The sequence below is a fragment of the Exiguobacterium sp. s48 genome (assembly GCF_018617395.1).
Taxonomy (GTDB): domain Bacteria; phylum Bacillota; class Bacilli; order Exiguobacteriales; family Exiguobacteriaceae; genus Exiguobacterium.
The window spans coordinates 518,209-575,879 of the sequence record NZ_JACSKC010000001.1 but is presented as its reverse complement, the minus strand read 5'-3'; the positions used below and the strand labels follow the sequence as shown (position 1 = coordinate 575,879).

Below are 57,671 nucleotides of genomic sequence, written 5' to 3'. Positions count from 1 at the left end.
ATAATTGTGTATTCCTACGTTATTAATATACCAAAAAACAAGCGCCTACCGGAACGGAAGCGCTTGTTTTTTTTAAAATAATTTAGATGAACGAACTTGATGAAGTCGGCTCGTCAAGTTACGAAATAAATTTTCATCCCGACGATCTAGTGCTTTGTCAATTTCAATCAATAACCGCTCTTCTTCGAACTGGGCAACAGAAGCTTGAATGACCGTTTGCGCAGAAGAGGAAACCTCATCTTTCACTTCCGCTGTAGGCTCGAATGGATTTTGCTCCACGATATCGATCCAGTTTTCGTCAATCATCATTCCTTGGAAGTTTAATTCCACATAAATCGGGCCATCGTGTAGACGGATGTCATGATATGCCTTTTCAGGATTCATGGTCACAAGGTCTCCCCGACGGTATCGGAACGGTTCACCATCAAACCCGTATGCCGTCATGACGAGACTTCTCGGTGATACGGAAGCGTTTGTCACGAAGTGCACATTTCCGAGTTTTTCAGGATGTCTCAACCAATAGTCAAGAATCCACTTCGCTTCACGTTTCCGAAGTGTATGATGAGCGACGAATCGCTTTAAAAAATTCCGTTTCCGCTCGACCATCTGACCTCATTCCCTTCCCATTATCATTCTACGTCATCAGACAATTGTTCGAGCTGATCTTCGAGCACTTGGCGATCTTCTAGATCGATTACTAGTGCAAGCGATTGCTCTACGACTCGGCGTGCATCTTGTCGACGACCTTCCTCTATCAACAGTGTAGCCCATTCTGTCACAAATGACACGTCCTCTTTCATCATCGGCTCGATTGAGGCATATAGATTGACCGCATCATCATATTCTTCGAGTTCATATTTTGCTTTCGCCTTGTACCAGGTCATAAGCGGTGAGGTCGTATGATCTTCGAGTGCATCAATGGTTTCGAGAACATCATCTAGTTCTCCTGCTTCGAATAAAATCGACAACAACAGTTCAGTTGCTTGTAACGATTCTGGGTTCAAGACGAGCGCTTCACGCAATTCTTTAATGGCTCCTTCTCGATTACCGAGTTTAAGGAGCAGTCTTGCTTTGACATGACGAAGTTCATCATTGTAATCATCTCGCGTGATTCCTTGGTCAATCATTTCAAGTGCTTCATCCGTTTGACCGATCGCGTCAAGCGATTCTGTGTAAGGAAGGTAGAGGGATGTAAAATCCGGGTCCATCGCTTGAAGTTCTTTGAACTGCTTGATGGCGACTTCCTCTCGACCGATTCGATGTGCCGTCATCGCATGACCGAAGACGGTATTTAAATCTCGATGCTTCGCTTTTTCATACTCCTCAAGCGCTTCTTCGAATGAACCGACCATCGTGAGGGCTTCCGCATAATCGGCCTGATAATCGATCTCGGACGGTAGATTCATTTTTGGAAGTCGCGCGTAGAGAGGAATGGCTTGTTCGAAAGAACCCGTCGACGCATATAATTCAGCCAATCCATAGATGAGTAACGGTTCATCGGGATTTTTTTCGAGTGCTTCCATCAGCTTTTTGACGGCCACTTCATCTAATCCCTGCGATTGATATAAATCCGCTAATAGTACAAGACTTCTCACTTGTGTCTCCGCATCATCTGAATTGATTTTTTCAAGTACGGCAATCGCTTCTTCTTCGCGATTGCTGTCTAAATATGCTTCCGCGAGCGACAACGCAACATTCGGATCACCCTCGTAATCAACGTACAATTTCGAAAGCACCTCGGTTGCCCGGTCAGCAAGTCCAAGCTCTAAATAAAGGTCTGCGATGGCTAATCGATCATCGTCCGATCCTTCTTTTTCGAGTTCTTCTATGTGTACGAGCGCATGCTCGGTCTCTCCTGACTCAAGCATCTCGATGATATGTGTTAGTGCTGATTCATCTAGCATGTTCCATCCTCCTGGCCATCGGTTTGTCGTTATTCTATCTTACGTTGGATTCGTTGTAAATCGAGACGGAATCGAGGATAACTCACTTCGGACGCTTCCATGTCTTCAATATGGACAACATCATCAGTCATCAGCTCAGCAATCTGAAGCATCATCGACAAGCGGTGATCTCCATAAGTGGTGACATCTCCTCCATGCAATCGACTCGGTTTTACGATAAACCCGTCATCCGTTCCAACGATATCGACACCTAGTTTTCGCAGTTCAGTGACGACCGAATCGATACGGTCGGTCTCTTTCACACGTAGTTCCGCCGCATCTTTCACGACAGATGGCGTTGATGCTTGTGATGCGACGAGTGCGAACAGTGGCAATTCGTCAATTTGCGAAGGAACCATTTCTCCTTCGATGACCGTCCCGGACAGTTCACTCGTTCTCACAGTGACATCCCCGATTCGCTCTTTACCGACGGAACGTTCATTTGAAATGGTGATCAATGCTCCCATCCGCTCGAGCGTACGTAAAAATCCGATTCGAGTCTCATTTAAACAAACGTCTGTCGTCGTAACCAGACTATCGGGTATGATGGCCGCTCCTGCCCAAAAGAATGCTGCTGACGATGGGTCTGCCGGTACATCGACCGTCGTCCCAGTCAACCGCGAAGGTTCGACACGTATGACGCGTTGCCCTTCTTCTTCTGAGATCGATAGCTCTGCGCCAAAAAGCGGTAACATCCGTTCGGTATGGTCACGGGACAACATAGGTTCCCGAACAATCGTTGTTCCTGAGGCACGTAATCCGGCGAGAAGAATGGCCGACTTCACTTGAGCACTCGCAATCGGTAACGTATAGTCGATCGCCTTTAACGATGTCCCCTCGATCACAAGTGGTGCCACTTCTCCTTTCACGTGCGCACCCATCTCAAGAAGCGGGGACGTGACGCGGCGCATCGGACGCTTAGACAGCGATGCGTCGCCTACGAGTTCAAACGAACCGGTATAGCCGGATAAGATGCCGATGAGTAGGCGCATCGTCGTCCCAGAGTTTCCGCAGTCTAGAGTGGCTGAATGCGGCGTCTCAATCCCTTTGATGATCAGTTCATCATCTTGTTCCACTACTTCTGCCCCTAAACGTCGGATCACTTCAAGAGTTGAACGACAATCGGCGCCAAGAAGCGGATTTTTTACATATGTCGTACCGGACGACATCATTCCAAACAAGAGTGCCCGGTGAGTGATTGATTTATCACTTGGCACTCGGATCGAACCGTTCAGACTCAACTTGTCCACCATCCCTTCATCTGTTCAAACGTATATTGCATATCAGCGAGCTGAATCGCCTCCACTGAAATGGAGTCGCGTATTAACACGAAACGGATGATCCCATTTCGATTCTTTTTATCCCGAATCATTTTTTCCACATAATGATCGAACGGTTTCCAATCGATTGCGGTGACCTCATTCAAACGCATCCAATCAAATAATCGCTTCGCACGTGTCTCATCATTGGATAGTAAGAAAGCAAAGACCATCCCATGTAAGACGCACTCCCCATGCGGGATACGATACGCTTCGATTGACTCGAGGGCGTGTCCGAACGTATGCCCAAAATTAAGCCATGCCCGGATCCCTTGTTCTCGTTCATCCGCTTCGACGATGGCTTGTTTCACTCGGATCCCTTTGGCGAGCCATGTGACCCAATCCAACTCATCCCGTTCGGTCAAGGCTGAAAACAATTCGTCCTCGAACGAGGATTCGAGGACGTGACGTGACAAATACGCATGTTTGATCAATTCCCCGAGACCACTCCGGACTTCTTGAACCGGTAAGGAAGCGAGTCGAGACACATTGTAGTACACACCAATCGGTTGGTAAAATGAACCGATTGCATTTTTGGCGAGCGGATGATTGACGGCTACTTTTCCACCAACGGCAGAATCATGGGCTAAAATTGTCGTCGGAACCTGTATGTAAGAGACACCGCGCATATAGACACTCGCTAAGAACCCAGCTAAATCGCCAATCATCCCGCCACCAAAAGCGACGATGAGCGATTGACGGTCGCAACCATGACGCAGCCCTTCCGATACAAGATGCTCAAGATGTGTGATGGATTTAGAAGCATCTCCCGCCTCGACGACGGACCAAATGACGTGCGGATGAACGGCACATAATTGATTTCGAAATGATGAACCGTAGAGAGCATCCACCTGTTCGTCTGTGACGACCCAAATCGTCGGATAATAAGACCAATCGAATGTTTCTATCCAACGATCTTGGTTGTCGACGATGACGTCATATGGAGTCGATGCTGCAATCGGAATGGTCACCATACACGTAGCTCCTCTCGGTATTCCTCCACACGGTGTTTGATTCGTTCCATTGTGTCCTGCCCGAACGTTTCACACACTTCTTTCGCCATCTCAAAGGCGATGACCGCTTCCACGACGAGCGACGCTGCCGGTACGGCACAAGAGTCACTGCGTTCGATTTGAGCGAGAAACGCCTCTTTTGTATCGATGTCGACCGACTGTAGCGGTTTGTAAAGTGTCGGAATCGGTTTCATGACCGCTGAACAGACGATTGGCATGCCCGTCGTCATACCACCTTCAAACCCTCCAAGATGATTACTGAGTCGTGTGTAACCATTCTCTTCATAGGCGATCGGATCCATCACTTGCGAACCTGGTCGGTAGGCCATGTCGAATCCGTCTCCAAACTCGACCCCTTTAAACGCGTTCACACTCATGACGGCCTGCGCAATCTTCGCATCTAGCTTCCGATCGTACTGCACGTAAGAACCGAGACCCGGAATGACACCGTGCACTTCCGTACAGACGATTCCACCAATCGAGTCACCGTTCGCTTTCGCTTCATCAATTTTTTGCATCATTCTCTGTTCCGCATCGGAGTCAAGGGTACGGACCGGAGACGTATCGACAAGTTGTCGTGCTTCCTCGATTGACTGTACCGTCTTCACTTCTGCTTTCTCCCCGCCAATCACTTTCACGTAACTGAATAAAGACATACCCAATTGTTGAAGGAGTTGTTTACAAAAGGCACCGACGGCTACTCGTGCAGCCGTTTCTCTTGCGCTCGAACGCTCCAACACGTCACGTAAGTCACGGTGTCCATACTTCAGTCCACCGACGAGGTCAGCGTGCCCCGGTCTCGGGCGTGAGATGCGGCGCTTCACTTCCATATCATCCGTAATAGGTTCTGCTTGCATCACATGTTTCCAATGTGTGTGGTCTTTATTTTCAATCCAAAATGTAATCGGGGCACCGGTCGTCTTTCCGTGTCGGATCCCCGAGCGAACAGCGACCTCGTCCGATTCAATTTGCATGCGTCGTCCGCGCCCGTATCCCGACTGACGTTTCTTCAACTCCAAGTTGATTTGGTTTAAATCTACTGTCAGGCCGGCAGGGGCACCTTCAATAATGACCGTCAGACCGGGACCATGTGATTCACCAGCTGTCAAATAACGCATCCATTCACCTCATCCATCTATTTTTTCATAAAAGAAACTTTGCTTCATCGCATAGCCGTAACGCTTCGGTTGGAAAATCTGTTCTGTCCCACCTACAAATAGCATTCCTCCTGGACGCAGCGCCCGTTGGAAAGATGTGTATACTTTTTCTTTTGCTTCTTCCGTGAAGTAGATCAAGACATTGCGACACACGATCAAGTCAAAGTTACGCTCATACACGTCCGCTAACAGATTGTGTTTTTTAAACGTCACCAATTGCTTGATCTCATCTGAAATGAAATAGTCATCTCCACGACGCGTGAAGTAGCGCTTTTGAAACTCTTCAGGTAAATCGATCAGCGCCCGTTCATGATACTTTCCTTGTTTCGCTTTTTCGATCACAACATCATCTAGGTCTGTCGCCATGATAGAGAATTGAGACGGGGCTAAATGTTTCGACAGCAACATGGCGAGCGAGTAGGGCTCTTCCCCTGTTGAACAAGCTGCGCTCCAAACGCGTAGTTTCCCTTGGCTCGTTCGAATCAAATGTGGAAGGATATCTTCTTCAAGTTGTTGCCATCGAATCGGGTTTCGGTAAAACTCACTGACGTTGATCGTCATCCGATCCAAAAACTCTTCATACAACTCACGATTCGTATCCATCGCTTTCAAATACTCTAAAAACGATGCGTACCCTTTTTTCTCACGCAAGGCGACCATACGGCGCTTCATCTGCGCCTCTTTATATAAGTTCAAGTCAATGCCCGACTTGATATAAAACTTTTTTACAAAGATGGCATAATCATTCATCACCAATTTCAACCTCAATTCTTTCTCATTTCATCTTTCAAGTGACCGAAGACATTTCCAAAGGAACGAAAAAGGGACAGGTTTCCCCGTCCCTCGAAAAGTCATGAAACGTGTGAGGCCACTTTTGCGAACCAAAGTCCAAGTTCGCGTTCTGCGCTTTCCACACTATCAGAACCATGAATCACGTTTTGTGACATTGTCGATGCAAAATCACCGCGAATGGTTCCTGGTTGAGCATCGACTGGCTTTGTCTTCCCAATCATCAGACGAGAGACGGCCACGATGTCCTCACCTTCCCATTCCATCGCGACGACCGGACCAGAAGTCAAAAACTCGACCAATTCACCAAAGAACGGCTTTTCTTTATGCTCTGCGTAGTGTGCCTCTGCGACCTCAACTGTCGGTGTCACCATTTCGAGACGGTTCAACGTATATCCTTTGTTTTCAAAACGTGAGATGATTTCCCCAATCAATCCGCGTTTTACCCCATCAGGTTTAACCATTAAAAATGTCTTTTCCATTCCCCAAATCCCCCTAAGTCAATAAATGTGTACGATGTACGTATTAAGTGTACACGGTCCGACACATTTTTGAAAGGGGTTACATCAGGCATTTACCATTTCCGCTTTCCGATATATTGTGCAATTTCAATCAACGAGCGTTTATCGGGATGATCTGGCAAACCGTCTAATCGGCGGATGGCACGTTCCACGTAGCGATCAATCGTTCGTTGGCTACGCTCAAGTGCCCCATTTCGCTGTACTTCTCGTACGAGAGACTTCGTCAATTCAGGGTCTGTCGAGACATTGACTTGGCGAAGACGTTCATAAAAGCGGGGGTCCTCTGCGGAGTATAAGAGAGGCAACGTCTTATGACCGTGCTTCAAATCTTCACCGACCGGCTTTCCAAGTTGAAAACTTTTTGCTGTGAAGTCGAGTAAATCATCTGTCATTTGAAAGGCCATGCCGATATCATACCCGAATAAGCTTAATTGCTTTACAACAGACGGAGATGCGCCTGAAATGACGGCACCTGCTGCACAACTCGTCTCTATCAACAGGGCGGTTTTCCGGGCAATTCGGTCCAAATAACGCTTTGGTGACTGTCCCCACTCATATTGATCTTGGATTTGATTAATTTCACCGACACAGATCCGCTCCATCGTATCCGACATGATGCGCATCACTTCTGGTGACTCAATCTCAGACACGAGACGAATCGCCTCACCGAACAACGTATTTCCCGTATACATCGCCACCGTTTCATCATATCGCTCCATCACGGTCGGTTTGCCGCGACGGAGAATCGCATCATCAATCACATCGTCATGGACGAGTGATGCCATATGAATCAGTTCAAGACTTGAGGCAACTTTCGTCAAACGGATATCTTTCGTCTCACCGAATCCTGCACTCAATAGGACAAAGGCTGGTCGGATACGTTTTCCACCAGCATCGAGTAGTTGACGCGATGCTGACTCGATGACAGGGTGGTCCGTCCTGACTCGAGTAGATAAAAATTGATCAATTTGATCAATCTCTCGGTTCATATGACGATAAAGTCGCTTCAAAGACATGATTCACCACTTCTTTCCTAGATGCATGGCACATGCACCAGCGGAGAATGTCTTCACTTCGACTTGTTCAAACCCGGCATCTTCAAACATACGCTTCAAAGTCAAACGGTCTGGAAATTGATCAGTCGATTCTTGAAGCCATTTGTACTGATCATATGAGCCTGCGAACACTTTTCCGAATAACGGCATAACCGTCCCGAAATAGAACCGATACAACTCTTTGAAGACAGGTGCCGTCGGTTGACTCGTTTCAAGACACACGACCGTGCCCCCTGGTTTCAAGACGCGATGCATCTCGCGCAATACCGTCATGTAGTCCGGGACGTTTCGAAGTCCAAACCCAATCGTGACATAATCAAATGAATTGTCACCAAACGGCAAAGCCATCGCGTTTCCGTGTAGTAATTCAACGTTCGGTAGCGATTTAACTTTTTCTTCTCCCACTTTTAACATATTCTCTGAAAAGTCGAGCCCCTTCACGACACCCGTGTTCCCTGCAGCTTCCGCCAATTGAATCGTCCAGTCGGCGGTCCCACAACAAACGTCTAAACATTTGGCCCCCGGAAAGACGTTCATTTTTTTCATCGTCGTCCGACGCCACCATTTGTGAAGTCGGAAGCTGATAATCGAGTTCATCGTATCGTAGCTCGGAGAAATAGATTGAAATACTTCATATACTTTTTGCTCTTTTTCTATCGGTTGCAACGCGTAACATCCTTTCCGTTCTAAGCGACCGCATGCGCAAGCAATGTCGTGAGTTGCTCTTTTTGATCTTGTCTAAGCGCCGTCGCTTTCTGTTCAATCAGTCGTTTCCCGCTCGTTGTCAAATATGGCCGTTCAAGCAATTCGGCAAGCGTTTGAATCAATCCGATGTTCGCTTCGAGCCAGACGTTCATCGGAACGTTCGTCTCGAGTAGTAACGTACATTTTGCCGCATTGACCCGTTGTACAGACTGTCCAAATCGATTACTATATGACGATGGAAATCCAGTCAAAATTTTATAAAACTGAGCCGAGGCAAAATCGCCAGCGAGCACTTTTAATTGTCGCGCTAAAGAACCTTTCGGACTACTGTTCACTTGATCGTGTAATTCGAGCGCTTGATGTGCGAAATACGTTGCCATCACGAGTTGTCGATGCTCAATCGATTCCAAATCAATCATCTCAACCATCCAACGAAGCAACAAAAAATCGACCGCTGGTACAATTTCGTGTTTCGTCAAATAAGGATGATTCATACGTTGTTCGATTTGACGAGCAAGGTCTGTGACAACGAATTCATTTGTCAACTGTTCCATGCTATCCCCCCTCGTCCACTTCATTGTCATTCTGACATAGTATAGCACATTTTTGTCACATTCACGTCATTCGAACTCGTAAACCCAACAAAAAAGCCGCCTCTCGGCGACTTATGTATTGCAGATTACTTGACCGCATCTTTGAGCGCTTTACCTGCTTTGAATGCAGGAACTTTGCTCGCTGGGATTTCGATATCTTCTTTTGTACGTGGGTTACGACCTTTACGGGCAGCACGCTCACGAACTTCAAAAGTACCAAAACCGATCAATTGAATTTTCTCACCGTTTTGGAGTGCTTCAGTGATTGATTCAAACGTAGCTTCTACGATTTTCGTTGCTTCTTTTTTAGAAACATCGGCTTTCTCAGTAACAGCTTGGATCAATTCAGTTTTGTTCATCACGATTCACCTCCTCTCACAGGGAGTTTACGGGATTAATCATATCGTACAAACGTTGATATGACAACATTTTTTGCATGATTTCACGACTTTCACTATTAAAACGAGTTCAGTTGTTTAAAAAAACGACTTCTCCTTGTTCATCTATCGTATACCCTTGCGAGTAAGCCGGGGCAAATGGGGCATCTTCATACAGTAAATAACGAATGTCTTCACCGATTTCCGGTGTCTCGTCCGTCTTTTGAAGCGCTTCCTTCACGTCCTCCCGATAGTCCACAAATAGTTGTCCTGTGCCGTCTACATAAATCGGAAGTTCTCTGTCAGAGTAAGGGCTAGGTATGACCGGCTCTTCCGAGACGAAAATTTTATCATAGTCGAGCGTGAACTGGTTTTTCCCAATCGAACCGTCGAATGGGAACTTTCCTTCTTTCGCTCGAAACGCATTGATATTCGTTTGTAGTTGTTGCAATCGTTCAGATACACGCAAATCGATTAATTTCACGGTCGGATCTGTCTCCACGTCAACGAGAATATATTGGAATAACCCGCCACCTTCGAAACTATTTCCAGGTGGATCAGCCAAATAGCCTGGGACAAGCCGTGCAAATTCAATCGGGTAGCGTTCCATCAAAGGCGTTTCCGCTGGCTTCGTTTTAATCGGCAAGACGCCAGATTGTTCACGATAGGCATTGACCGCACTTTGTACCGTATTCAATTGATCCTCATATGGGATGTTGTTCGCACGCTCTGAATCAGGGAACATACATCCGGCTAAAAGCGTCGTTATGGTCAAACTAATGGCAACAATCATTTTTTTCATCACGTTTATCCTCCTGTCGGCCCTGAGACGACGACAAAAATCATAACAACAGTCCCGAACAAGAATATGATGAATGCAATCAGTCTGACGAGTGTTGCAAACCACCCGCTCAATTTCGTATGACTAAGTGCGACCATTAATGCAGCGAGGGCAAAAGCTCCAATCCCCGCGAATGAAATCCACATTTTGATGAGTGACGGTGTCACGTCTATCCCCCTACTTTCTCTATGTTCTCCAGACTTCAAGTGTAGCAAAAAAAAGCGAGGAACTGAACGAAAACGTCAGTTCCTCTCTCGACCTATCTTATTCTTCGAAATGAAACACTTGTTCCATCTCATGCTTTTGTGGGCGTCTCATTAATTTCTTCACTTCATCATGAGGACTCTTGCCCTCAAATAGCACGTTATAGAGCGCTTCCGTGATTGGCATCTCCACACCCGCCTCTTTCGCGAGTGAGTGCGCCGCTTCACAGGCACGTACTCCTTCGACGACCATTCCCATGTTCCCGAGAACGTCTTCTAGCTTTTCTCCTCGCCCAATGGCATTTCCGGCTCGCCAGTTTCGACTATGTTGTGACGTTGCCGTAACAATGAGGTCTCCGATTCCTGTCAACCCTGAGAACGATGCTGGATTCGCGCCGAGCTTCACGCCAAGTCGAGCAATCTCGACAATCCCACGTGTCATGAGGGCAGCTTTCGCATTATCCCCATAACCGAGACCATCCGTCATCCCTGCCGCTAAGGCGATGATGTTTTTTAGTGCTCCACCGTACTCGGCCCCAACAACGTCAGAGTTCAAGTACACACGGAACTGGTCGTTTGTGAGCAGTTCCTGCACTTCATCCGCCACATCGAGATCCTCACATGCGATTGTAATGGTCGTCGGTTTTCGAACCGCGACTTCCTCCGCATGAGTTGGTCCTGTCAACACACCGATCGCTCGACGTTTCGCAGGTTCAATCTCTTCGGCAATGATTTCCGAAAGGCGCTTATGCGTTTTCGGTTCGATTCCCTTTGCGGCATGAACAATCGTGACGGGTTTCGTCAACAACGTATTCAATTCTTTTGAGACCGGACGGATTGCCGAACTCGGGACGACGAGAAACACGATGCTTCGACCGTCTAACGCCTCTTTCAAGTTCGTCGTCGCTCGAATCGATTCAGGTAACGGCGCATCCTTCAAATACAACGAGTTCGTATGCAACGAGTTGATTTCATCCACATGTTCTTGCTCACGTCCGTAGAGCAGGACATCATGACCATTGTCCGCTAACACGAGCGAGATGGCCGTTCCCCAGCTTCCCGCTCCGATGACTGCTACGTTTGCCATAAGTGGCACCCCCGTTATTAGTTTTTCTGACGAGCCACGATGTGAATCGGTGTCCCGGTGAAGTCAAATGCTTTACGGATTTGATTTTCCAAATAACGTTTATAAGAGAAGTGCAACAACTCAGGGTCGTTGACGAATAAGACGAATGTCGGCGGCTCGATGGCAACTTGAGTCGCGTAGTTGATCTTCAATCGTTGTCCTTTATCCGTCGGTGTCGGGTTCATTGCGACCGCATCGACGATGACATCGTTCAACACGCTTGTCGAGATACGACGACGATGTGTTTCTGCCACTTGCTTGATGACAGGCAACAATGTCTGTAAGCGTTTCGACGTGAGCGCTGACAAGAAGACAATCGGTGCATAGTCGAGGAATAAGAATTCTTGACGAATCTTCTCTTCCATCTTTTTCATCGTTTTATCATCTTTTTCGACGGCATCCCATTTGTTGACCACGATTACAATCGCCTTCCCGGCTTCATGTGCAAGACCGGCGACACGTTTGTCCTGCTCGATGATCCCTTCTTCTCCGTCGAGGACGACGAGGACGACGTTTGATCGCTCAATCGCCTTTTGGGCACGCATGACACTATAACGTTCTGTTGATTCGTATACTTTCCCACGTTTACGCATACCGGCCGTATCGATGATGACGTACTCTTGTCCGTCACGTGTGAACGGTGTATCAATCGCATCGCGAGTCGTACCGGCGATATTGGAAACGATGACACGGTCTTCACCAAGGATTGAGTTCGTCAAACTTGACTTCCCGACGTTCGGGCGCCCAATCAACGAGAACTGAATGACATCTTCGTTGTACTCGTACTCGTCTTTTTCTGGAGCGAGTTCGAATACTTGGTCGAGCAGGTCACCGAGTCCTAACCCGTGTGTACCTGAAATCGGGAACGGGTCACCAAATCCGAGAGAATAAAACTCGTACATGAGATCTCGCATTTCAAAGTTATCGACTTTGTTGACGGCAAGAACGATTGGTTTGTTCGAACGGAACAATAAGTTCGCTACTTCTTCATCCGCTGCCGTGATACCTTCGCGTCCATTCACCATGAAGATGATGACATCCGCTTCATCAATGGCGAGTTCAGCCTGATGACGCATTTGAACGAGCAACGGCTCGTCTCCGACTTCGATCCCACCTGTATCGATTAAATGGAACTTACGGTTGAGCCACTCTCCTGTGCCGTAAATACGGTCACGTGTGACACCCGGTTTATCATCGACAATCGACACACGATCTCCGATGATGCGGTTAAAAATTGTGGATTTTCCGATATTCGGACGGCCAACAATGGCCACTGCTGGAATTCCCATAACAACACCTCACTAACTTTCTATCAAAATTTCATCATTTCATCATTTCGAAACGCAACTCACCTATCATATCACAGGCAAAATTAAGTGACCATACAAAAAGAAGCGGGAGCATGACTCCCGCTTGAACAATCATCTTATTTTGAGTCATCCGAAGAGTCATCGCCTGTCAGTTCAGAGACAGAGAATCCTCCTTGGTCGCTATATTCATCGAGTAACTCCTGGTCATCATCTTGACGAGTCGGTTCAGATGATTCGAGAGCACGCATCGACAATGAGATTTTCTTATCGTCGAGATGAACGTCTAGCACTTTCACTTGCACTTCTTGACCTTCAGTCAAGACTTCAGAAGGTGTCGCGATATGACGGTTCGCGATTTGCGAGATATGAAGAAGGCCTTCCACTTGTGGTGCAACCTCAACGAACGCACCAAACGTCACGAGACGTTTGACCGTACCTTCGATGACATCCCCCGGTTGAATCTTGCCTTCAATGGTTTCCCAAGGACCAGGTTGCGTCTCTTTAATCGAGAGTTTTACTTTTTCATTATCTAAGTCAAGACCAAGTACTTTCACTTTGACACGGTCGCCTTCAGTGACAACATCACTCGGCTTCTCGACACGACTATGAGCCATCTCTGAAATGTGAACGAGACCGTCCACTCCGCCGATATCGACGAATGCACCGAAATCTGTCAAACGTTGAACCGTACCTTCGATAACTTGACCGACTTCGAGCGATTCGAGCGTTTCTGATTTCTTGGCGCTCATCTCAGCTTCGACAACTGCTTTATGTGACAAGATGACACGATTTTTTTCACGGTCGATCTCGACGACTTTTACGGTAATTGGATTATTCAAATATGACGAGAAGTCCTCGACGAAGTGACTTTCGACAAGGGACGCAGGGATGAATCCGCGAATTCCGATATCGACGACAAGACCACCTTTGACCTTGTCTTTCACCATCACTTCAAACACTTCACCCGATTCGAATTTTTCAACGATGTGATCCCATGCTGCTTCGGCATCAACGTCTTTTTTCGAAACGACCACTTCTTCGTCCGTGACCTTTTTCACTTTGACACGAATCTCGTCGTTCACTTGGAGTGATTCGTTTAAATCGTCTAGATGCATGCTTGATACTTCGCTAATTGGCAAAATCGCTTCGGTTTTATAACCGATATCGATCAGCGCTTGCTTATCCTCGATTTTGACGACTGTTCCGGTCACAATTTGACCACGATTAATTTCAAAATCAGGCATATCTTTCATTTCTTCGACCATTCCAACACTACCCCCTCACGATGAGTACAAAAAGGAGCGCCAAAGGCGCTTACACCTAGTATAAATCTCTTATAATTCCGAGATTTTGTCAAGGCGTTATGAAGATTGTACCTCTATTGAAAGAAGTTTAAACCTCAATTTCACAATCCGTTTTTCACTTCGTGAATGAATGGTTTAAGTAAAGGTCGGCAATCGTATTCATAATTAAGTCGGCTGCTTCTTGCGCGCTCGCCTTACGTTCTTTCAGTTCTGACAAGTCGATCGGCTTGCCGATGACGACACGTAGTTTTGCGCGAAACTTATATTTCCCGATGATGGCAATCGGTAGGATATGCGCATTCGAACGCATTGCGAAGAATCCAACTCCAGCCTGCGCCTTCCCGAGCGTGCCATCTTTTGAACGCGTTCCTTCAGGAAAAATGGAGATGACCTCGTCTTCTTTCAGCTTTTGAAGAACGACACGAAGTGCCTGCCGGTCTCCTTCTCCCCGTGAGACGGGAATTTGTCCCGCGCGCTTTAATATATGTTTTAATACCGGAACGTTAAACAGTTCTTGTTTAGCAAAAAATCGAAGCGGACGTTGTTTCGGGATCGCGCAAGCCAATAAAACTGGGTCCCAGTTTGACTGATGATTCGAACAAACAAGAATAGACCCATCCATCGGAACGTTTTCTCGTCCGATGAACTCGACTTGAAACGATGCCCGCTGAATGCCATTTACGACGGCTCTCGCCATCCGGTACATGCCAAACGGTCCGTTATTTAATGTTTCGCTCATGCTTTCACCTCTTTAATGAATTGTTCAATCGCCCGAACAACCCCATCAATCGATAGTGTCGTCGTATCCAGGAAGTGCGCATCCTCAGCTTGGCGAAGGGGTGCGACCTCCCGCTCGGAATCACGCTTGTCACGGAGAGCGATTTCTTCTTTCAATCGGTCATAATCACTCGGTATCCCTTTTGAAACATTTTCCTCATGGCGACGACGAGCACGTTCTTCAACAGAAGCAGTCATAAATACCTTCAAGTCCGCATTCGGCAAGACATGCGTACCGATATCGCGTCCGTCCATGACGACCCCGCCCTCTTTCGCCAAATCACGTTGTAGGTCCATCAAGGCATCCCGCACTTCCGGTTGTCGAGCGACAAAACTGACGTTGTTCGTCACTTCACTTGAACGAATGACATCTGTCACTTCTTCATCACCATCAAATACGCGTTGTCCTGCTTCAGATGGCACGAGTCGCAGTGACATCTTTGCAATCATGTCCGCTAGAGCCGGTCCATCTTCGAGCGCAATCCCTTCACGCAAGGCGCGATAGGTCACCGCACGATAAATCGCACCCGTATCGATATAGACATATCCTAATTGTTTCGCAAGCGACTTGGCAATCGTACTTTTCCCGGCACCAGCCGGTCCATCTAATGCAATTTGTAATGATTTTTTCATACAAAACGGGTATCGAGTGTTCCCGATACCCTCCTCCTCTCGGTCAATAATCCCGAGAACATCATAACAGTTTTTTATCTTGAAGAAAATATAGACCCTGTCCGCTTTCGAGCTTCGAGCTGGACGCGGAAACAGTAACGTAAAATCGTCTCTTGATCGCGCGGCGTCAAATCTTCAAAGGCTAGCGAGAGTTCCTGCTTCATTTCCTGCTTATGGATACGTACGAGGCGACTCTTTACGCGAAAGAGTTGAGGCGTTCCTTGTTCATTTTCAATTCGGAAAACAACGATGAGTGACTCATCCACTTCAACCGGCGCACGGTTCGCAATAATTTTCATTCCACCTGCAGAAACGTCTAATGACGTCGTTTCAAACGACTCGAACCCTTCACCGTCAGCCGCGAGCACGGTCACGTCAATCATTTCAGGAACACGTAAATATTCACGACGCTGAATACGTTTAATTTTTTTCTCGTCCGGCAGGTTAAACGCATATCGAATCGTCATTTGGGCATCACTGATCCGTTTCGCAACTTTCGTGTCGAAAGCAAACAATTGATTGTCTCCTTGGAAGAAGTAAACCCGTATTTCTTCCTCTTCGTGTAAAAAGAATGTCTTAAGTGTTGTCATATCACTTGGTGATTCAATCCACACGACTTGATCAACGATTGCAGCGATTTTCGTCTTCCCCTCTGCGCGGCCTTCTACTTCAATTCTTAATTCTTGACCTTCTTTTAACATACGTTCTCTTCCCCTTTATTTAAATTGACGACGATTGGACAGGTTGGCCGCTCGCACTAGTAGCAGAGCAACCATCCATAAAATGACGATATATAGAACGGCAGGTAGCTTGTTCTCCGGCTCGAGAATCAAAATCAAATCGAACGTACCGTGAATGATTGTCGCAGATAGAATGGCCATGAACAGCCATACTCTCTCTCGTGCCGAATGCTTTGCCCGCCCTAAACAATACCCCATCACGACCGCGAACAAGGCGTGTCCGCTCACAGGCAAGATTGCACGCCAAATCGCAATTTCTAATGAATCGTACACCCATAAGTATAAAAAATTCTCTAATGTCGCAAAGCCTAATGAGCAGGCGACCGCATAGAGAATCCCGTCGTAGTAATCATCAAAGACTTTATGTATATATATTGTATAATAAATCATAAACCATTTAAAAAACTCTTCGAGTAAAGCAGTGGCGACATACGCCCCCCAAAACGGTCCGGTAAGAACACCTTCTTCAACGAAGGCATATTGGATAAACATGATGGGGAACACGAGAACTGCGCCGGCCACGAAAGAACGAATCACATATCCGAGCGGTTCCGCCTCCAATTCATGTCGAAGATAGAAGTAGGAAAGAAGGGCAAGCCCCGGGGCAACCGCAGACAAGGCGATTGCGATCATCATGCATCTCTCCTTTCTTCCACTAGCATACACTGAATTGCTCGAAAGAAAAAGTGTAGAACCCCTAGAAAATGGTAATTTCCACAAAAATAATGAGGAGGACACATATGAACCATTTATTATTAATCCACACGGGCGGTACAATCGCCATGTCACAGTCCGGAACAGGTCACGTCGAACCGAGTGACGTCAACCCTATTGATGCGACACTACCGAAGGCGACGGACATCGCCCACATCACAACGAAGCATTTTTCGAACATCCCCTCGCCCCATATGACTCCTGAGAAGATGCTTGAATTGGCGCATTTCATCCAACGAGAACTGACACAAGACACGTATGATGGGGTCGTTATCACACATGGGACCGATACGCTTGAAGAGACCGCTTATTTCTTACAAATCACACTTGGGGCGCCGGTACCAATCGTTCTGACAGGCGCAATGCGATCCTCGAACGAGGTAGGTTCAGACGGAGAATTCAATTTAATCACTGCCCTACGTGTCGCAAAAAGCGAGGCAGCTCGTGGCAAAGGTGTGCTCGTCGTATTTAACGGTGAAATCCACTCGGCGTTTAACGTCACAAAAACACATACCTCGTCGGTCGATACGTTCAAGTCGGTCCATTTCGGAAATGTGGGTATGGTCACAAAGGACCACGTGCTCATCTATAGTCAACCGACAAACAGACAACCAAAAATGATTCCATCCATCTCAAAACGCGTTGCCGTCCTAAAAGTTGTAGCGGGAATGGAACCTGATTTGCTCGAGTCGGTGATTGCACTCGGATACGACGGACTCGTACTTGAAGTGCTGGGTCAAGGAAATGTTCCTCCTACCCTTTTGTCGGCGCTCAAACACCTAGTCGATGAAATCCCTGTGGTCATCGTCAGTCGTTGCTTTAATGGAATCGTTCAGGATGTTTATGGATATGACGGTGGCGGTAAACAGTTGAAAGAGATGGGCATCATTTTCTCGAACGGTTTAAATTCGCAAAAAGCCCGTCTGCGCCTCTTAGTCGAACTCGAGTCAGGTTCGAGCCAATCGGTGTTAGAACATAGTTTTAGCTTCCAGCAATAACCTTGCGCTCACGCGCTCCCTTTCCTACAATGAGCAAAGAGGTGATTTAATAGTGAATAAACAAGCGATTATCGTTGGGGCTGGCCCGTGTGGTCTTTCGGCCGCCATCGAACTAGAGAAGATTGGTGTATCTTGTACCGTGATCGAACGGGGAAACATTGTCGATGCCATCTATCGATATCCGACACACCAAACGTTCTTTTCATCTGCCACGCTTTTAGAAATCGGAGACATTCCGTTCATCTGTAAAGACTTAAAACCCCGGCGCCAAGATGCCCTTGTCTATTATCGAGAAGTCGTATCACGGACCGGTTTGAACGTCCATCCATTCGAGACTGTCGAATCAGTGGAAAAAATTAATGGACGATTTACTGTGACATCTAGACACGAACGACGTGGGGTGACGACTCGTGAAGCTGACTACGTGATTTTAGCCACAGGATATTATGGACGCCCTCGACTACTCGATGTACCAGGCGAATCCCTGCCTCACGTGCATCACTATTTCAATGAGGCGCACCCTTATTTCAAACAACATGTCACCATTATCGGAGGAAAGAACTCTGCAGTCGATGCGGCAATCGAACTAGAGAAAGCGGGCGCTTATGTGACGGTGCTTTATCGCGGCGATTCGTATAGCCCTTCCGTCAAGCCATGGGTTCTCCCAAACTTCGATTCGCTCGTTCGACATGAAAAAGTTCGCATGGAATTCGAGGCGACGATTGAACGAATCACGGAAGATGGCGTCTACTATCGTCAACAAGGTGAAGAAAAACATATCTACGCTGACCACGTGTTCGCGATGACCGGTTATCAACCGGACCATCATTTATTCGAGGACGCGGGCATTCTCGTTGATGAAGAGAGTGGAATTCCTTCATATGATGAAGAAACGTTCGAAACGAACGTGGAACATCTGTTCATCGCAGGCGTGGTGGCAGCAGGAAACGATGCCAATAAGATTTTTATCGAAAACGGACGCTTCCATGGGAAGGCAATTGCTGATACGATCGCAAATCGAATTAACGTATAAAAAAAGTTCGGTCAACAGATGTTGACCGAACTTTTTGATTATACCCATCCACGGAAACGAGATGCTTCCGCCATCTTACGTACGCCGACCATATAGGCGGCGAGACGCATATCGACTTTTCGTGCTGATGACGTATTGTATACGGTATTGAAGGAATGGACGAGTACTTTCTCGAGTTTTTCCTCGACTTCTTCTTCCGTCCAATAGTAACCTTGGTTATTCTGTACCCATTCAAAATACGACACCGTGACACCACCACTAGATGCCAACACGTCCGGCACGAGGAGAATCCCACGCTCGGTTAAGATTTTTGTCGCTTCATTCGTCGTTGGACCGTTTGCCGCTTCGACCACGATCGATGCTTTAATCGCGTCCGCATTGTCTTCTGTGATTTGGTTCTCGATTGCAGCAGGTACGAGAATGTCACAGTCGAGTTCTAGCATCTCTTTATTTGAGATCGTATTTTTAAACAATGTCGAAATCGTACCGAATGAATCACGACGATCTAACAAGTAAGGGATATCAAGACCGTTCTCATCATGGATGGCACCGTAAGCATCACTGACAGCAATTACTTTCGCTCCGGCATCGTGCATGAATTTCGAAAGGAAGCTACCTGCGTTCCCGAAACCTTGAACAACGACGCGTGCCCCTTTGAGTTCAATACCACGACGGAGTGCCGCTTCTCGAATCATGATGGCCACACCTTTTGCCGTTGCTGTCTCACGACCATGAGAACCCCCGAGGACAAGTGGCTTACCAGTAATGAATCCAGGTGAGTTGAATTCATCGATTCGACTATACTCATCCATCATCCATGCCATGATTTGCGAGTTCGTGAACACGTCTGGTGCTGGAATATCTTTCGTCGGTCCAACAATCTGACTGATGGCGCGAACGTAACCACGGCTCAACCGCTCAATCTCACGGAAACTCATTTCGCGTGGGTCACAGACGATTCCACCTTTCCCTCCACCGTAAGGTAAGTCGACGATTCCTGCTTTTAAGCTCATCCAAACGGATAATGCTTTTACTTCTACCTCCGTTACGCTTGGGTGGAACCGAATTCCCCCTTTTGTCGGTCCGACCGCATCATTATGTTGAGCGCGATAGCCTGTGAAAATCTTTGTTGAGCCATCGTCCATGCGAACAGGGATCCGAACGGTCAGCATGCGAAGCGGTTCTTTTAACAACTCGTACATCTCATCTGGATAGCCGAGTTTATCTAAAGCTTCGTGAATCACTTCTTGTGTCGATTCCAAGATGTTTTTTCGTTTTTGATGACCTTTTTCTTGATCCGTAATCATGAAGGTTTCCTCCCCTAAATTGTCAATTCTCCCCCAAGAATTAACCTCGTATTCGTTTAAAAGTATAGCCGATACGCGTTCAATTTGAAAGGGTTTTACAAAAATAATGAAAGCGTTTTCTTTTAGTGTGTATTCCTATACCTGTCTTATTTCGACTCACGTTCAAGTGCGAGCTCAATGAAGCGCTCTAATAGCTCACCATAAGAAATCCCCGCTGCTTTTGCACTATCGGGGAATAAGCTGAGTGGTGTCATCCCTGGTAACGTGTTTGTTTCTAGAATGTAGGCTTTTCCTGATTCTGAAACGAGGAAGTCGGAACGCGAATATCCAGAACAACCGAGTGCGCGGTGTGCCATGACTGCCGCCTGCTGAACCTCTTCCGTCAAGTCAGTTGAAATCTCTGCCGGACAGACATGAATCGAACCACCTTCTGTATACTTCGACTCATAGTCGTAAAACTCATTTTTTGGAATGATTTCAATAACTGGGAGCGCCTCTTCTTTCCCAAAGTTCCCGATGACGGGCACTGTCAATTCTTTTCCTTTGATGTACTGCTCGACCAGTACGGCTGAATCGCAGGCAAACGCCTTGTCGATCCCTTCACGTAACATCGCTTCGTCCATGGCAATCGTCAGTCCGTTTGATGACCCTTCTTGTGCCGGTTTAACGACACACGGGAACTCATCGCCCCATTCACTCACTTTTGCATCAATCAAATCAGTCGATTCGATCAACACATCGCGTGCGACACGGATGCCAGATGCCGCAAAAATGATTTTCGCTCTCGCCTTGTCCATTGCAAGGGCAGATGCCAAGACTCCTGATCCGGTATACGGGATCCCCGCCATTTCAAGCAGTGATTGTACGCGACCGTCCTCTCCATACTTTCCATGTAACGCGCTGATGACGACGTCGACATCTAATGTCAACAAATCACTCGCCCTTTCCGGATGAAAGTCGATTGCCGTGACCTCATGGCCTCGCTCTGTTAACGCTTCAATCATTCCTTGTCCGCTCGTGAGGGATACTTCTCGTTCTCCTGACACTCCACCATATAATACAGCGACTTTCATTCCAATCTCTCCTTCAACTAACTACTGAAAATTCAAGTCTAATCATAACACGGACATGCTAAAAACAATAGGAACAGAACAGTAAAAAAAAGCCGTACTCATGCGAATGCATCGTACAGCTCTTTAACGGCTTGTTCAGTTTGAATCGTCTTACCGTATTCCATCATGACGTACGGGCTGACCGTAGTCGTCTTCCCGTACTCAGACAAGATTGCCGCAAGTCGTTCTTCCACTTGTGAAGGAAGTACCTCGACGAAGTGAAGATAGTACCGACCGTTGTAATGATATAGTGTCCCGCCTTGTTCAGTTTCATGTATATGTGGGAATAGACGAATCGAAGCATTGATTACATCTTCAATGTCCTCGAACTGATAAATCAAGTGATGAATCACATCGATTGTCAATCGAATCTCAACCTGTTCGATATCGAGTTCGGCAATCGCTTCGCCTCTCTGAACATCGATGACAAGTCCGTCACGAGGAAACATCGTCACATTCAAATCAACTGCTCCTTGCGGAGAGAATCCGTATTCACTTTCTGCTGTTTCAAGCAATTCTTTCCACAGCTGTTGACCATTTTCCCCCACAATTGTATCAATGGCGATTCCACGTAACGAGAGTTCATTCGCAGTCACATATACACGAAGATGTTCTTTTGTTTGTTTTTCAAATCTCAATCGAAAACCTCCAGTGAATAGTCAATCCTAATAATAAGCTACTCCCGTTTTCATCCCGTGTCAAATAGTTGATAACCATTTTGTCCATTCTTCCGGTGTGTCGCCAAGAAATGCATCCTTAAATCGATTCCTTTCTAAACTAACCGCATATCCACCAGCCCCAATTTTTAAGCCAGGGTGCTCAGTTTGAATATATGCCATAGCCTCTTCTAGGTCGGGAATGTGATCGGTCAATGTACAAGCAAAAATAAGACAAGATGCATCGATATCATAAAGGGCTTTGCTCAGATCTTCTTTCGGAAACCCTGCACCGAGGAAAATGACATCATAACCGTGTTGACGTAAATAGAGGGTGACAAATAACAGTCCGATCTCATGCATTTCACCCGGGGCACAGACACATGTGACACGTGGCAAGAAAGGGTTCATCGGCATCTGAAGCGACAGCGTGGAAAGACGCGCCCGCAAAAAAGCCGTGGCGAAATGTTCGTGCGCGATTGTGATTGACCCATCTTCCCAACGTGTACCGATATCCATCAAAAGCGGTCCAATGATGTCCTTCGTCACTTTTTCAAAGCTGAACGTATTAAAGGCACGGTTGATTAAGTCATGAGCGGTACGTTCATCAAAAGAGAGAAGCGCCTGGAGCAACCCATCTTTTAATTCCTCATCATACAGTTTAGCGGAAGTAGGTTCAGGCTCCGGAGCCTGATGCAATTGCTGAATCGCCTGAGAGACACTCAAACCCTCTTTCTGCTTATCGACCACCCACTTGATTTTTTCGACATCCTGATCTGAATACAGGCGGTGACCAGACTCGGTTCGGCTCGGCACGATAAATTGATAACGGCGTTCCCATGCCCGAATGGTCGTTGGATTGACACCGGTCAACGTCGCGACTGTCTTGATGGAGTATTTCGGCATCTCCGCCCTCCTCTCTTACTCGTTCTAATAATATAAGTATATCCGCATTCAAACGAGTTTACCCCTTTTATTGTGCAATCGAGTACTTTTTGAATATAAAAAAGGCGCGAACGTTGTCCGCACCTTCCTTTAAAATATGGCGTGTCGCCCAATATATATGAAAATGAGAATAATCGCTAACATGGCGAACGTTAAAGTCATCGCCAATGGGCGCTTCATCCAGTTATCATTCAATTTTCTCTTTCGTTCGTGCTCTTGCCTCTCAGCTCGAGATGGCAACGTGTCCGCCAATTGATCACGAAGAGAATCTGCCTGATTCCGATGTCGCAACGGATGCCCTCCTTTACCTTTTTTATCATTTTACTATGATATTATTCAAAGGAAAAGATTTGCGTCAACCGAATTTTCCATTCTGTCACATTTTTTCGAACGATTGTCGGAGTATCTGGGAAATGAACGGGACCGCACACATCACAACATTCTTTTTGGTCGATTGTCGGCTCTGAAAAATAACGAAGCAAATAATCACGTCGACATGTACGGATGAGGGCATAATCCATCATCTGTCCGAGCTGTCGATAACGATCTCGTTTCCTTTCTTTTACCCAGTCAAGCGTCTCTTGAAGCGACCGTTCAGATAATAATTGCTTCAACAATAAGAACTTCGGATCTTCCTCATTCATCCGTAACATACGCTGTACCTGTTGTAAGGAGGTTCCGTTCTCGCGCTCAAAATAAGCCAATCGAATATCCTCGTCTTTCGGGTACTGTCCGTCGATTAAAAATTGCTGGATGCGCTCGTCTCCATCCGCATATAGAAGGACCGCGAATGCGGGTTGCCCGTCACGTCCCGCTCGTCCGATCTCTTGCATGTACGCTTCAACCGTGGCAGGTAATTGATAGTGAACGACCGAGCGTACATTATTTTTGTTCACTCCCATACCAAAGGCACTGGTACACACCATGACAGTAACTTCATTTCGTAAAAATTGCGACTGAACGAGTCGGCGATCTTCTGTCGACATGCCACCATGATAAAATAGTGCGTCCTCGAGTTCGAAAGCTAGCGCTTCGGCTTCACGGCGTGTCGCTGTATAGACGACAGCTGGTTTTGGAATTTCCTTCATCAACTCTTTTAGTCGTTCAAGCTTTTTCTCTTTTTCTAATCGTTCGACGATTAAGCGAATTTCAGGTCGATTGGCAGAATGAACGAATTGCTCGGGTGAAAACAACGCTAATTTTTCAATGATATCTTGTTTCACACTTTCCGGGGCTGTCGCCGTGACGGCCATGCATTGAGGACTGCCGATCTGTTTGCGCAATTCACCTAACCGTGCATACTCTGGTCGAAACTCATGGCCCCATTGTGAGATGCAGTGCGCTTCATCAATGACGAGCATTTGAATGTTCACATTCGCAAGTGCACGTGTTACATATGGGACGGCCAATTGCTCTGGAGATAAGTATAAAAAACGATATTTCTTTAATTGACTGATAATCTCATTCTTTTCTTCGGATGACTCCATCGATGTCAAACGGGCGACCCCTCGTTCTCCACGCTCTCTGATATGCAACATCTGATCTTCAATCAAAGACAGTAGCGGTGAGACAATCACCGTCAGTCCTGCGTTCTTAATGTAAGAAGGAAGTTGAAACGTCAACGATTTCCCTGCACCTGTCGGCATTACTGCCAACACATCTTGCCCTTCTACCGCAGCGTGAATGATGTCGTGTTGCCCCGGACGGAATGAATCATACCCAAACACTCGCTTCAGTGTTGATTCATACAAAGGTCTCACCTCGTTTCAGCCTTGCGAAGACAAGGCGTATTTGAAAGTAACTGACACTCCCCATCTCCTCAAAGATTGGTTTCAGTGCCCAACTCGTCGGCTGTCTCAGCTTTTCGATCGTCACGACGTCTTCCATCGCGACGAATTGCTCGAGTGGGAAGACATCTAAATACATCGCTAATTCCACAACATGATCTTCAATCGTACTCGTTCGTAGTCGTCGTGTCGCTTGGACTTGTTGAAACGAGTAACCTTTTAGAAATAATTCGTAGGATTCATGCGCAGAAAAAGTCATCTGATCCGAAGATAGACCGTACGTAAACCCTCTAAGTTTGGCATCTTCAGGCAACTGGATCAAGAGTTCATTCCAACCTGCTAAGAAGTAAAGCCGAGCCGTTTCTGCATCGACATCTAGCAATCCGGCAATTTGTTCATAAGTTAATCCAGTTTCAAACGCTCCAGTAAATCGATAGACGACTGCCGTCGCATAAGGATCGCCAATCCGTTCGAGAGCCTGTTCGATTTCTTGATGAAACGTCTGCATCAACGGCTTCCATTCTCGATCAAGTCTCAATAATTGTTTGACCCATTGCTCTGCCGGTCGATCGGCTTGTACAGGATAAAACGTTCGAGCGTGCTCTCTCGACATGAACGTTTGGACGAATAAACTTAATCGTTTCCACGTCGTCGCATTGTAATCCCGTCGTTGTCCCCCGAGACGGTTGAACAAATCTTCTACTGCTTCAGGTGATGAAATCAACTCTCCTGCTTCCGTCAGTTGAAATCGTTTCCGATCCAGCCATCCTCGTTTTTCAAGTGTCTTCAATGTTGTCTCGTACATATACGTCGTTTGCGGAAACTGTCCAAAAACAGGTTCTAAATCATAAAAGAACGCGTCCTGTAACGTTGTCGCTGATCGTTTCCCGTTCAAGACATGAAACAGGCTACGTTCACTTCGTTCTCCGTTTAAACGCTTGATGGCCAGCAATAGTACTCCATCCGCTAAATGAACCAAATCGTCACTTCCTTAAATAAATCATTATCCTACCAAAAAGACATTCGTTTCCTCATTGAAATAATTGGGTATGTAGACTACAATAACTCATAGTGAGTAGAATGACTTCTTAAGAGAAACGAACCGTTTGGAGGGTTATTATCATGGCAAAATTTACAATCGTTGATAAAGATACATGCATCGCATGCGGAGCTTGTGGCGCAGCTGCACCAGATATTTACGATTACGATGATGAAGGTCTTGCATTCAACTTGATGGACGACAACACAGGTACTGTTGAAATCCCTGATGAGTTATATGAAGACATGATGGATGCATTCGAAGGCTGCCCAACAGATTCGATCAAAGTGGCAGATGAATCATTCGAAGGCGACGCATTAAAATTTGAATAATCAATGAAAGACATATCGGTCAACTGACTGATATGTCTTTTTTCATGTCGAGGGGTTCCTTTTATATAGATTATGACATCCCTCACCAAGTATAACAAAAAAGGTTGTTTGGCTTAAGCGCCAAACAACCTGAACATAATGGACATATGTCCTATTTCTAATTACCGTTTCCCTTTAATATATGGGATACCGACAGACTTCGGTGCATCCGCACGACCGACGAGTCCAGCGAGTGCAAGGATTGTGAGCGCATATGGCGCGATCAAGAGGAGAAGCTGCGGCACGTTATTGATGACCGGCAAGTTACTTCCGATAATCGATAAGGCTTGTGCGAATCCGAAGAACAATCCGGCACCGAGCGCTCCAAGCGGGTTCCATTTACCGAAAATCATTGCGGCAATGGCTAAGAATCCTTGACCGACGATCGTCGTCCCACTGAAGTTCGTAGTAACTGTTACAGCATAGACCGCTCCGGCAAGACCACCAAAGGCACCAGAGAGCATGACACCCATGAAGCGCATTTTTGTGACGTTGATTCCCATCGTATCAGCTGCCATCGGATGTTCACCGACCGAGCGGAGACGAAGGCCAAACGGCGTCTTAAAGATGACGAACCAAACGACGAACGCCAAAGCGATTGCGACGAACGACGTGTACTGAACATTTATGAAGAACATTTTGAGTACAGGAATGTCCGATAAGAACGGGACGTTCTCTTTCGCGATACGATATTCGATAAAGTCGGTTTGTCCCTTATTGTAGAGAACTCGTACGACGAAGATAGCAAGACCGATCGCAAGCATGTTAATCGCGACACCGAGTACCGTCTGGTCCGCACGCCAAAGGATGGCTGGAACGGCCAAGAAGAGTGAGAACAACGCGCCGACCACCATCGCGACGAGTAACGCGATCCATGGACTCAACGCACCCGCTCCTAAATCAGTCAAAGTGAGCGTCGTGATGATCCCTGTCGCGGCACCGATGACCATGATTCCTTCAAGGGCGATGTTGACAACACCAGACCGTTCACTGAAAATTCCACCGAGCGCTGCGATAATGAGTGGAGTCGCATAGGCAAGTGCAACCGGTACGACAATGTAGAGTACTTCTAAGAAGCTCATTTTTTCTCCACTCCTTTCTTACGATTTCCTTTAAGTTTCTCAACAACATAGTTGATCGCATAACCAGATGCCACAAAGATAACAATGGCTGCGATGATGACTTTAACGAGCTCAGAAGGTACGTTCGCACCTAATTGCATCGCCAAACCACCAATGTTCAATCCTGCAAAGAGAATGGCGGCAAGCACGACACCGATTGCAGTGTTCGCACCGAGAAGGGCAACGGCGATCCCGTCGAATCCGACACCTGTGAACGATGCAGAGAGCGTCATACTACCGAATGTACCAAGGCCTTCCATTGCACCGGCAAGACCAGCGAACATTCCCGAGATGACAAATGACAAGACGATGTTTCGATTGACACTCATCCCTGCGTATTGAGACGCATGTTTGTTAAATCCAACCGCACGAAGCTCATATCCAAGCGTCGTCCGTTGAAGAATATAGTAATACACAATCGCAGCAAGGACGGCGATTAACACACCCCAGTGCAAGCGTGAATACGTTGTCAATTCTTGTAACCATGGTGATGCTAAAGATGCTGATTCTTTAACTGAATCGGTACGCTCATTCGTTACACCAATGACATTACGCAAAATGGCATTCGTCGTGTAAAGAGCGATATAGTTCATCATGATTGACGTGATGACTTCATGTACGTAGAACTTCGCTTTTAAGAAACCAGGAACGAACGCCCAAATTGCAGCTGCTACCATCGCCGCGAGGAGTGCAAGCGGCAAATGGAGGAACATCGGCAAGTCAAAGTTAATTCCGACATAAACTGCCGCGACCCAGCCAATCAATACTTGTCCTTCTACCCCGATATTAAAGAGTCCCGTACGGAACGCAAATGCGACCGCAAGACCGGAGAAAATCAGTGGTGCCGCTGCTCGTAACGTTTCCCCTACCGCATACGGACTACCAAACATCCCCTCGAACAACGAGATGAATCCTTGTACCGGATCATAGCCACCGATCAACATGACGATCGCTCCGACGAGAAGTCCTAAAATGATGGATAGGAGTGGAATGAGAAGTTGGTTTAAACTTAGTTTTTTCATTCTGTTTCGTCCCCTCTCTGACCGCCGGCCATCAAGAAGCCAAGTTCTTGTTCCGTCGTCTCTTTCGGATCACGAATCCCTACAATTTTTCCTTCATAGAGAACAGCAATACGGTCGGATACGTGTAAAATCTCATCAAGTTCGAATGAAATGAGGAGGACAGCACGTCCTTTTTCACGCTCTTTAATGAGTTGCTCGTGAATAAATTCAATCGCACCAACATCGAGACCACGCGTCGGTTGAGCGGCGATGAGTAAGTCTGGTGACCGATCGACTTCACGGGCGATAATGGCTTTTTGTTGGTTACCACCTGATAGGGCGCGTGCTGGAACATCGATCGATGGAGTTCGGACGTCAAACTTCTCAATCAATGCCTTCGCCTTCTCTGCAACCGCTTTATAATTCATCAAGCCCCGTTTTGAGAACGGTTCTTTGTAATACGTTTGAAGAACCATGTTGTCGCGGATTGAATAGTCGAGTACAAGCCCGTGCTTATGACGGTCTTGCGGAATGTGTCCAATACCAGCCTCTGTCATCTTACGCGGCGTATGGCCCGTAACATCTTGACCATTCAACATTACTTTACCTGATTCCGGTTTTTTAAGTCCGGTAATCGCCTCAATCAACTCGGTTTGACCATTTCCATCGATTCCGGCAATCCCCAATACTTCTCCTGCACGAATCTGTAGATCTAACCCTTCGACCACGCTTAATCCACGGCTGTCTTTAACGACGAGGTTTTGAACGTCAAGAACGACTTGTTGCGGATCCGCTTTCGAATACTCCGCGTCAAAGTTTACTTCACGACCAACCATCATTTCAGCTAAGCTGTCTTCATTGACCGTCTCGTCCACTTCGACCGTGCCGATATAACGACCGCGGCGAATGACCGTACAACGATCGGCAACTTGCATGATTTCCTTCAGCTTGTGTGTAATCAAGATGATTGACTTACCTTCAGCAATCAGACGTTTCATAATTTGGATAAGTTCTTGAATCTCTTGTGGTGTCAACACTGCCGTTGGTTCATCAAAAATCAAAATATCCGCTCCACGATAGAGCGTCTTCAAGATTTCTACACGCTGTTGCATACCGACTGAAATGTCTTCGATTTTTGCATCAGGATCGATTTTCAACCCGTATTGTTCTGAAATTTCCATGACCTTTTTACGAGCTGTATCACGATCGATCGTCATCCCACTTTTCGGTTCAAGACCAAGGATGATGTTCTCCGTGACTGTAAATTTTTCAACCAACATAAAGTGTTGGTGGACCATCCCGATTCCGAGATCGTTGGCGATATTCGGATTTTCAATATCTACTTTCTTCCCGTGTACGCGAATCTCTCCACCCTCAGGCTGGTAAAGACCGAATAACACGTTCATGAGCGTCGATTTCCCGGCTCCGTTTTCTCCTAACAGCGCATGGATTTCACCTTTGCGCAATTGGAGTGTGATATTGTCGTTCGCAACGAACGTACCGAACTCTTTGCGAATATTTAGCATTTCAATTACATATTCCAAGAAAGTTCACCCCTAACTTTAAGTAAAGGGAGACCACATGGGTCTCCCCCTAACTCAATGAATTATTTTACGTTTTTCATGAACTCTTCGAACTCAGCATCTGTTGCTGGTGCAGTGAGCTCACCATCAACCAACTGCTGACGGTATTCTTCAACTTTGTCGAGGATTTCTTTCGAAACGTGCTTGTCAGATGTTTCAGCGATTCCGACACCGTCATCTTTCAAACCGAACTCGATGATTTCACCAGCAGGGAACTTGCCGTCCATTGCTTGTTTCGAAACATCGTAAGTAGCCGTATCAACACGTTTAACCATTGAAGTAAGGGCTACATCTTCTGGGAGACCTTCTTCGTATTGGTCACGGTCAACCCCGATTACCCATACTTCTTCACCGTTCTTCTTACGGTTTTTCGCTTCTGTGAATACCCCTACACCCGTACCACCAGCTGCGTGATAGATGATGTCAGATCCTGAACCGTACATTCCTGAAGCAATCGCTGTACCTTTTTCAGCTGAGTTGAAGTCTTCAGCGTATTTCACGTCGATTGTCGCTTCTGGGTTTACAGCCATGACACCTGCTTTAAATCCGTTCTCGAATTTTTTGATCAAGTCAGATTCAACTCCACCTACGAAACCAACTTTATCTGTTTTTGTCGAGAGACCGGCAATGACACCAACGAGGAATGAACCTTCTTGCTCTTTGAACGTGATTGAAGCAACGTTAGGTGCATCCACAACCATATCTACGATTGCGAAGTTGCTATCTGGGAATTGTTCTGCAACTTTTTGAACGTCTTCAGCCATCAAGAAGCCGATTCCGTAGATCAAGTTGAAGTTGTCACGAGCCAATTGTTGCAAGTTTGGCTGATAGTCTGCTTGTTTTGCTGATTGAAGGTATTTGAATCCTTCGTTTTCAGTCAAGCTGTTGTCTTCACCAAACTTTTTGAGACCTTCCCAAGCAGATTGGTTGAATGACTTATCATCAACACCGCCTGTGTCCGTAACCATTGCAACTTTGAAGTCGCCGCCTTTGCCGCCATCACCGTTTGAAGATGAGCTTTCGTTGTCATCGCCACCGCATGCTGCGAGTACTGTAGAGAGTGTGAGTCCTGCTGCTAAAGCTGAGAGAATCGTTTTCTTTTTGTTCATCATCGTCGTGTTTCCCCTTTCGGTTCATAACAAAATTTGTTGTCATGTTATCAGTAGTCTTTACACCGGTATAAGAAAGCGCTTTCACGCTATTCCCCAAAAATAACTCTTCCGTTCAAAAACTGCTCGTTTAAACTCGTTTACGTACGACGTGGAAGTCGAATCGATCAGCGCGGAAAAAGTTGGCCGAATCGAGTAATGGTAAATCACTCTCATCATAATGCAATTGTTTTAAAGCAAGTAACGGTTGATCCGTTTGAAGTTGTGACGAAATTTCAGAGCTGACACTCGGTTCGATGTGCGTAATCGCATATGCGACTCGACGTCCTACCTCTTGTTCGAGAGAATCAAATAGAGACTTCCCTTCAGTCAACGCCTCAGGGTTCGAGACAAGATGGGCCGGCACTTTGTCGACACAATAGACGACCGGTGTGTCATCCGCATATCGAATTCGTACAATTCGATAAATCGGTGAGTTCGGCTCAATCTTGAGACGCTCGGCTTCTCTCTCTGTTGCCAACACTTTCTCGGCCACCAATACTTTCGTTCCCGGTGTCATTTTCGCTCGTGTGATCATATCAGTGACACTGAACAACTCTTCAATCCCTGAAGTGAATGGCGGTTTAGAACTAATGAATGTTCCCACACCATGTTTTCGCACGACAAATTTCTCGTCTTCTAGAATTCGGAGTGCTTCGCGAAGCGTCGCTCGACTAACTCCGAGTTGCTTCGACAGTTCGAATTCTGAAGGCAATTTCTCACCTTCACGATAGACACCAGCGTCGATATCTTGCTTAATTTTCTCAATCACTCGGAGGTAGAGCAATCGATGATCGAGCTTAATCGACATTGGCCTCACCACCTTTAATTTACTTACCAGTGCTCAGACATCTGACGTATGAATGTCCTTGCCAATATTAAGTATAGGGATTCAAGAATTAGAACGCAATAGTTTTTGTTCGGAATCAAGGAAATATTTTTTGTTTTTCGCTTGAACCGTACCTCTGAGTCCATTTTACCCTTTCTAACCGCAATTGAAAAACTTTTGTAAAATGTAAACGTTATTAAAAAATGTAAGCGTTTCAGCACTTTTTAATTGTATGTACCAATTTGATATATAGGTCATATGTGCTATATTACATTTATATTATAGCGAACCTCTCAGATTAGAGCGAATATTACCACAATCTTTAAAAGTAAATAAAAAGCGAACGATTATATATATCGATATATAATCGTTCGCTTTTTTCAATTATCCTTCTTGATCTTGAATGAGCACTTTCCTCGGTTTCGAGCCTTCTGATGGACCAACGTATCCCGCTTCCTCAAGGGAGTCAATCAAACGTGCCGCCCGATTATAACCAATTCGGAATCTCCGTTGAATCATCGATGTCGATGCCGTTTCTTGTGTCATGATGAATTGTACGACTTCTCCGAACAATGAATCATCAGAGTCGATTGTTGTTACTTCTTCTTCTTTTGGCATCATCGCCTCCACATATTGCGCACGTTGTTGGGCAATGACATGGTTGACGACTGTTTCGACTTCCTGGTCAGATACAAACGCTCCTTGGACCCGGACCGGTTTGTTCATTCCGTTCGCAAGCATCAGCATATCTCCTCGACCGAGCAGTTTCTCCGCCCCTCCACCGTCGAGAATCGTTCGTGAATCCGTTTGCGATGAGACGGCGAATGCGATTCGTGACGGAATATTCGCTTTGATGACACCGGTGATGACGTCGACAGACGGACGTTGTGTAGCAAGAACCATGTGAATACCTGCAGCTCGTGCCATTTGTGCGAGACGCATGATTGCATCCTCTACGTCATTTGATGCGACCATCATCAAATCTGCCAACTCATCCACGATGACGACGATAAACGGTAGCCGTTTTGCATCCTCGTCGTCGGATTGATCGACGAGTTCATTGTATCCTTCAATGTTTCGAACGCCGTATCGACTGAACAACTCATACCGTCTCTCCATCTCGGCAACGACTTGTTTCAGTGCCTGCGCTGCTTTTTTAGGATCCGTGACGACAGGGGTCAATAAATGCGGTACCCCGTTGTACACATTTAACTCGACCATTTTCGGGTCAATCATCATGAGTCGGACCTCATCTGGTCGAGAACGCATCAAGAGGGAGACGATCATGCCGTTGATACAGACGGATTTTCCTGACCCTGTCGATCCCGCCACAAGCAAGTGAGGCATTTTATTGAGCGAAATCCCGACCGTTTCTCCACTGATACTGCGACCGAGGGCGACGAGCAGTTTGGAATCATCTTGTTTGACCGGATCGGCTTCAAGTACTTCACGTAGACATACAGGCGCTACTTCTTGGTTTGGTACCTCGATTCCGATTGCTGCTTTCCCGGGAATCGGTGCTTCAATCCGAATATCTTTTGCAGCGAGTGCAAGTGCCAAATCGTCACTTAGCGAAGTGATGCGACTGACCTTCACACCGATATCCGGTTGTAATTCATATTTTGTGACGGTGGGTCCGAGGTGAATTTTTAACACTTTTACACCGACACCGAATGATTTAAGGGTTTTTACCAGCTTTGATGCATTTTCTTTTAGACGTGCATTTTCGCCAGATAAATCCGTAATGACTGGTTCTTTCAAATTTGAGAACGGTGGTAGTTCATATGTGTCTGAAACATTTTGAGCTGCCGTCATCATCATCTCTTCAGTCGAAATCGAAGTATCTCCTTCCGAATCAACGGACTCGATTGTTTCTGTTTCAACAGCACGCTTCTCCGCAACCACTTTTTCGCTAAAGCCAACGATCGGAATGTCATGCATCGTTACCGCATCCATATCCGACTCCGCTTCTGATACAGGTTCTGCTTTTGATTCGGTCGATTTAGGGGTTTTGGCCGTCTTTTTCGATTGAGTCGACGTAACCTTTTTCTCGGATTTCGGTCGCGATTGCCACTCATTTTTTATAGCGATGACGGATTCTTGCATACGTTTATATAGCGTCCCCCATATCGTGGGTATATAAAGGGAGACACCGACAATTAAACAAACGACACCGACAAAAACGATTCCGAAGTCTGAGAACAAGTACTGATTCAACTCATAGATGGCACCATTGATGCCACCGCGCTCCTCTCCCCAAAGTAAGTCACCAAACAATAAAAATGAGATGAACATCGCGAGTAGTCCTGCTCGTTGCATCGGCCTCATCGGATTGAGGAAAATCCATAATAGGATGGCTGTCATCAAATAGGTCAGCGCACCCCATCCTCCAAATATGTAATCAGAAAGTATCGATAACTGTTGACCGATCCAGCCTAAGTCAAATGAGGCAAATACGAATGCGACGATGGCGAGAATAAATAACCCCCATCCATATGTACGTGGCGCAATCGGTTGTGATTTCCGTTTTCTCGTATTTCGCGTTGCCGGTCGCTTTCGCTTCACGGGAGTTTTTCTTGTTTTTTGAGCCACTTCAGTTCCTCCTAAAAAAAGAAGGCAAAAGTCAGATGACTTTTGCCTCACTCACATATCATTAAATCTCCATGATGATCGGCAAGATCATCGGACGACGCTTCGTCTGTTCAAACAAGAAGACGCTTAGTCGCTCGCGGATATTTGATTTCAACTCGGTCCAATCACTGCCAGCTTGCAGACTCTTCTCAATCTGTTTCGTGACAATACGGTTAGCCTCTGAAATCATCTCTTCGGATTCACGCATATACACGAACCCGCGTGAAATGAGTTCAGGTCCTGAAATCAATTTCTTCTGTTTCCGGTTCAACGTGACGACGCAAAGGACGACCCCATCTTGTGACAACAAGCGACGGTCGCGAAGAACGATGTTTCCAACGTCACCAACACCGATTCCGTCAATCAACACGTTACCGGCAGGAACTTTCCGGCTCATGCGTGCCTTACGACCGGTAAATTCAACGACATCTCCTTTTTCCACGATAAAGATGTTGTTTGGCTTAACACCTACTTGCTCTGCAAGTTTCGAGTGCGCCATTTGCATTCGATATTCACCGTGAATCGGTAAGAAGTATTTCGGTTTGACGAGGTTGAGCATCAGTTTCAATTCTTCAGCCGAACCATGTCCAGATACGTGAACTTTACGTTGATTGTAAATGACGTTCGCCCCAGAACGGAACAGAAGGTCAATCGTTTTTGAAACCGACTTCTCATTTCCTGGAATCGGTGTCGCTGCGATGACGACCGTGTCGTTCAAACGAATGTTGACTTGTTTATGGGCGTTACGAGCCATACGTGTCAATGCCGCCATCGGTTCCCCTTGTGAGCCAGTCGTTAAAATGACGACTTTGTTGTCCGGAAGACGGTTCACTTGCGACAATTCAACGAGTGTCTTCGCCTTGAAGCGTAAGTAGTTCAACTTCTGCGCGACTTCGACGATGTTGACCATACTACGACCCACGACCGCGACTTTACGATCATTCGCTTCCGCCGCCGCAAATACTTGCTGGAGGCGATGCACGTTCGATGCGAACGATGCCACGATGACACGACCTTCGGCTTGATAGATCACATCGTTCAATTCTGCTCCAACAATCGACTCAGAGCCGGTTTGACCCGGTCGCTCAGCATTTGTCGAATCCGAAAGGAGCGCAAGAACACCACGTTGTCCGATTGCCGCTAACTTATTGAAGTCGGATTGTTTACCATCGACAGGCGTGTAATCAAACTTGAAATCTCCGGTATGGACGATCGCACCTTGAGACGTTTGAATACAGACGCCGACACAGTCGGGAATCGAGTGATTGACGCGGAAAAACGTGATGAGATGATCAGCGATAGTCAATTTCGTTTTGGCATCAATCATACGAAGGTCGACTTCTTTCAACAAACCGGCCTCTTTTAATTTCAATTCAATTAACCCGAGCGTTAATTTCGTTCCGTACACAGGAACATGTTTCAAGTCACGTAAGACGTAGCTGAGTCCACCGATATGGTCTTCGTGACCATGCGTGATGAAAATCGCTCGTACGCGATCTTTATTTTCTTTTAAATACGTGATGTCTGGGATGACGATATCAATCCCGAGCATCTCATCGCCTGGAAACATGAGACCGGCATCGATGACGAAGATGTCGTCGTCTAGCTCCACGACGTACATGTTCTTCCCGATTTCGCCTACGCCTCCAAGCGCAAAGACGCTAATATTCTCTGTCTTCTTTTTTGACACTAACAAAAACCTCCTAATTGTTTCATATTCTGTTTCGTCCCTTATCGCTACTGAATATTGTAGCGGAAAACGGCTTCATTGCCAACATTTCCGTTCAATCTAGTAGAGGTTTTAGTGTATCGGCAAGCGGCATGGTCGCATCTTGGTCGGGACGTTTCCCTGCATTCAGCTGTCGAAGTGATAAACCGAAGTCCATTTGAAGGTGAGGATAATCAGGAAATGAGTTCCAATCGCCTCCCCATTCAAAACCGAGGGCTTTCCCCAACTCACCGAGCTCTTGCCAGTCTGGTACATCATTGCGATTACGGTCAGCGTTTAAATCATAATCCGCTTTGTTGTTATGGATGATGACGAAATCGACGGCTAGCCCGTAGTTGTGGTAGCTTTGTCCCGCTTTCGCATTCGTCACGACTTGTCCAGGTTTAGACCTTCCTTGGGCGTACAGGGCATTTTGCTCTTTGGCCGAACGATATCCTGATGTGAGTCGCACTTCTAAGTCCAAGCATGAATGGGCCAATCGTACAAATGAAACACCTCGATTGACAACCTCTGGATGCAACTGATCAAATTCAATCTTCGTCTTTGCCAAGATCGCGTTTTCCGCTTCGACATCACGAACACACATATCCGCTTCAAACGTCGGTTCATCCACCCATGGTACGGGCCCGGGCCGCATATAAAAGTAAGCGAGTGTAATACCGATTAGAAAGGCGACCATCGCAAGTGATAACACGCCTGTCCATCTCATCTTCTAAACCGTTTACGCAAACCTTTAAGGATGGGCAATCCTTTTTCAAGCGCCATGTACAAAGGACGGTTTAATACGAGGTCAAATTCTCCAACTTTTTCAATCATGTCACTGCCCCATCCGGACTTGAACGCGTACAGACCCGCATATTCATCATCCGGTTCCGTGCTTCCAGAAACTCCTCCGAAATCATAACGCTCGGCTCCGCTTTCTTTTGCAGCTTTCATCATCGTCCACTGCATCAAATGGTTCGGCATAAATTCGCGGAACTCATTCGATGAGGCTCCGTATAAGTAGTACGAGCGTCGTCCGGCGAGCGTCAGCAGTCCGCCAGACAACACTAAACCGTTCGGATAAGTCTGATCGAGTTCGACGAGTTCAGGCAAGGCCTGTTCTGCTTTTTGAATTTGGGCCTCTGTCTGCTCTTTACGATTTAAAAGACTCGTTCGTTTCTTTTCAATCGTCTCCTTTTCTAGCCCACGTTCAATTTTCTCCAACTCTTTTTTTGCTTTCTCAAGCGTTGCTTGCTGTTGCTCAAGCGCAATTTTAGGTTCAAGTTTTGTCAAAAATAGACGAGCATCCCCCGGTTGGAGACAGTCATATAGATTCTCAAAATAATCAAGCCCTCGAATGGCAAAGCCATCACGCTCGCCTGTCACTTTCATCAAATCGGCAAATGTTTTGAGCCCGTCACGACCAACTTCTGAACAAACAATCCCTTTTTTCTCCGCTAAGCGAACATTGTAACGGAACTTATGATGAAACTTCGCAAAAATCTCTTTTTCACTTGGTCGTAAATCCGTTTCCATGGTGAACCGAGGTTGAGCGTAGTCAAAGCCACCACCGTACCCTTTATGTGTGAACCCTAGGACATCCATTTCAGTCAATAGGCCTGGTAACTCATCACGGTCGATGTTCGGATCAATTTTAATCACGATGGCTTTCTGTGCTGTCGCAACACGCTTCGCTTCATTCACAAGTTCCTGTAACGATGCCAAGTCGTCATAATCAACGACAAACCCTCGTGGCGCATAGCACAATGTGTATGGGAGTTTCGGGACGCGCTTGAATAACAGCAATGCCGCACCAGTCGTCACCCCATCGCGTCCTACTGCGACACGTTCTGATGTCCATCCATTCTGTCGCTTCACATCTCCCCAACTAGACAGTTGTAAGAGGTCGCCACGATCATGTGTCTTGACGAATTCATCATGTTCTGTTCTTGTCAACGTAATTGGTTGTACTGCCATAAATCAAGCTTCCTCCGTATTCAAAATGGTCGCTCGAACAATCGCCTCTTCGTCGAGCGGCATTTTTTCATTTCCGATAATTTGATACTTCTCGTGCCCTTTTCCAGCCAACACGATAATATTATCCGGTTTGGCCAAGGTCGCTGCGTATCGAACCGCTTCTTCACGATCTCCAATCTCAACAAAGTTGTCATGGGTCATTCCGGACGCAATCCCTTTTGTGATGGACTCATACGCTTCAAAGCGCGGGTCGTCCGTTGTGACGATGACCGTACCAGCGTAGGTCGACGCCATCTCTCCCATCGCCGGACGTTTCGTCACGTCACGGTTTCCGCCGGTACCGATTAAAAAGACGATCTTCTCTTTCGGTACACCGACGAGTGATTTTAAACATTGTTCGATGCCATCGGGTGTATGGGCATAATCGGCATATACGTTATAACCTGGAACATCCAAGCGTTGCATCCGCCCCTTAGCAGGATGAATCACTTCAAGCGCTTTAGCGATGCGATCTAATGAATACCCTGCAGCGAGAAGACACCCGGTCGCAAGCAACAAATTGTACACGTTGAAACGACCGATGAACTGAACCGTCACCGGAAGTTTCGTACCTTGGTAATTTAACGTAAAGCTAGTCTGAGACAACGTCTGTTCAATGTCCGTTGCCATCAAGTCTGCTTGCGTATCAATCCCATAAGTTAATACTTTCGCACCTGTCATCATCTCATAAAGAGGCGTTTGTGCATCATCCGCGTTCAAAACAGCTACCTTCCCACGCGAGGCCATTTGACCAAGTTGAGCAAACAATAACCCTTTTGCGCGTGCATAGTTTTCAAACGTCCCATGAAAATCTAGATGATCGTGCGTCAAGTTCGTGAATCCAACGATGTCGAAATCCGTTCCGATGACACGTCCGAGCTCGAGACCGTGTGACGACACTTCCATCATCACATCTGTCACGCCTTCGTCGCGCATTTGCGCCAACAACTGTTGAAGTTCCGAACTTTGAGGCGTCGTATTTTTACTCGGGACGATTTTGTCGTTGATCCGTACCTCGACGGTCCCAATCAATCCTGTCGAATGACCGAGAACATCGAGGACGTCACGTAAAATCGTCGTCGTCGTCGTTTTTCCATTCGTCCCCGTAATTCCGAATAGTCGCATCTGTTCCGAAGGATATGCATAAAAGGCCGAAGCCAATAACCCAATTGAACGCGAGCTATCTCGCACAATCAGGTTTGGCACTGACAGGTCGAGCGGTCGTTCGCTAACGACTGCCACCGCGCCTCGCTCTACCGCTTGCGCCGCATATTCATGCCCATCCACCGTATAGCCTTTGATGGCGACAAACAGCGTTCCCGGCACAACTTCTCGCGAGTCCGTCGTCACATGCGTCACGACGATGCCTTCTAGATTTGGTTGATTAATTAATTGTATCGTCTTCACTAAATCCGTTAAGTTCAAGTCTTTCCCTTCTTTCACCTGTATCCTATCCAAACTAAAGAATACCTCTTAATCAGTGTAGAGAACTTACAATTCGGTTTCAAGTCACGCTTCGTTTGGGAGGACGTATGACTTCGCTGGGCGATGGCTCAACACCTCACGAATCAATGCATTGACCTCATCGCGTTCAATCCGTTCTACTTTCGCAATCACTTGTTCTATCGGCTCGACTTCATCGAGAAGTAGCAAGTTCCGTCCGTTCCGGTTCATACGGGCACTCGAACTTTCATTCCCAAGAGCGATCGACCCTTTCAATTGTCGCTTGCCTTTGTCTACTTCCTCAGCAGTCAAACCGTCGGCGACAAGTCGCTTCATCTCTCTCTCTAGGATGACTTCGACTTGTTCCAACGTATCCGGCGACGTACCGACGTATATGGTAAACGTACCGTGATCGGAAAACGTCGTGTAATAGGAGTAAATGGAATAAGCCAAGCCCTCTTCTTCACGGATGGACTGGAACAAACGCGAAGACATCGTCGCGCCGATTGCGTTGTTCATCAATGCCAAATGAGGCAATCGATCGTCCGTCGCCGGAATCGCTTCGTAGTTCCAGCAGAGATGCGCTTGTTCCGTTTCCTTATGTTTCGTCAATGTGTCATGGAACAGTTCCGGTTGATTGATTTCTTTCGACGATTCCCTAGAAGGGATGTGGGCAAACCTTTGTTTGACTTCCTCCACCAAATCTTCAGAGACATGTCCTGCGATGGAGACAACGATTTCTTCAGCCACATATCGTTCTTTTAAATAGTCGACGAGCTGGTCGCGTGTCAATCGGTTGACACTCTCCTCCGTCCCTAGAATCGGTTGAGCGAGGATATCGTCACGATACGCCGCAACGGCCAATAATTCATGTACGAGGTCTTCTGGCGTATCCTCATACATTTTGATTTCTTCCACGACAACACGTTTCTCTTTTTCTAGTTCTGTCTCATCGAGTACCGACTCAAACAACATATCTGTCAGTACGTCGAGCGCCATGACCGCATGTTCATCGAGCGTTTTCACGTAAAAGCACGTATGGTCCTTCGAGGTAAAGGCGTTGACACTTCCACCGAGCTCATCGAAAAAGGAAGCAATCTCTTTTGCGCTTTTCGTTGCAGTTCCCTTAAATAACATATGTTCAATCAAATGACTGATGCCGATGTTCTCAAATGTTTCTGTACGTGTCCCTGCTTTTATGAATACCCCGGTCGAAGTACTAAGCGAACCTTCGATTGGTTCGACGATGATCCGGATACCGTTCTCTAATGTCATCCATTCCATATTCTCACTCCTATGAAAAAGGCCATCGCACCAAGACGATGGCCAGAATAATTAATTTGTCGAGCGCGGTGGACGACGGTCCCCGTCACGACGTGGCGGACGGCCTTCGCGAGGCGGTCGGCTCTCACGAGCAGCCTTCCGTTTCGCTTCATATGCCTCACGCTCTTCAGGAGACAATCCTTCTAAGATGAGCGCTTTACGTGATGCGTTGACGCGACCCTTATCGTCGATTTCAGTGACTTTGACTTGAATCGAATCGCCGAGTTTCACGACATCCTCAACGTTCGCGACACGCTCGAGGCTGAATTCGGATACGTGTACGAGTGCATCTTTCCCTTTAAAGAGTTCGACGAACGCGCCGAACTTCTCAATGCGACGTACTGTTGCATCGTAGACTTCACCGACGACAACTTCACGAACGATATCACCGATCATAGACATGGCAAGATCGATTCCTTCTTGATCTGTTGAAGCGATGAAGACCGTACCATCTTGTTCGATGTCGATCTTGACGCCTGTTTGGTCGATGATGCTGTTGATCATCTTACCACCTGGTCCAATCACATCACGGATCTTATCTGGATTGATTGTCATCGTCACAATCTTCGGTGCATATTTCGACAATTGAGTACGTGGAGCATCCAATGTCTCGAGCATATGGTCAAGGATGTGTAAACGACCGACACGTGCCTGCTCAAGCGCTTCTTCTAAGATTTCACGCGTGATTCCGGCAATCTTGATATCCATTTGAAGGGCAGTGATCCCGTCTTTCGTTCCGGCTACTTTGAAGTCCATGTCACCGAGGTGATCTTCAAGTCCTTGAATGTCTGTCAAGACCGTGTAGTGCTCCCCTTCCATGATAAGACCCATGGCAATCCCAGCGACAGGCGCTTTGATTGGCACACCTGCATCCATCAAGGCGAGTGTCGAGCCACAGATGGAAGCCTGTGAGCTTGAACCGTTTGATTCGAGCACTTCCGAGACGAGACGAATCGTGTATGGGAAGTCTGCTTCTTTTGGAATGATTGGCAAGAGTGCACGCTCACCGAGTGCACCGTGACCGATCTCACGACGACCTGGCGCACGGACCGGACGAGCTTCACCGACCGAGAACGGCGGGAAGTTGTAGTGGTGCATGAAGCGTTTGTTCTCTTCAAGACCGATTCCGTCGATAATCTGTGCGTCTCCGATGACACCGAGTGTTGCGACCGACATGACTTGTGTCTGACCGCGTGTGAAAAGACCGACACCATGTGCGCGTGGAAGCAATCCGACTTCCGATGCGAGCGGGCGAATCACGTCTGGGCGACGTCCGTCTGGGCGAACTTTGTCGACTGTGATCAAGCGACGTACTTCATCTTTGACGAATTTGTTCAAAATCCCTGAGACTTCTCCGAGTTTTGAAGGCTCATCGGCAAGGCGTTCTTCATACATCGCTACATATTTCGCAATCACTTCATTGATGGCTTCGTCACGAGCATGTTTCTCTTCCACTTGCACCGCTTCCACGATTTCAGGACGAGCTGCTTCAAGCTCTGCTGTGAGTGACTCATCGTATTTTGAAACCGTGTACTCAAACTTCGGCTTGCCGACTGCATCAGCAATCTCTTGTTGGAACGCAATCAAGCGTTTGATTTCTTCGTGTCCAAACAAGATGGACTCAAGCATGACATCTTCAGGCACTTCGTTCGCGCCTGCTTCAACCATGTTGATGGCTGTCGATGTTCCTGCGACTTGAAGCTCAAGGTCCGTTTTCTCCATTTGTGCCGTCGTCGGGTTGATGACGAACTCGCCGTCCACACGTCCGACTGTCACGCCTGCGATTGGACCGTCAAACGGTACGTCAGAAATCGAGAGCGCAATCGACGTCCCGAGCATTCCCGCCATTTCAGCCGAGCAATCCGGGTCGTTCGACATGACGTAAATCATGACTTGGATGTCATGACGGAATCCGTCTGGGAAGAGTGGGCGGATGGGACGGTCAATGAGACGCGATGTCAAAATTGCATTTTCACCCGGGCGACCTTCACGACGAAGGAATCCTCCTGGAATTTTACCGACCGAATATAGTTTCTCCTCATAGTTGACCGTTAATGGGAAGAAGTCTAAATCTTTTGGTGCTTTTGAAGCCGTCACTGTCGCAAGGACAACTGTATCTCCATAACGCACGAGTGCCGAGCCGTTTGCTTGTTTCGCAAGCTGGCCGACCTCTACAGACAATGGGCGTCCGCCCCACTCTGTAGAGAATACTTGTTTCGTACCTAACATGTACATTCTCCTCTCAAACCTTATCTAGTTTATTATGTAACTCATTCTAACGAATGTCTAATCATTTTCCTTAAAAAAGAAGAAACGGACTAGGACGTTGTCCCAGCCCGTTAAACAGTCTCAATCGATTAACGACGGAGACCGAGGCGTTGAATCAATTCACGGTAACGCGTAACGTCCTTGTTACGAAGGTACGTAAGCAAGTTACGACGACGTCCAACCATTTTCAAGAGACCGCGACGTGAGTGGTGGTCTTTCTTGTGTGTACGAAGGTGGTCGTTCAATGTGTTGATTTGTTCAGTCAACACAGCCACTTGTACTTCCGGTGAACCTGTGTCACCTTGTTTTGTCGCGTATTCCGCGATAATTTCGTTTTTACGTTCTTTTGAGAGTGCCATTGCCTCTCCACCTCCATTTAATAAAAAATTGCCGCGTTGCCGAGCCGGCGTTGGTGAATCGACCAGCCAAGCGAAACGGTGTACTTTGCGTACTTGACAAGGATAGCGTAACCACTCTTGAAAGTCAAGATAGGATTGAGCGTGCCGACACCTCATCTTCTTTCAATTGGGCGACCAATGCATCCAGTCCGTCAAACGCGCGCTCGTTCCGAATATATTGGATCCATTCGATTTCAATGACTTGTCCATATAAATCTTCTGAAAAGTCAAAGAGATGGCTCTCAACAGAGACCGAGCCCGTTTCATAAAACGTTGGACGCCGTCCAACATTCGTCATCGCATCAAACGTGCGTCCATCCGGAAGTGTAACCCGTGTCGCATATACGCCTAGTCGTGGCATAACATACGAAGCGTCCATCAACACGTTCGCTGTCGGGAAACCGATCGTGCGCCCTCGCGCGTCTCCATGAATGACTTCTCCACAAATGACATACGGAGAACCGAGTAACTCATGCGCCTCGTCGACACTTCCATCAGCCAACAGCTTACGGATTCGAGTCGACGACACCTTTTCTCCGGCCATCGTCTGTTCCGTCACGATAGACGTCGTGAACTTGTCACGCGCATGATATGGGAGCGTCTCCATCGTTCCTTCACCAAACTTGCCATACGAGTAATCAAATCCTGCCGTCACATGTACAGCGCCAGCGCCGATCAAATAGTCATCCACAAACTGTTGCGGAGAAAGTCCCGCTAGTTCCTTTGTGAACGTTAAGACGAAACAACGCTCAACTCCAAGTGCTTCAATACGTTTCAGCTTTCGAGACAGCGGCGTGATATAACGCACTGCGTCTGGCTTATTTGAAAGTACTTGCTTCGGATGCGGGTCGAACGTGACGACCGTCACCGGAAGGTTATGCTCCGCTGCCACCCGTTTAGCGTGATTGATTACAGCTTGATGCCCTTTATGAACACCGTCAAAAAAACCGAGCACCATGACCGATGGGTAAAAGTCAGGTGTTTCTGGATAGGTGAGATGTCTTGTTTCCATACTGTCAATTTCCCCCTTAGTCGATGGCCAGCATGACCTCGACTGTAGCGTCTGTCGTTCCTTCTTGTCTTCGATATAAAGCAAGAGGGATTCCTTCTTCATTATAGACAGTAAATAACTCAAATTCGAGCGAAACGCCGTTCAGCTTTCCGCCATTCCGAATATAATGCTCTCGATTCTTTGGAATCGTGATCGCCGGCCAGCGTTTGATGACATCCTCGAGTGGAATCACATATGCCATTCGCTCCTCGACCGTTTCAAGAGACTGTAACGTTTCGAGTGATACGGCGTTCGCTTCCTCAAACGTTCCTGAGCTCGTGCGTCTCAGTTCACTCATATGGGCAGGGTAACCGAGCTTCTCCCCGATTTGTACAGCGAGCGTACGAATGTATGTCCCTTTCCCGCAGTCGATTTCCATTCGGAAGCGACATACGTCTTCTTCAAACGTCAATTCACTCGTCCGTTCCAAACGGTGAATCTCAACCATCCGGCGGGGGCGTTCAACGGTCTGGCCTTTCCGAGCGTACTCGTACAGCTTCTTCCCATTAACTTTGACTGCTGAATAATACGGTGGAATCTGTTCAATCGTTCCCGTCAGTTGGCGCATCGCTTCGTCAATCTGTAATTCGTTCAATTCGTTCGGTGTGACCACCTTTTGATCTACGACCTCACCATGCGCGTCCTCGGTCATCGTCGCCTTACCGATTGTCACCTCGGCCACGTAGCGTTTCCCTTCATCTGTGATAAAGCGAGACAACTTCGTCGCACGTCCTAAACAGATGGGCAATACACCTGTCACTTCTGGGTCAAGCGTACCCGTATGTCCAACTTTTTTCGTTTGAAACAGTTTTCGTAACTTGAACACGCAGTCATGACTTGTCATGCCTCGGTCCTTATCGAGTACAAGCACTCCGTTTGGTTCCAACTTCATCCCTCCATACAAAAAAGGGAGAACGACGTCTCCCCTTTCAAATTATTGATCTTTGTTTAAATCACGAATCAACGAATCGATATGGCTACCATATGCGACCGATGAATCGTATTCAAACGAGATTTCTGGTGTTTTACGAAGACGGATACGGTTCCCGATTTCGCGACGGATAAATCCTTTCGCTTTGTCGAGACCTGCTTGCGTTTCTGCCTTCACATCTTCCTCATCACCGAGCACCGTATAATAGACCGTTGCTTGTTGTAAGTCCCCTGTCACGTCAACGCTCGTAATGGTAGCGTTTTTTGTGCGTGGGTCACTCACTTCTCGTAACAAGACGTCTGTAATCTCTTTACGCATTTGCTCGGCAACACGTTGGGCACGAATTTTCATACGTGATCCCTCCTCACATTATTTACGTTCGACTTCTTTCATGACGAACGCTTCAATGACATCGTCTACTTTAATGTCATCAAATTTCTCTACTTTAATCCCACACTCGTATCCAGTCGCAACTTCTTTCACGTCATCTTTGAAACGGCGGAGTGTATCGAGTTTGCCCTCATAGATCACGATTCCGTTACGGATGACACGGACACCGGCGTCACGAGTGATTTTACCTTCTGTCACATAACAACCTGCGATCGCACCGACTTTCGATACTTTGAAGACGTCACGGACTTCGACTTGACCTGTGATTTCTTCAACGAACTCAGGATCAAGCATCCCTTTCATCGCGCTCTCGATTTCTTCGATTGCGTTGTAGATGATGCGGTGGAGACGCATTTCAACGTTCTCTTGTTCAGCCATTGAACGGGCGTTTCCGTCAGGACGGACGTTGAATCCGATGATAACGGCATTCGCAGCTGACGCGAGGATGACGTCACCTTCTGTGATCGCACCGACACCTTGGTGAACGATGTTGACTTTCACGCCTTCGACGTCAATTTTACGGAGTGAGCCAGCCAATGCTTCGGCTGATCCTTGAACGTCTGCTTTGATGATGACGTTCAAGTCTTTCACTTCACCTTCTTGAATACGGCTGAACAAGTCATCAAGACTTACTTTCGCCGACTCACGACGCTGTGACTCAAGGTAACGTTGGTAACGTTTTTCACCGATTGCACGTGCTTTCTTCTCATCTTCGAAGACGATGAACTGGTCACCCGCTTGTGGGACGTCGTTCAAACCAGTGATTTCAATCGGTGTTGATGGTCCGACTTGTTTCACACGGCGACCGATATCGTTGACCATCGCACGGACACGACCGAACGTGCTACCGACAACGATTGGATCTCCGATTCGAAGCGTACCGTGTTGAACGAGAAGTGTTGCGACCGGTCCACGACCTTTGTCAAGTTTTGCTTCGATGACTGATCCACGAGCCGGCATGTCTGGCGTCGATTTGTATTCTTCGACTTCAGATACGAGAAGAATCATCTCGAGCAACTCATCGATACCTTCACCTTTAATGGCCGAAATTGGAACGAAGATTGTTTCGCCGCCCCACTCTTCCGGAATGAGACCAAACTCAGTCAATTCTTGTTTGACACGGTCAGGGTTTGCCCCTTCTTTGTCCATTTTGTTGACTGCCACGATAATTGGCACGTTCGCTGCCTTAGCGTGCGAGATCGCTTCCTCTGTTTGTGGCATGACGCCATCGTCAGCCGCAACGACGATGATGGCGATATCTGTCACTTCCGCACCACGGGCACGCATCGTTGTGAATGCCGCGTGACCTGGCGTATCGAGGAACGTGATTTTCTTATCGTTTACTTCAACCTGGTACGCACCGATATGCTGCGTGATTCCACCCGCTTCTCCTGCGACGACTTTTGTGTTACGAATCGAGTCAAGAAGTGTCGTTTTCCCGTGGTCGACGTGACCCATGATCGTGACGACCGCTGGACGCTCTTCAAGGTCGTATTGTGAGAAATCGATTTCGACTGTTTCAAAGTCTGTCTCATCGACGACTACTTCTTTTTCTACTTCATAGCCGAATTCTGCAGCGAGTAATTCAACCGTCTCATCATCAAGCGTCTGGTTGATTGTTGCCATGACACCAAGACCCATCAACTTCATGATGATTTCGTTTGGCTTCTTGTTCATTTTAGAAGCAAGGTCAGATACGCTGAGTACATCATCATACTTGATGACATTGCCCATTTCTGCCTCTTGCGCGAGACGAGCCGCTTTACGCTGACTTGTCTTCGAATTTGGATCGGCTTCTTGTGGCACAGCTGCTTTGACTGGCTTGCCTTTCCCTTTCCCTTTTCCACGTTTTTTATTGCGTGGGTCGTTGTTACGGTTGTCGTTACGATTTTGACCACCGCGATTATTTTGACCGCCACGGTTTTGTTGCGCCGCTTGCGGACGTGACTGTTCTTTTTTCTCTTGTTTCGGCTCGTTAGAAGTTGAAGTCGCTTTCGCTTCAGTTTGCTTCTCAGCACGATATTTTTCTGGATTGAACACACGGTCCAACTGTTTGACTGTCTCATCATCGAGGACGGCCATGTGGTTTTTCACCGGTTTGTTCAATTTTTCTAATTGAGTAATGACTTGCTTACTCGTTACATTCTGTTCTTTTGCAAATTCATAGACGCGTTTTCCCAAAGCATCCACCTCCGTTAATAGTTAAGAGAGAAGTTGCTTAAGCTTGTTCGCAAATCCGGATTCTGTCACCGATACGACGACTCGCATATCTTTACCGAGTGCGGCACCGATTGTATAGCGATCGCTCACTTCAATCAATGGCACTTGATAAGACGTACATTTGTCAGTGACTCGTTTTTTTGTCGAGGCACCTGCATCTCCGGCTAGAATGACGAGCTTGGCACGACCCGCTCGTACATCCTTTAATACAAACTCTTCTCCCATCGTTACTTTCCTCGCTCGAGCAGCAAGGCCTAACAATGATTCCCACTGGCTCATGATTCGCCACCTGCGACAGCGATTAGCTGTTCATACAAGTCGTCGCTCGTCTTTACTTTCAAATGATGATCGAGCGTCCGTTTTTTCTCTGCTTGACGAACGACATCGATATCTTTTGATAAGTATGCACCGCGACCGTTCACTTTACCCGACTGATCGATGACCACGTCACCTTCAGGCGTTCGAACGACACGAATCAATTCTTTCTTCGGGAGCATTTCTTGTGTGACCACACACTTACGCAAAGGAAGTTTCTTTTGCTTCATGGTCATTCCTCTTCTTTCACCACAGCTGTTTCAACTGAAGCATCTGATAAGTCTTGTTCAACTTCATTTTGAACAATTTCTGGCTCTGATTCAACTTTTTCAGCGAACGTATCGAACAAATCGAGTGCTTCCGCATCTGTCTCGCTCTTGATGTCGATTTTCCAGCCTGTCAATTTCGCAGCGAGACGGGCGTTTTGACCACGTTTCCCGATCGCAAGTGACAATTGATAGTCCGGTACGACGACTGTTGTCGACTTTGCAGGCTCGTTGACATAGACGGCAACGACTTGCGCCGGGCTGAGCGCGTTTCGAACGAACTCTTTCGGGTCTTCAGACCAGCGAACGATATCGATTTTTTCACCGTTCAACTCGTCGACGATCGTTTGGACACGTTGTCCTTTTGGTCCGACACATGCACCGACCGGGTCGACGATATCCGAGTGAACCGCAATTTTCGAACGGTCTCCCGCTTCACGTGATACCGACATCACATCGACTGTCCCGTTTGAAATCTCAGGCACTTCGAGTTCGAACAAACGACGCAATAGTCCCGGATGCGTACGTGACACTTGAATCGCAGCACCTGAACCTTTTGTCGTTGAATCTACTTTTGTCACGTATACTTTGATACGGTCATGAATTTGATACGACTCGTTCGGCATCTGTTCATTCGGTGTCAAGACGGCCTCAATGTTATTTTCGAGACCGATATAGAGGTTACGTGGGTCAAAACGCTCCACGATTCCTGTCATGATTTCGTCTTCTTTGTCAGCGAAGTGGTTGTAGATGCGCTCGCGCTCCGCTTCACGCATCTTCTGTGTGACGACTTGTTTTGCCGTCATCGCCGCGACGCGTCCGAAATCACTCGGAGTGACTTCTTCTTTATGGAAATCACCGAGCTCATAGTTCGGATCGATTTCATGTGCTTCTTCAAGTGAAAGCTGTTGGTCCGGTTGCGTGAGGCGTTCTACCACTTCTAAAAGTGCATAGACACGGATATCTCCCGTCACCTGGTCAAACTCGACTTTCACGTGCTCGTTCGGGTTCGCCACGTTGCGGCGATACGCAGAAATGAGCGCTTGTTCGAGTGCATCGATAATGATATTTTTGTCGATTCCTTTTTCTTTGGCAATCTGATCGATTGTAGTGAGTAATTGTGGACCCATCTTCTTCCCTCTCCTTAACTAAACGTGACCGCTAAGCGGGCTTGTGCAATTTTGTCTACCGGTAGCGATACCGCTTTTTTTCTTGTCTTGATGCGTGTCTCGATCACGACCGTTTCCCCATCATATGCCGTCAAAATTCCTTCAAACTCTTTGGCACCATCGATCGGAGCGAACGTTTTCATGTAGACGTTTTTGCCTACTGCACGTTCGAAATCGCTCGGCTTTTTCAGCGGACGCTCCGCACCAGGACTCGAGACATCAAGATAATAAGCCTGTTCAATCGGATCGGTTTCGTTCAGTTTTTCCGAGAGTTGTTCATTGATATTGACGCAATCGTCCAAATCGACGCCCCCCGGCTTATCGATATAGACGCGCAAGAACCAGTCAGGACCTTCCTTCACGAATTCCACATCGACCAATTCCATGTTTTCTCGTTCGACGATTGGCAATGCAATCGATTCAACGACTTCTGTTATTTTGGACACTCTCATCCCTCCTTCTGGCTTTTACATACAAGAAAGGAGTAGGGTTCCCTACTCCTTTCCGTCGTAGTATCCAACTTTGTTCGATACCAATATATCATATTTTCCCGATAAATCGCAACTTACACCCCAAAATCAAAGAATGAGAGTTGGTTCTCATCAGGCAGACCTTCGAGACATTTCATCGTATCGAGTGTCTCGATGACCGTTTTCGAAAGTTTCGCTCGTTTCCGTAAATCTTCTTTCGACAGGAATTGCCCTTCTTCCCTTGCTTCGACGATTGCTTTTGCCGCGTTTGTTCCGAGTCCGTCGACCGCGTTGAACGGTGGAATGAGCGTATTGTCTTCAATCAAGAACTCTGTAGCGCTTGACCGATACAAGTCGATGTTTTGGAACTTCATTCCCCGCTCGAGCATCTCAAGCGCTAGTTCAAGCACCGTGTGTAGTCCTTTATCCTTCGCCGTCGCATCGAATCCTTTTTCTCGGATGTCCGACATCGCCTTACGAACGGCTTGAGGACCTTTGATCATCGCAGACAAGTCAAAGTCCCCGGCGCGGACGGTGAAGTACGTCGCATAGTACAGAATCGGATGATGCACTTTGAAATAGGCAATCCGGACAGCCATCAAGACGTAGGCGGTTGCGTGTGCTTTCGGGAACATATACTTGATCTTCTTACAAGATGAGATATACCATTCCGGCACGTTATTCTCTCTCATTTCAGACTCCATCTCTTCCGTGAGCCCTTTCCCTTTACGGACAGACTCCATGATTTTAAAGGCGAAGGATGGTTCGAGACCTGCATAAATCAGATAGACCATGATGTCATCTCGACAACCGATGACGTCCTTCAGTTCGCACGTCCCGTTATAAATCAATTCATTCGCGTTTCCGAGCCATACATCTGTCCCGTGGGATAAACCGGAAATTTGAACAAGTTCCGAGAACGTCGACGGTTTCGTCTCTTCAAGCATCTGACGGACGAACTTCGTCCCAAACTCCGGAATTCCAAGTGTGCCGGTCTTCGACTCAATCTGTTCCGGTGTCACCCCGAGCACTTCTGGTGATGAGAAAATCTTCATGACGGTTGGGTCATCTGTTGGAATCGTCTTCGGATCGATACCAGACAAGTCCTGTAACATCCGAATGACGGTCGGGTCATCATGCCCGAGAATATCGAGTTTCAACAAGTTGTCATGGATGGAGTGGAAGTCAAAGTGAGTCGTCTTCCACTCCGACGAATTGTCGTCCGCCGGATATTGGATCGGGGAAATGTCCGCGATGTCCATATAGTCCGGTACGACGATGATTCCCCCTGGGTGTTGACCCGTCGTCCGTTTTACCCCGGTGACCCCAGAGACGAGACGATCGACCTCGGCGTTTCGATATATCTTGTCATTCTCTGTCGCATATCCTTTCACATACCCATAAGCCGTCTTGTCGGCAATCGTTCCGATTGTCCCGGCACGATAGACGTACTCTTCTCCGAATAGCACTTTTGTATAGGCGTGGGCATGCGGTTGATATTCACCTGAGAAGTTCAAGTCGATATCCGGTACTTTGTCCCCTTTGAATCCGAGGAACGTCTCGAACGGAATGTCATGACCGTCTTTTTTGTACCACGTGCCACACTCCGGACACTCCTTGTCCGGCAAGTCATATCCCGAACCGACTGACCCGTCGTTGAAGAAGTGCGAGTGTTGGCATTTCGGACAAACATAGTGCGGCGGTAACGGATTGACTTCCGTGATTTCCGTCATCGTTGCGACGAGACTCGACCCGACCGACCCACGCGAACCGACCAAGTAACCATCATCGAGAGATTTCTTCACGAGTTTATGCGAAATCAAATAAATGACGGCGAATCCGTGTCCGATAATCGACTTGAGCTCTTTCTCAAGTCGCGCTTCCACGATTTCAGGTAACTCGTCCCCATAAATGGAGCGAGCCATATCGTAGCTCATATTCCGAACCTCGTCATCCGCCCCTTCAATTTTCGGCGTGTATAAGTCATCCGGGATGATTTGAATCGATTCAATTTGATCGGCGATCGCATTCGGGTTCGTGATGACGATTTCACGCGCTAAATCGTCACCTAAAAACTTGAACTCCTCCATCATTTCTTTCGTCGTCCGGAAGTGCGCATGTGGTAATTCTTTACGCGTGTTGATAAAGTTCGCCCCACCTTGAGTACGAATCAAAATCTCACGATATGAGCGGTCCGACCGATCTAGATAATGAACATTACCTGTCGCACACACCGGTAACTCGGCCTTCTCAGCGACACGAATGATACGTTTAATGATTTCACGGAGTTCTAACTCGTTCGCCACTATCTCTTTATCAATCAAATGATGATAGAGCGCTGGTGGATGGATCTCGATGAAGTCGTAAAACGACATCATCTTCTCGAGTTCATCATCCGACTTGTTTAAGGCGGCGTCAAAAATCTCCCCGTTGTCACAAGCCGATCCAATCAATAATCCTTCCCGCCGCTTCACGAGCTCGGAACGTGGCATGCGTGCCATCCGATACAAGTAATCGATGTGAGATAAGGAAATAAGCTCATATAAATGACGAAGTCCTGGCTTTTTGTTTTTCGCATAGATGGTTGCATGGAACGGACGAATCTTCGACACGTCACTCCCGACTTTCGCATTTAAGGAGCGATGTGTGGTCATCTCAAACATCTGTTTAGCGAGATCGAGCAACTTCATAAGCAAATATGCCGTTGCTTCCGCATCGTAAATGGCGCGGTGATGTTGTGTCAGTTCGATATCAAATCGCTTCGCGAGTGTATTGAGTCGGTGATTCTTCAACGTCGGCATCAACGTACGGGCAAGTTCGAGCGTATCGATGACCGGGTAATCGTCAGGCTCATGCCCTCCGCTACGGAGTGTCGCTTCGAGGAATCCCATGTCGAATGATGCGTTATGAGCGACGAGGATACTGTCACCACACCATTCGACGAATTGTTTCGTGATGACTTCCGGGTCCGGTTGACCTTGGACCATGTCATCGGTGATTCCCGTCAATTCGATGGTGGTCGCCGACAAGGCGTGTTTCGGATCAGCAAACGCCTCAAACCGGTCGATGATCTCCCCGTCCTTGATTTTGACTCCAGCGAGTTCGATGATTTTATTGTAAACGGCAGAAAGTCCCGTCGTTTCGACGTCAAAAACGACATACGTCGCATCATCCAATGCCACATCGGTCGCATGATAAGCGACAGGGACACCATCGTTGACGACGTTCGCTTCGACTCCGTACAATACTTTGATGTCATTCTTCTTCCCAGCGTAATACGCTTCCGGAAAAGCCTGAACTCCGGCATGGTCGGTGATGGCAATGGCACGATGTCCCCATTTCGCAGCACGGGCGACGAGAGATGAGACGTTTGTGACGGCATCCATTTGGCTCATCTGTGTATGCGCGTGAAGTTCGACGCGTTTCTCGCCTTCCCATTCATCACGTGGCGGTTCAACCTTCACTTCTTGAAGTTGAGACGCCATCATACATAGTTCGCGCATGAACGAATCATCTTCGACCCGACCGGCCGTTTGAATCCACATTCCTTTTTTGACGGCACTGAGCATACGGTCGTCATCGTCATCGCGAGCAAATACTTTCACGATGAGTGAATCTGTATAATCTGTCATTTTGAAGGTGAACAGTTTCTTCCCACTCTTCAACTCTTTCCGCTCTGCCGAGAAGACGAGTCCACGAATCGCAACACGTCGCTCTTCTTCGATAATCGTCTTGATTGGAACAATCTCATCTTTAATGAGTGCGCCCATCCGGATTTCTGTGATCGGTTCGTCGTTTGTTTCTGTCGCCTTAGCGAATTGGGCAGCAAGTGCCATTTTCGCTTGTTCAATATCTTCTTGAACGACTTGTTCACGTAAAGCCTGACTCGCCTCGGCGTCTTCTGAGTAATGTGCCTGACACGGTTTTTTCGTGAACCCATAGGCGCTATAGAGTGCCTGTACTTCTTGACAGAGTTCTTTGTCTACATAGCTCGCCTCAGGTGCAGAACGCACCGGAATCATGAGTTTGTTCTGTTCGAATCGTGGCGAAACGGAACCGAAATAACTACGCATCGCGCCAGATACTTGGCTCAATTCGCTGACGATTCGCGGCCAATAGTCGATATAGTCTTGCTCGCTTCCACCAGTTGTTGTCGAGAACCGAGCGTACACTTCATCCGCAAACGTCGCATATCGACTCTCTAATCGACTCATGAACAATTGATGAACGTCGTATGGCAATACTTTTGGAAATGAAAAATAAAATGTCCACGTTCGCCGCTTTTTATTGACGACAAGCCGTGAGAGTTCGGCCTGATCAAACAGGTCCGTCTCGGTCGTGATCCCAAGGTCACTTAATAATAATTGCATCTTTTGATTTGCTTCCACGGGTCCGTCTTTCCCCCTTTATGCCAATTCGACAAATGAAGGTGACCGCTTCCGCTGTCACCTTCATCCATTAATGAACTTCGCTCAATTTTGAAGCGATGACTTGTTTCAATTCATCGATTGATGTTTCAATCACTTCACCTGTTGCACGTACTTTCACTTCAACGATGCCTTCACCGGCTTTTTTCCCGACGTTCACGCGAATCGGAAGTCCGATCAAATCTGCATCCGCAAACTTGACGCCCGCACGTTCTTTTCGGTCGTCGAACAAGACATCGTATGTTTGACCGAGCTCTTCATAAAGACGGTTCGCCAACTCGACTTGAGTCTCATCTTTTGCGTTGATCGCAATCAAATGGAGATCGAACGGCGCCACGTTACGTGGCCAAACGATTCCACGGTCGTCGTGATGTTGTTCGACGATGGCTGAAAGTGTACGTGACACTCCGATGCCGTAGCAACCCATGATGAGTGGTTCGGCACGACCCTCTTCGTTGAGGAATGTCGCACCCATCGCTTCTGAATATCGTGTTCCGAGTTTAAATACTTGCCCCACTTCAATTCCACGAGCAAAACGAACTGGACCAGACTCATCCGGTGCCAAATCACCTTCGACAACGAAACGTAAATCGTGGTATGTCATCTCGGCAAGGTCGCGCGCAGCGTTTACACCCGTGTAATGTGTGTTCGCCTCGTTTGCACCACAGACAGCATTCACTAAGTACTTGACCGCATAGTCAGCAACGACTTTGACCGGAGCGTTGATTGGTCCTAGTGTACCTGGCGCACAGTTGAACAACTCAACGATTTTCGCTTCTTCTTCAAGTTGAATGTCGAGTCCACCGAGTGCGTTCTTCACTTTGACTTCATTCGCTTCATGGTCGCCACGAACAATTGCCATGACAGTTTCGCCATCCACGTTAAACAAGACAGACTTGATTGTCGTCTTCGGATCCACATTTAAGAACGCCGCCACATCTTCAATCGTACGATTTTCTTCCGTGTCCACTTTTTTGAGCGGACGAACGTCAGCTTGTTGCATCTCATAACGATCAAGTGTTTCGGCCATCTCAATGTTTGCCGCATAGTTTGATGTGTCGGTATAGACAATCGTGTCTTCCCCGATGTCCGCGAGTGCTTGGAATTCGTGTGTGTCTTTCCCGCCGATTGCACCAGAGTCTGCGACGACTGGACGATATTTAAGTCCTGTACGGTCGAAGATGCGTGAGTACGCGTTATACATGTTTGTATACTCTTCGTCCAAGTCCTCTTGTGTCGCATGGAATGAGTATGCATCTTTCATCAAGAACTCACGTCCACGAAGCAACCCGAAGCGTGGACGACGCTCGTCGCGATACTTCGTTTGAATTTGATACAGATTCATCGGAAGTTTTTTATACGAGTTGAGTTCATCTCGGACGATCGATGTGATCAATTCTTCATGTGTCGCGCCGAGTGCGAAGCGACGATCATGACGATCCGTCAACCGCATCAATTCAGGGCCGTAAATGCCCCATCGTCCTGTCTCTTCCCAAAGTTCTGCCGGTTGAATGGCAGGCATCAATAACTCCTGTGCACCGGCACGATTCATCTCTTCACGGATGATCGTTTGGATGTTGTGTAACACACGATGTCCGAGTGGAAGATATGAATAGATTCCTGCCGCATTTTGACGGATGAATCCTCCACGGACGAGAAGTTGATGGCTGACCGCTTCGGCGTCAGCCGGTACTTCTCTCAATGTAGGCATGAGCAATCTAGATTGTTTCATACAGTTCAACGTTTCCCTTCTCTACAAACAGCTTATTTAAAGAATGATTGAATGTCGTTCCAAGTGACAATCAACATTAAAATCATCAAGAGTGCGAATCCGATAAAGTGGACGAATCCTTCCTTCTTCGGATCGATTGGACGTCCCCGTACCGCTTCGAACAAGAGGAAAATCAAGCGTCCTCCGTCTAACGCTGGCAATGGGAGCAAGTTGAAGATGGCAAGGTTGACGGAAAGAAGCGCTGTCCAGTTCAACAGCATGATCAATCCGCTCGCCGCCACTTCATCTGTCATCCGGACAATCCCAACAGGACCTGCCAATTGATCGACACCGACTTGTCCTGTCACCAAATCACCGACAGCAGAGAAGATGAGCGTCGACATAGTCCATGTCGTTTCCGCCCCCGTCGTCACAGCTTTGACCGGTGATCGTTCGAGCGCGTTCGTGACACCGAGTATCCCGACCGTCTCTCCGTTTTGCTCGACAGCTTGTGGAGTTAGCGTGATTGTTTCTTCTTCGCCATCGCGGATGTATGTGACTTCCGTAGGGGTATCCGCTCGATCAGCTAAAACCGAACGTAAATCGAGCCAATCCGTAATTTGCTTCCCTTCAATCGATACAATCTCATCACCGCTCATTAATCCTGCCTCATCTGCGGCTGAATCCGGTTGAACGGTACCGATTTGACCATCGTTCGTTGGAGTACCTTGAACGAGACCGACAATAACAAGCAAGATGAACGCTAATACGAAGTTCATCGCCGGACCGGCTGCAATCGCCAAGACACGCTTCCAAACCGACTGGGCTCCAAATGTTCGATC

General features: G+C 47.2%; 54 protein-coding genes (1 of these 54 running past the window's edge). 3 read left to right on the top strand and 51 right to left on the bottom strand.

The window, feature by feature from the left end; genetic code table 11:
- Window positions 1–72: 72 nt before the first annotated feature.
- From KNO66_RS02935 to prsW, 20 genes are all read right to left on the bottom strand, one after another.
- A complete protein-coding gene (locus KNO66_RS02935) occupies window positions 73–606 on the bottom strand; it encodes a ReoY family proteolytic degradation factor (RefSeq protein ID WP_214740266.1) in 534 nt (177 codons plus the stop codon).
- A 23-nt stretch (window positions 607–629) separates the two neighbouring features.
- Window positions 630–1,904: a tetratricopeptide repeat protein gene (locus tag KNO66_RS02930; RefSeq protein WP_214740265.1), complete on the bottom strand. Its 1,275-nt coding sequence runs from the start codon at window positions 1,902–1,904 to the stop codon at window positions 630–632.
- Between the two features lie 29 nt (window positions 1,905–1,933).
- Window positions 1,934–3,196 (bottom strand): 3-phosphoshikimate 1-carboxyvinyltransferase, encoded by a 1,263-nt coding sequence (aroA, locus tag KNO66_RS02925; protein ID WP_214740263.1) that lies wholly within the window; start codon window positions 3,194–3,196, stop codon window positions 1,934–1,936.
- Complete coding sequence (locus KNO66_RS02920; RefSeq protein WP_214740261.1) at window positions 3,181–4,236, bottom strand: 3-dehydroquinate synthase; 1,056 nt, start codon at window positions 4,234–4,236, stop codon at window positions 3,181–3,183. Before KNO66_RS02920 ends, aroA begins: the two co-directional genes overlap by 16 nt.
- Window positions 4,230–5,393 carry a chorismate synthase gene (aroC, locus tag KNO66_RS02915; protein WP_214740259.1) on the bottom strand — a complete coding sequence of 388 codons (1,164 nt, stop codon included), beginning with the start codon at window positions 5,391–5,393 and terminating at the stop codon, window positions 4,230–4,232. The genes KNO66_RS02920 and aroC overlap by 7 nt, the downstream gene beginning before the upstream one ends.
- 9 nt (window positions 5,394–5,402) lie before the next feature.
- Window positions 5,403–6,182 (bottom strand): CheR family methyltransferase, encoded by a 780-nt coding sequence (locus KNO66_RS02910; RefSeq protein ID WP_214740257.1) that lies wholly within the window; start codon window positions 6,180–6,182, stop codon window positions 5,403–5,405.
- 101 nt (window positions 6,183–6,283) lie between these two features.
- Window positions 6,284–6,703 (bottom strand): nucleoside-diphosphate kinase, encoded by a 420-nt coding sequence (gene ndk / locus KNO66_RS02905; protein ID WP_214740255.1) that lies wholly within the window; start codon window positions 6,701–6,703, stop codon window positions 6,284–6,286.
- A 92-nt stretch (window positions 6,704–6,795) separates the two neighbouring features.
- Window positions 6,796–7,758: a polyprenyl synthetase family protein gene (locus KNO66_RS02900; protein WP_214740253.1), complete on the bottom strand. Its 963-nt coding sequence runs from the start codon at window positions 7,756–7,758 to the stop codon at window positions 6,796–6,798.
- Window positions 7,759–7,761: 3 nt separating this feature from the next.
- Entirely contained in the window at window positions 7,762–8,463 is a 702-nt protein-coding gene (locus KNO66_RS02895; protein ID WP_214740251.1) for a demethylmenaquinone methyltransferase, read from the bottom strand.
- Between the two features lie 20 nt (window positions 8,464–8,483).
- Window positions 8,484–9,056 carry a heptaprenyl diphosphate synthase component 1 gene (locus KNO66_RS02890; protein ID WP_214740249.1) on the bottom strand — a complete coding sequence of 191 codons (573 nt, stop codon included), beginning with the start codon at window positions 9,054–9,056 and terminating at the stop codon, window positions 8,484–8,486.
- Between the two features lie 125 nt (window positions 9,057–9,181).
- Complete coding sequence (locus KNO66_RS02885; RefSeq protein ID WP_015881465.1) at window positions 9,182–9,454, bottom strand: HU family DNA-binding protein; 273 nt, start codon at window positions 9,452–9,454, stop codon at window positions 9,182–9,184.
- Between the two features lie 109 nt (window positions 9,455–9,563).
- Window positions 9,564–10,274 (bottom strand): hypothetical protein, encoded by a 711-nt coding sequence (locus KNO66_RS02880; protein ID WP_214740247.1) that lies wholly within the window; start codon window positions 10,272–10,274, stop codon window positions 9,564–9,566.
- Window positions 10,275–10,279: 5 nt separating this feature from the next.
- Window positions 10,280–10,480 (bottom strand): DUF2768 domain-containing protein, encoded by a 201-nt coding sequence (locus KNO66_RS02875; protein ID WP_214740245.1) that lies wholly within the window; start codon window positions 10,478–10,480, stop codon window positions 10,280–10,282.
- Window positions 10,481–10,577: 97 nt separating this feature from the next.
- Window positions 10,578–11,603 carry an NAD(P)H-dependent glycerol-3-phosphate dehydrogenase gene (locus tag KNO66_RS02870; protein ID WP_214740243.1) on the bottom strand — a complete coding sequence of 342 codons (1,026 nt, stop codon included), beginning with the start codon at window positions 11,601–11,603 and terminating at the stop codon, window positions 10,578–10,580.
- 17 nt (window positions 11,604–11,620) lie between these two features.
- On the bottom strand, window positions 11,621–12,931 hold the full coding sequence (gene der / locus KNO66_RS02865) for a ribosome biogenesis GTPase Der (protein WP_214740241.1): 1,311 nt from the start codon (window positions 12,929–12,931) through the stop codon (window positions 11,621–11,623).
- Between the two features lie 137 nt (window positions 12,932–13,068).
- Window positions 13,069–14,217 carry a 30S ribosomal protein S1 gene (gene rpsA / locus KNO66_RS02860; RefSeq protein ID WP_214740240.1) on the bottom strand — a complete coding sequence of 383 codons (1,149 nt, stop codon included), beginning with the start codon at window positions 14,215–14,217 and terminating at the stop codon, window positions 13,069–13,071.
- Between the two features lie 154 nt (window positions 14,218–14,371).
- On the bottom strand, window positions 14,372–14,995 hold the full coding sequence (locus tag KNO66_RS02855) for a lysophospholipid acyltransferase family protein (protein ID WP_214740238.1): 624 nt from the start codon (window positions 14,993–14,995) through the stop codon (window positions 14,372–14,374).
- On the bottom strand, window positions 14,992–15,666 hold the full coding sequence (gene cmk / locus KNO66_RS02850) for a (d)CMP kinase (RefSeq protein ID WP_214740236.1): 675 nt from the start codon (window positions 15,664–15,666) through the stop codon (window positions 14,992–14,994). Before cmk ends, KNO66_RS02855 begins: the two co-directional genes overlap by 4 nt.
- A 74-nt stretch (window positions 15,667–15,740) precedes the next feature.
- On the bottom strand, window positions 15,741–16,406 hold the full coding sequence (locus KNO66_RS02845; RefSeq protein ID WP_214740234.1) for a flagellar brake protein: 666 nt from the start codon (window positions 16,404–16,406) through the stop codon (window positions 15,741–15,743).
- Between the two features lie 15 nt (window positions 16,407–16,421).
- Complete coding sequence (prsW, locus tag KNO66_RS02840) at window positions 16,422–17,078, bottom strand: glutamic-type intramembrane protease PrsW (RefSeq protein WP_214740227.1); 657 nt, start codon at window positions 17,076–17,078, stop codon at window positions 16,422–16,424.
- 107 nt (window positions 17,079–17,185) lie between these two features.
- Here prsW and KNO66_RS02835 point away from each other — a divergent pair, with 107 nt between their 5' ends.
- Entirely contained in the window at window positions 17,186–18,157 is a 972-nt protein-coding gene (locus KNO66_RS02835; RefSeq protein WP_214740225.1) for an asparaginase, read from the top strand.
- Between the two features lie 49 nt (window positions 18,158–18,206).
- A complete protein-coding gene (locus KNO66_RS02830; protein ID WP_214742363.1) occupies window positions 18,207–19,190 on the top strand; it encodes a YpdA family putative bacillithiol disulfide reductase in 984 nt (327 codons plus the stop codon).
- A 38-nt stretch (window positions 19,191–19,228) separates the two neighbouring features.
- Here KNO66_RS02830 and KNO66_RS02825 read toward each other — a convergent pair whose 3' ends face one another.
- From KNO66_RS02825 to KNO66_RS02795, 7 genes are all read right to left on the bottom strand, one after another.
- A complete protein-coding gene (locus KNO66_RS02825; protein ID WP_214740223.1) occupies window positions 19,229–20,497 on the bottom strand; it encodes a Glu/Leu/Phe/Val family dehydrogenase in 1,269 nt (422 codons plus the stop codon).
- Between the two features lie 146 nt (window positions 20,498–20,643).
- Complete coding sequence (locus KNO66_RS02820; protein WP_214740221.1) at window positions 20,644–21,570, bottom strand: D-alanine--D-alanine ligase; 927 nt, start codon at window positions 21,568–21,570, stop codon at window positions 20,644–20,646.
- Window positions 21,571–21,668: 98 nt separating this feature from the next.
- A complete protein-coding gene (locus KNO66_RS02815; protein ID WP_214740219.1) occupies window positions 21,669–22,247 on the bottom strand; it encodes an adaptor protein MecA in 579 nt (192 codons plus the stop codon).
- Between the two features lie 60 nt (window positions 22,248–22,307).
- Window positions 22,308–23,171, bottom strand: a complete 864-nt coding sequence (locus tag KNO66_RS02810; RefSeq protein WP_214740211.1) for a MerR family transcriptional regulator — start codon at window positions 23,169–23,171, stop codon at window positions 22,308–22,310.
- Between the two features lie 129 nt (window positions 23,172–23,300).
- Window positions 23,301–23,501 (bottom strand): hypothetical protein, encoded by a 201-nt coding sequence (locus tag KNO66_RS02805; RefSeq protein ID WP_214740209.1) that lies wholly within the window; start codon window positions 23,499–23,501, stop codon window positions 23,301–23,303.
- A gap of 41 nt (window positions 23,502–23,542) precedes the next feature.
- Complete coding sequence (locus tag KNO66_RS02800; protein WP_353048490.1) at window positions 23,543–24,970, bottom strand: RecQ family ATP-dependent DNA helicase; 1,428 nt, start codon at window positions 24,968–24,970, stop codon at window positions 23,543–23,545.
- A complete protein-coding gene (locus tag KNO66_RS02795; protein WP_214740205.1) occupies window positions 24,954–25,976 on the bottom strand; it encodes a YpbB family protein in 1,023 nt (340 codons plus the stop codon). Before KNO66_RS02795 ends, KNO66_RS02800 begins: the two co-directional genes overlap by 17 nt.
- Window positions 25,977–26,119: 143 nt before the next feature.
- Between KNO66_RS02795 and KNO66_RS02790 the strand changes: the two genes are divergently transcribed.
- Complete coding sequence (locus KNO66_RS02790) at window positions 26,120–26,368, top strand: ferredoxin (RefSeq protein ID WP_214740203.1); 249 nt, start codon at window positions 26,120–26,122, stop codon at window positions 26,366–26,368.
- 161 nt (window positions 26,369–26,529) lie between these two features.
- Here the strand turns inward: KNO66_RS02790 and KNO66_RS02785 are convergent, their stop codons facing one another.
- From KNO66_RS02785 to rseP, 24 genes are all read right to left on the bottom strand, one after another.
- Window positions 26,530–27,489 (bottom strand): ABC transporter permease, encoded by a 960-nt coding sequence (locus KNO66_RS02785; RefSeq protein ID WP_214740201.1) that lies wholly within the window; start codon window positions 27,487–27,489, stop codon window positions 26,530–26,532.
- Window positions 27,486–28,550, bottom strand: a complete 1,065-nt coding sequence (locus KNO66_RS02780; RefSeq protein WP_214740199.1) for an ABC transporter permease — start codon at window positions 28,548–28,550, stop codon at window positions 27,486–27,488. Before KNO66_RS02780 ends, KNO66_RS02785 begins: the two co-directional genes overlap by 4 nt.
- Window positions 28,547–30,073, bottom strand: a complete 1,527-nt coding sequence (locus KNO66_RS02775) for an ABC transporter ATP-binding protein (RefSeq protein WP_214740197.1) — start codon at window positions 30,071–30,073, stop codon at window positions 28,547–28,549. Before KNO66_RS02775 ends, KNO66_RS02780 begins: the two co-directional genes overlap by 4 nt.
- A 62-nt stretch (window positions 30,074–30,135) precedes the next feature.
- A complete protein-coding gene (locus KNO66_RS02770) occupies window positions 30,136–31,221 on the bottom strand; it encodes a BMP family lipoprotein (protein WP_214742362.1) in 1,086 nt (361 codons plus the stop codon).
- A gap of 130 nt (window positions 31,222–31,351) precedes the next feature.
- Entirely contained in the window at window positions 31,352–32,071 is a 720-nt protein-coding gene (locus KNO66_RS02765; RefSeq protein WP_214740195.1) for a GntR family transcriptional regulator, read from the bottom strand.
- Window positions 32,072–32,473: 402 nt separating this feature from the next.
- Window positions 32,474–34,681 carry a DNA translocase FtsK gene (locus KNO66_RS02760; protein WP_214740192.1) on the bottom strand — a complete coding sequence of 736 codons (2,208 nt, stop codon included), beginning with the start codon at window positions 34,679–34,681 and terminating at the stop codon, window positions 32,474–32,476.
- 61 nt (window positions 34,682–34,742) lie between these two features.
- On the bottom strand, window positions 34,743–36,410 hold the full coding sequence (locus tag KNO66_RS02755; protein WP_214740190.1) for a ribonuclease J: 1,668 nt from the start codon (window positions 36,408–36,410) through the stop codon (window positions 34,743–34,745).
- A gap of 94 nt (window positions 36,411–36,504) precedes the next feature.
- Window positions 36,505–37,158, bottom strand: a complete 654-nt coding sequence (locus tag KNO66_RS02750) for a M15 family metallopeptidase (RefSeq protein WP_214740188.1) — start codon at window positions 37,156–37,158, stop codon at window positions 36,505–36,507.
- Window positions 37,155–38,408, bottom strand: a complete 1,254-nt coding sequence (locus KNO66_RS02745; RefSeq protein ID WP_214740186.1) for a lipid II:glycine glycyltransferase FemX — start codon at window positions 38,406–38,408, stop codon at window positions 37,155–37,157. Before KNO66_RS02745 ends, KNO66_RS02750 begins: the two co-directional genes overlap by 4 nt.
- A 3-nt stretch (window positions 38,409–38,411) precedes the next feature.
- Window positions 38,412–39,890 carry a UDP-N-acetylmuramoyl-L-alanyl-D-glutamate--2,6-diaminopimelate ligase gene (locus KNO66_RS02740; protein ID WP_214740184.1) on the bottom strand — a complete coding sequence of 493 codons (1,479 nt, stop codon included), beginning with the start codon at window positions 39,888–39,890 and terminating at the stop codon, window positions 38,412–38,414.
- Window positions 39,891–39,956: 66 nt separating this feature from the next.
- Window positions 39,957–41,174, bottom strand: coding sequence for a M16 family metallopeptidase (locus KNO66_RS02735; RefSeq protein ID WP_214740182.1), 1,218 nt, complete (start codon window positions 41,172–41,174; stop codon window positions 39,957–39,959).
- A gap of 51 nt (window positions 41,175–41,225) precedes the next feature.
- A complete protein-coding gene (gene pnp / locus KNO66_RS02730; RefSeq protein WP_214740180.1) occupies window positions 41,226–43,442 on the bottom strand; it encodes a polyribonucleotide nucleotidyltransferase in 2,217 nt (738 codons plus the stop codon).
- 128 nt (window positions 43,443–43,570) lie between these two features.
- Window positions 43,571–43,840, bottom strand: coding sequence for a 30S ribosomal protein S15 (rpsO, locus tag KNO66_RS02725; protein WP_015881433.1), 270 nt, complete (start codon window positions 43,838–43,840; stop codon window positions 43,571–43,573).
- 124 nt (window positions 43,841–43,964) lie between these two features.
- Complete coding sequence (locus tag KNO66_RS02720) at window positions 43,965–44,891, bottom strand: bifunctional riboflavin kinase/FAD synthetase (protein ID WP_214740178.1); 927 nt, start codon at window positions 44,889–44,891, stop codon at window positions 43,965–43,967.
- Window positions 44,892–44,907: 16 nt separating this feature from the next.
- Window positions 44,908–45,822, bottom strand: coding sequence for a tRNA pseudouridine(55) synthase TruB (gene truB / locus KNO66_RS02715; protein ID WP_251127413.1), 915 nt, complete (start codon window positions 45,820–45,822; stop codon window positions 44,908–44,910).
- Window positions 45,823–45,864: 42 nt separating this feature from the next.
- Entirely contained in the window at window positions 45,865–46,212 is a 348-nt protein-coding gene (gene rbfA, locus KNO66_RS02710) for a 30S ribosome-binding factor RbfA (RefSeq protein ID WP_015881430.1), read from the bottom strand.
- An 18-nt stretch (window positions 46,213–46,230) separates the two neighbouring features.
- Window positions 46,231–48,432, bottom strand: a complete 2,202-nt coding sequence (gene infB / locus KNO66_RS02705) for a translation initiation factor IF-2 (RefSeq protein ID WP_214740174.1) — start codon at window positions 48,430–48,432, stop codon at window positions 46,231–46,233.
- A gap of 21 nt (window positions 48,433–48,453) precedes the next feature.
- Window positions 48,454–48,750: a YlxQ family RNA-binding protein gene (locus KNO66_RS02700; protein ID WP_214740172.1), complete on the bottom strand. Its 297-nt coding sequence runs from the start codon at window positions 48,748–48,750 to the stop codon at window positions 48,454–48,456.
- The gene (rnpM, locus tag KNO66_RS02695; protein ID WP_214740170.1) at window positions 48,747–49,016 is read right to left on the bottom strand and encodes an RNase P modulator RnpM; all 270 of its coding nucleotides are present in this window, start codon (window positions 49,014–49,016) and stop codon (window positions 48,747–48,749) included. Before rnpM ends, KNO66_RS02700 begins: the two co-directional genes overlap by 4 nt.
- A gap of 2 nt (window positions 49,017–49,018) precedes the next feature.
- Window positions 49,019–50,182, bottom strand: a complete 1,164-nt coding sequence (nusA, locus tag KNO66_RS02690) for a transcription termination factor NusA (RefSeq protein WP_214691843.1) — start codon at window positions 50,180–50,182, stop codon at window positions 49,019–49,021.
- 14 nt (window positions 50,183–50,196) lie between these two features.
- A complete protein-coding gene (rimP, locus tag KNO66_RS02685; RefSeq protein WP_193343250.1) occupies window positions 50,197–50,673 on the bottom strand; it encodes a ribosome maturation factor RimP in 477 nt (158 codons plus the stop codon).
- 113 nt (window positions 50,674–50,786) lie between these two features.
- Window positions 50,787–55,061 (bottom strand): PolC-type DNA polymerase III, encoded by a 4,275-nt coding sequence (locus KNO66_RS02680; RefSeq protein ID WP_251127439.1) that lies wholly within the window; start codon window positions 55,059–55,061, stop codon window positions 50,787–50,789.
- A gap of 88 nt (window positions 55,062–55,149) precedes the next feature.
- Complete coding sequence (locus KNO66_RS02675) at window positions 55,150–56,850, bottom strand: proline--tRNA ligase (RefSeq protein ID WP_214740165.1); 1,701 nt, start codon at window positions 56,848–56,850, stop codon at window positions 55,150–55,152.
- 32 nt (window positions 56,851–56,882) lie between these two features.
- A protein-coding gene (gene rseP / locus KNO66_RS02670; RefSeq protein WP_214740163.1) for an RIP metalloprotease RseP crosses the window boundary here: on the bottom strand, window positions 56,883–57,671 show its 3' portion. The gene runs 462 nt beyond the window's last position; only the last 789 of its 1,251 coding nucleotides appear in the window; its start codon lies beyond the right edge, outside the window — the gene reads right to left on this strand; it ends in the stop codon at window positions 56,883–56,885.

What these genes read in the sequence shown, in the direction of transcription:
- KNO66_RS02935 (WP_214740266.1), bottom strand. Translation starts at nt 606, where the DNA reads ATGGTCGAGCGGAAACGGAATTTTTTAAAGCGATTCGTCGCTCATCAT.
- KNO66_RS02930 (WP_214740265.1), bottom strand. Translation starts at nt 1,904, where the DNA reads ATGCTAGATGAATCAGCACTAACACATATCATCGAGATGCTTGAGTCA.
- aroA (WP_214740263.1), bottom strand. Translation starts at nt 3,196, where the DNA reads ATGGTGGACAAGTTGAGTCTGAACGGTTCGATCCGAGTGCCAAGTGAT.
- KNO66_RS02920 (WP_214740261.1), bottom strand. Translation starts at nt 4,236, where the DNA reads ATGGTGACCATTCCGATTGCAGCATCGACTCCATATGACGTCATCGTC.
- aroC (WP_214740259.1), bottom strand. Translation starts at nt 5,393, where the DNA reads ATGCGTTATTTGACAGCTGGTGAATCACATGGTCCCGGTCTGACGGTC.
- KNO66_RS02910 (WP_214740257.1), bottom strand. Translation starts at nt 6,182, where the DNA reads ATGAATGATTATGCCATCTTTGTAAAAAAGTTTTATATCAAGTCGGGC.
- ndk (WP_214740255.1), bottom strand. Translation starts at nt 6,703, where the DNA reads ATGGAAAAGACATTTTTAATGGTTAAACCTGATGGGGTAAAACGCGGA.
- KNO66_RS02900 (WP_214740253.1), bottom strand. Translation starts at nt 7,758, where the DNA reads ATGTCTTTGAAGCGACTTTATCGTCATATGAACCGAGAGATTGATCAA.
- KNO66_RS02890 (WP_214740249.1), bottom strand. Translation starts at nt 9,056, where the DNA reads ATGGAACAGTTGACAAATGAATTCGTTGTCACAGACCTTGCTCGTCAA.
- KNO66_RS02885 (WP_015881465.1), bottom strand. Translation starts at nt 9,454, where the DNA reads ATGAACAAAACTGAATTGATCCAAGCTGTTACTGAGAAAGCCGATGTT.
- KNO66_RS02880 (WP_214740247.1), bottom strand. Translation starts at nt 10,274, where the DNA reads ATGAAAAAAATGATTGTTGCCATTAGTTTGACCATAACGACGCTTTTA.
- KNO66_RS02870 (WP_214740243.1), bottom strand. Translation starts at nt 11,603, where the DNA reads ATGGCAAACGTAGCAGTCATCGGAGCGGGAAGCTGGGGAACGGCCATC.
- der (WP_214740241.1), bottom strand. Translation starts at nt 12,931, where the DNA reads ATGGGAATTCCAGCAGTGGCCATTGTTGGCCGTCCGAATATCGGAAAA.
- rpsA (WP_214740240.1), bottom strand. Translation starts at nt 14,217, where the DNA reads ATGGTCGAAGAAATGAAAGATATGCCTGATTTTGAAATTAATCGTGGT.
- KNO66_RS02855 (WP_214740238.1), bottom strand. Translation starts at nt 14,995, where the DNA reads ATGAGCGAAACATTAAATAACGGACCGTTTGGCATGTACCGGATGGCG.
- cmk (WP_214740236.1), bottom strand. Translation starts at nt 15,666, where the DNA reads ATGAAAAAATCATTACAAATTGCATTAGATGGACCGGCTGGTGCCGGG.
- KNO66_RS02845 (WP_214740234.1), bottom strand. Translation starts at nt 16,406, where the DNA reads ATGTTAAAAGAAGGTCAAGAATTAAGAATTGAAGTAGAAGGCCGCGCA.
- prsW (WP_214740227.1), bottom strand. Translation starts at nt 17,078, where the DNA reads ATGATCGCAATCGCCTTGTCTGCGGTTGCCCCGGGGCTTGCCCTTCTT.
- KNO66_RS02835 (WP_214740225.1), top strand. Translation starts at nt 17,186, where the DNA reads ATGAACCATTTATTATTAATCCACACGGGCGGTACAATCGCCATGTCA.
- KNO66_RS02825 (WP_214740223.1), bottom strand. Translation starts at nt 20,497, where the DNA reads ATGATTACGGATCAAGAAAAAGGTCATCAAAAACGAAAAAACATCTTG.
- KNO66_RS02820 (WP_214740221.1), bottom strand. Translation starts at nt 21,570, where the DNA reads ATGAAAGTCGCTGTATTATATGGTGGAGTGTCAGGAGAACGAGAAGTA.
- KNO66_RS02810 (WP_214740211.1), bottom strand. Translation starts at nt 23,171, where the DNA reads ATGCCGAAATACTCCATCAAGACAGTCGCGACGTTGACCGGTGTCAAT.
- KNO66_RS02790 (WP_214740203.1), top strand. Translation starts at nt 26,120, where the DNA reads ATGGCAAAATTTACAATCGTTGATAAAGATACATGCATCGCATGCGGA.
- KNO66_RS02785 (WP_214740201.1), bottom strand. Translation starts at nt 27,489, where the DNA reads ATGAGCTTCTTAGAAGTACTCTACATTGTCGTACCGGTTGCACTTGCC.
- KNO66_RS02780 (WP_214740199.1), bottom strand. Translation starts at nt 28,550, where the DNA reads ATGAAAAAACTAAGTTTAAACCAACTTCTCATTCCACTCCTATCCATC.
- KNO66_RS02770 (WP_214742362.1), bottom strand. Translation starts at nt 31,221, where the DNA reads ATGAACAAAAAGAAAACGATTCTCTCAGCTTTAGCAGCAGGACTCACA.
- KNO66_RS02765 (WP_214740195.1), bottom strand. Translation starts at nt 32,071, where the DNA reads ATGTCGATTAAGCTCGATCATCGATTGCTCTACCTCCGAGTGATTGAG.
- KNO66_RS02750 (WP_214740188.1), bottom strand. Translation starts at nt 37,158, where the DNA reads ATGAGATGGACAGGCGTGTTATCACTTGCGATGGTCGCCTTTCTAATC.
- KNO66_RS02745 (WP_214740186.1), bottom strand. Translation starts at nt 38,408, where the DNA reads ATGGCAGTACAACCAATTACGTTGACAAGAACAGAACATGATGAATTC.
- KNO66_RS02735 (WP_214740182.1), bottom strand. Translation starts at nt 41,174, where the DNA reads ATGGAATGGATGACATTAGAGAACGGTATCCGGATCATCGTCGAACCA.
- pnp (WP_214740180.1), bottom strand. Translation starts at nt 43,442, where the DNA reads ATGTTAGGTACGAAACAAGTATTCTCTACAGAGTGGGGCGGACGCCCA.
- rpsO (WP_015881433.1), bottom strand. Translation starts at nt 43,840, where the DNA reads ATGGCACTCTCAAAAGAACGTAAAAACGAAATTATCGCGGAATACGCG.
- KNO66_RS02720 (WP_214740178.1), bottom strand. Translation starts at nt 44,891, where the DNA reads ATGGAAACAAGACATCTCACCTATCCAGAAACACCTGACTTTTACCCA.
- truB (WP_251127413.1), bottom strand. Translation starts at nt 45,822, where the DNA reads ATGAAGTTGGAACCAAACGGAGTGCTTGTACTCGATAAGGACCGAGGC.
- rbfA (WP_015881430.1), bottom strand. Translation starts at nt 46,212, where the DNA reads ATGAAAATTCGTGCCCAACGTGTTGCCGAGCAAATGCGTAAAGAGATT.
- KNO66_RS02700 (WP_214740172.1), bottom strand. Translation starts at nt 48,750, where the DNA reads ATGAGCCAGTGGGAATCATTGTTAGGCCTTGCTGCTCGAGCGAGGAAA.
- rnpM (WP_214740170.1), bottom strand. Translation starts at nt 49,016, where the DNA reads ATGAAGCAAAAGAAACTTCCTTTGCGTAAGTGTGTGGTCACACAAGAA.
- nusA (WP_214691843.1), bottom strand. Translation starts at nt 50,182, where the DNA reads ATGGGTCCACAATTACTCACTACAATCGATCAGATTGCCAAAGAAAAA.
- rimP (WP_193343250.1), bottom strand. Translation starts at nt 50,673, where the DNA reads ATGAGAGTGTCCAAAATAACAGAAGTCGTTGAATCGATTGCATTGCCA.
- KNO66_RS02680 (WP_251127439.1), bottom strand. Translation starts at nt 55,061, where the DNA reads ATGCAATTATTATTAAGTGACCTTGGGATCACGACCGAGACGGACCTG.
- KNO66_RS02675 (WP_214740165.1), bottom strand. Translation starts at nt 56,850, where the DNA reads ATGAAACAATCTAGATTGCTCATGCCTACATTGAGAGAAGTACCGGCT.